Origin of the sequence: Mesorhizobium sp. M0106 (assembly GCF_040322715.1) — a bacterium.
In the GTDB taxonomy this organism is placed as follows: domain Bacteria; phylum Pseudomonadota; class Alphaproteobacteria; order Rhizobiales; family Rhizobiaceae; genus Mesorhizobium.
In genome coordinates, this window is record NZ_JAMYUA010000031.1 from 1 (window position 1) to 56,786 (window position 56,786).

The 56,786-nt window shown below is 63.0% G+C and carries 51 protein-coding genes (1 of these 51 running past the window's edge); 23 read left to right on the forward strand and 28 right to left on the reverse strand.

Annotated elements, in window-relative coordinates:
• The coding region (locus NKJ55_RS24945) for a hypothetical protein (RefSeq protein WP_352452203.1) at positions 1-700 on the forward strand (700 nt) is incomplete at its 5' end.
• 99 nt (positions 701-799) lie between these two features.
• On the opposite strand, the gene NKJ55_RS24950 is transcribed toward NKJ55_RS24945, so the two are convergent.
• From NKJ55_RS24950 to NKJ55_RS25000, 11 genes are all read right to left on the reverse strand, one after another.
• Complete coding sequence (locus NKJ55_RS24950) at positions 800-2,320, reverse strand: hypothetical protein (RefSeq protein ID WP_352452204.1); 1,521 nt, start codon at positions 2,318-2,320, stop codon at positions 800-802.
• Positions 2,321-2,412: 92 nt separating this feature from the next.
• Positions 2,413-3,810 carry an NAD(P)(+) transhydrogenase (Re/Si-specific) subunit beta gene (locus tag NKJ55_RS24955; protein ID WP_352452205.1) on the reverse strand — a complete coding sequence of 466 codons (1,398 nt, stop codon included), beginning with the start codon at positions 3,808-3,810 and terminating at the stop codon, positions 2,413-2,415.
• A 6-nt stretch (positions 3,811-3,816) separates the two neighbouring features.
• Positions 3,817-4,239 carry an NAD(P) transhydrogenase subunit alpha part 2 gene (locus NKJ55_RS24960; RefSeq protein WP_036238371.1) on the reverse strand — a complete coding sequence of 141 codons (423 nt, stop codon included), beginning with the start codon at positions 4,237-4,239 and terminating at the stop codon, positions 3,817-3,819.
• On the reverse strand, positions 4,239-5,513 hold the full coding sequence (locus NKJ55_RS24965; RefSeq protein ID WP_352452206.1) for a Re/Si-specific NAD(P)(+) transhydrogenase subunit alpha: 1,275 nt from the start codon (positions 5,511-5,513) through the stop codon (positions 4,239-4,241). The genes NKJ55_RS24960 and NKJ55_RS24965 overlap by 1 nt, the downstream gene beginning before the upstream one ends.
• 81 nt (positions 5,514-5,594) lie before the next feature.
• Complete coding sequence (locus tag NKJ55_RS24970) at positions 5,595-5,819, reverse strand: aa3-type cytochrome c oxidase subunit IV (RefSeq protein ID WP_023676259.1); 225 nt, start codon at positions 5,817-5,819, stop codon at positions 5,595-5,597.
• Positions 5,820-5,992: 173 nt separating this feature from the next.
• Positions 5,993-6,142: a DUF3096 domain-containing protein gene (locus NKJ55_RS24975; protein WP_013528205.1), complete on the reverse strand. Its 150-nt coding sequence runs from the start codon at positions 6,140-6,142 to the stop codon at positions 5,993-5,995.
• Positions 6,143-6,261: 119 nt separating this feature from the next.
• Positions 6,262-7,044, reverse strand: a complete 783-nt coding sequence (locus NKJ55_RS24980) for an N-acyl amino acid synthase FeeM domain-containing protein (protein ID WP_023676258.1) — start codon at positions 7,042-7,044, stop codon at positions 6,262-6,264.
• A 150-nt stretch (positions 7,045-7,194) separates the two neighbouring features.
• Positions 7,195-9,516, reverse strand: a complete 2,322-nt coding sequence (locus tag NKJ55_RS24985) for a putative bifunctional diguanylate cyclase/phosphodiesterase (RefSeq protein ID WP_352452207.1) — start codon at positions 9,514-9,516, stop codon at positions 7,195-7,197.
• A gap of 152 nt (positions 9,517-9,668) precedes the next feature.
• Positions 9,669-13,148 carry an indolepyruvate ferredoxin oxidoreductase family protein gene (locus NKJ55_RS24990; RefSeq protein ID WP_352452208.1) on the reverse strand — a complete coding sequence of 1,160 codons (3,480 nt, stop codon included), beginning with the start codon at positions 13,146-13,148 and terminating at the stop codon, positions 9,669-9,671.
• Between the two features lie 225 nt (positions 13,149-13,373).
• Positions 13,374-13,904 carry a hypothetical protein gene (locus NKJ55_RS24995; RefSeq protein WP_352452209.1) on the reverse strand — a complete coding sequence of 177 codons (531 nt, stop codon included), beginning with the start codon at positions 13,902-13,904 and terminating at the stop codon, positions 13,374-13,376.
• A complete protein-coding gene (locus tag NKJ55_RS25000) occupies positions 13,897-14,505 on the reverse strand; it encodes a CGNR zinc finger domain-containing protein (RefSeq protein ID WP_352452210.1) in 609 nt (202 codons plus the stop codon). The genes NKJ55_RS24995 and NKJ55_RS25000 overlap by 8 nt, the downstream gene beginning before the upstream one ends.
• Before the next feature lie 137 nt (positions 14,506-14,642).
• Here NKJ55_RS25000 and NKJ55_RS25005 point away from each other — a divergent pair, with 137 nt between their 5' ends.
• The 4 genes from NKJ55_RS25005 to NKJ55_RS25020 all read left to right on the forward strand — a co-directional run bounded on the left by NKJ55_RS25005 (position 14,643) and on the right by NKJ55_RS25020 (position 19,154).
• Positions 14,643-15,548, forward strand: coding sequence for a branched-chain amino acid ABC transporter permease (locus NKJ55_RS25005; protein ID WP_023676253.1), 906 nt, complete (start codon positions 14,643-14,645; stop codon positions 15,546-15,548).
• Positions 15,549-15,752: 204 nt separating this feature from the next.
• Positions 15,753-16,337 carry a TRAP transporter small permease subunit gene (locus tag NKJ55_RS25010; RefSeq protein WP_352452211.1) on the forward strand — a complete coding sequence of 195 codons (585 nt, stop codon included), beginning with the start codon at positions 15,753-15,755 and terminating at the stop codon, positions 16,335-16,337.
• A complete protein-coding gene (locus NKJ55_RS25015) occupies positions 16,337-18,115 on the forward strand; it encodes a TRAP transporter large permease (protein ID WP_352452253.1) in 1,779 nt (592 codons plus the stop codon). The genes NKJ55_RS25010 and NKJ55_RS25015 overlap by 1 nt, the downstream gene beginning before the upstream one ends.
• A gap of 16 nt (positions 18,116-18,131) precedes the next feature.
• Positions 18,132-19,154 (forward strand): zinc-dependent alcohol dehydrogenase family protein, encoded by a 1,023-nt coding sequence (locus NKJ55_RS25020; RefSeq protein WP_352452212.1) that lies wholly within the window; start codon positions 18,132-18,134, stop codon positions 19,152-19,154.
• Between the two features lie 65 nt (positions 19,155-19,219).
• Here NKJ55_RS25020 and NKJ55_RS25025 read toward each other — a convergent pair whose 3' ends face one another.
• A complete protein-coding gene (locus NKJ55_RS25025; protein ID WP_023676249.1) occupies positions 19,220-20,329 on the reverse strand; it encodes a TRAP transporter substrate-binding protein in 1,110 nt (369 codons plus the stop codon).
• Positions 20,330-20,613: 284 nt separating this feature from the next.
• Between NKJ55_RS25025 and NKJ55_RS25030 the strand changes: the two genes are divergently transcribed.
• Positions 20,614-21,387, forward strand: coding sequence for a gamma-glutamyl-gamma-aminobutyrate hydrolase family protein (locus NKJ55_RS25030; protein ID WP_352452213.1), 774 nt, complete (start codon positions 20,614-20,616; stop codon positions 21,385-21,387).
• A gap of 14 nt (positions 21,388-21,401) precedes the next feature.
• Here the strand turns inward: NKJ55_RS25030 and NKJ55_RS25035 are convergent, their stop codons facing one another.
• The 5 genes from NKJ55_RS25035 to NKJ55_RS25055 form a co-directional block, all read right to left on the reverse strand.
• Positions 21,402-21,797, reverse strand: coding sequence for a hypothetical protein (locus NKJ55_RS25035; protein ID WP_352452214.1), 396 nt, complete (start codon positions 21,795-21,797; stop codon positions 21,402-21,404).
• A 154-nt stretch (positions 21,798-21,951) separates the two neighbouring features.
• Positions 21,952-22,932 (reverse strand): 2-hydroxyacid dehydrogenase, encoded by a 981-nt coding sequence (locus tag NKJ55_RS25040; protein ID WP_352452215.1) that lies wholly within the window; start codon positions 22,930-22,932, stop codon positions 21,952-21,954.
• Positions 22,929-23,951 (reverse strand): LacI family DNA-binding transcriptional regulator, encoded by a 1,023-nt coding sequence (locus NKJ55_RS25045; protein WP_023676245.1) that lies wholly within the window; start codon positions 23,949-23,951, stop codon positions 22,929-22,931. Before NKJ55_RS25045 ends, NKJ55_RS25040 begins: the two co-directional genes overlap by 4 nt.
• A gap of 68 nt (positions 23,952-24,019) precedes the next feature.
• The gene (locus tag NKJ55_RS25050; protein ID WP_352452216.1) at positions 24,020-24,904 is read right to left on the reverse strand and encodes a DMT family transporter; all 885 of its coding nucleotides are present in this window, start codon (positions 24,902-24,904) and stop codon (positions 24,020-24,022) included.
• 197 nt (positions 24,905-25,101) lie between these two features.
• Positions 25,102-25,509, reverse strand: coding sequence for a DUF2000 family protein (locus tag NKJ55_RS25055; RefSeq protein WP_352452217.1), 408 nt, complete (start codon positions 25,507-25,509; stop codon positions 25,102-25,104).
• Positions 25,510-25,561: 52 nt separating this feature from the next.
• Between NKJ55_RS25055 and NKJ55_RS25060 the strand changes: the two genes are divergently transcribed.
• Positions 25,562-26,434, forward strand: coding sequence for an AraC family transcriptional regulator (locus NKJ55_RS25060; protein WP_352452254.1), 873 nt, complete (start codon positions 25,562-25,564; stop codon positions 26,432-26,434).
• A gap of 2 nt (positions 26,435-26,436) precedes the next feature.
• Here the strand turns inward: NKJ55_RS25060 and NKJ55_RS25065 are convergent, their stop codons facing one another.
• Both NKJ55_RS25065 and NKJ55_RS25070 read right to left on the reverse strand, forming a co-directional pair.
• Positions 26,437-26,919 (reverse strand): MarR family winged helix-turn-helix transcriptional regulator, encoded by a 483-nt coding sequence (locus NKJ55_RS25065; RefSeq protein ID WP_352452218.1) that lies wholly within the window; start codon positions 26,917-26,919, stop codon positions 26,437-26,439.
• Positions 26,920-27,122: 203 nt separating this feature from the next.
• The gene (locus NKJ55_RS25070) at positions 27,123-27,845 is read right to left on the reverse strand and encodes an intradiol ring-cleavage dioxygenase (RefSeq protein WP_352452219.1); all 723 of its coding nucleotides are present in this window, start codon (positions 27,843-27,845) and stop codon (positions 27,123-27,125) included.
• 197 nt (positions 27,846-28,042) lie between these two features.
• On the opposite strand from NKJ55_RS25070, the gene NKJ55_RS25075 reads away from it, so the two are divergent.
• Both NKJ55_RS25075 and NKJ55_RS25080 read left to right on the forward strand, forming a co-directional pair.
• Positions 28,043-29,110, forward strand: coding sequence for a CobW family GTP-binding protein (locus tag NKJ55_RS25075; protein WP_352452220.1), 1,068 nt, complete (start codon positions 28,043-28,045; stop codon positions 29,108-29,110).
• A gap of 250 nt (positions 29,111-29,360) precedes the next feature.
• Entirely contained in the window at positions 29,361-30,335 is a 975-nt protein-coding gene (locus NKJ55_RS25080) for a WD40 repeat domain-containing protein (protein WP_352452221.1), read from the forward strand.
• 8 nt (positions 30,336-30,343) lie between these two features.
• Here the strand turns inward: NKJ55_RS25080 and NKJ55_RS25085 are convergent, their stop codons facing one another.
• Positions 30,344-30,799, reverse strand: a complete 456-nt coding sequence (locus tag NKJ55_RS25085; RefSeq protein WP_352452222.1) for a hypothetical protein — start codon at positions 30,797-30,799, stop codon at positions 30,344-30,346.
• A 157-nt stretch (positions 30,800-30,956) separates the two neighbouring features.
• Here NKJ55_RS25085 and NKJ55_RS25090 point away from each other — a divergent pair, with 157 nt between their 5' ends.
• From NKJ55_RS25090 to NKJ55_RS25100, 3 genes are all read left to right on the forward strand, one after another.
• The gene (locus NKJ55_RS25090) at positions 30,957-32,339 is read left to right on the forward strand and encodes an aspartate aminotransferase family protein (RefSeq protein WP_352452223.1); all 1,383 of its coding nucleotides are present in this window, start codon (positions 30,957-30,959) and stop codon (positions 32,337-32,339) included.
• 14 nt (positions 32,340-32,353) lie between these two features.
• Positions 32,354-33,775: a glutamine synthetase family protein gene (locus NKJ55_RS25095; protein ID WP_352452224.1), complete on the forward strand. Its 1,422-nt coding sequence runs from the start codon at positions 32,354-32,356 to the stop codon at positions 33,773-33,775.
• Positions 33,776-33,907: 132 nt separating this feature from the next.
• Positions 33,908-34,585, forward strand: a complete 678-nt coding sequence (locus tag NKJ55_RS25100) for a UdgX family uracil-DNA binding protein (protein ID WP_023676234.1) — start codon at positions 33,908-33,910, stop codon at positions 34,583-34,585.
• A gap of 1 nt (position 34,586) precedes the next feature.
• On the opposite strand, the gene NKJ55_RS25105 is transcribed toward NKJ55_RS25100, so the two are convergent.
• The 4 genes from NKJ55_RS25105 to NKJ55_RS25120 all read right to left on the reverse strand — a co-directional run bounded on the left by NKJ55_RS25105 (position 34,587) and on the right by NKJ55_RS25120 (position 39,141).
• Positions 34,587-35,852 carry a glycerate kinase type-2 family protein gene (locus NKJ55_RS25105; protein ID WP_352452225.1) on the reverse strand — a complete coding sequence of 422 codons (1,266 nt, stop codon included), beginning with the start codon at positions 35,850-35,852 and terminating at the stop codon, positions 34,587-34,589.
• A 175-nt stretch (positions 35,853-36,027) separates the two neighbouring features.
• Positions 36,028-36,534 (reverse strand): heme-degrading domain-containing protein, encoded by a 507-nt coding sequence (locus tag NKJ55_RS25110; protein WP_352452226.1) that lies wholly within the window; start codon positions 36,532-36,534, stop codon positions 36,028-36,030.
• A gap of 74 nt (positions 36,535-36,608) precedes the next feature.
• Positions 36,609-37,922 (reverse strand): guanine deaminase, encoded by a 1,314-nt coding sequence (gene guaD, locus NKJ55_RS25115; RefSeq protein ID WP_352452227.1) that lies wholly within the window; start codon positions 37,920-37,922, stop codon positions 36,609-36,611.
• Position 37,923: 1 nt separating this feature from the next.
• Entirely contained in the window at positions 37,924-39,141 is a 1,218-nt protein-coding gene (locus tag NKJ55_RS25120) for a urate hydroxylase PuuD (RefSeq protein ID WP_352452228.1), read from the reverse strand.
• A gap of 140 nt (positions 39,142-39,281) precedes the next feature.
• Here NKJ55_RS25120 and NKJ55_RS25125 point away from each other — a divergent pair, with 140 nt between their 5' ends.
• The 4 genes from NKJ55_RS25125 to dps all read left to right on the forward strand — a co-directional run bounded on the left by NKJ55_RS25125 (position 39,282) and on the right by dps (position 43,175).
• Positions 39,282-40,202 (forward strand): LysR family transcriptional regulator, encoded by a 921-nt coding sequence (locus NKJ55_RS25125; RefSeq protein WP_352452229.1) that lies wholly within the window; start codon positions 39,282-39,284, stop codon positions 40,200-40,202.
• A 74-nt stretch (positions 40,203-40,276) separates the two neighbouring features.
• The gene (locus NKJ55_RS25130; RefSeq protein ID WP_352452230.1) at positions 40,277-41,290 is read left to right on the forward strand and encodes an LLM class flavin-dependent oxidoreductase; all 1,014 of its coding nucleotides are present in this window, start codon (positions 40,277-40,279) and stop codon (positions 41,288-41,290) included.
• On the forward strand, positions 41,287-42,540 hold the full coding sequence (locus NKJ55_RS25135) for an LLM class flavin-dependent oxidoreductase (protein ID WP_352452231.1): 1,254 nt from the start codon (positions 41,287-41,289) through the stop codon (positions 42,538-42,540). The genes NKJ55_RS25130 and NKJ55_RS25135 overlap by 4 nt, the downstream gene beginning before the upstream one ends.
• A gap of 146 nt (positions 42,541-42,686) precedes the next feature.
• Positions 42,687-43,175, forward strand: a complete 489-nt coding sequence (dps, locus tag NKJ55_RS25140; protein ID WP_352452232.1) for a DNA starvation/stationary phase protection protein Dps — start codon at positions 42,687-42,689, stop codon at positions 43,173-43,175.
• A gap of 8 nt (positions 43,176-43,183) precedes the next feature.
• On the opposite strand, the gene xdhC is transcribed toward dps, so the two are convergent.
• From xdhC to uraH, 4 genes are all read right to left on the reverse strand, one after another.
• Positions 43,184-44,173, reverse strand: a complete 990-nt coding sequence (xdhC, locus tag NKJ55_RS25145) for a xanthine dehydrogenase accessory protein XdhC (protein ID WP_352452255.1) — start codon at positions 44,171-44,173, stop codon at positions 43,184-43,186.
• Positions 44,174-44,235: 62 nt separating this feature from the next.
• On the reverse strand, positions 44,236-46,587 hold the full coding sequence (gene xdhB, locus NKJ55_RS25150; RefSeq protein ID WP_352452233.1) for a xanthine dehydrogenase molybdopterin binding subunit: 2,352 nt from the start codon (positions 46,585-46,587) through the stop codon (positions 44,236-44,238).
• Complete coding sequence (gene xdhA, locus NKJ55_RS25155; RefSeq protein WP_352452234.1) at positions 46,587-48,068, reverse strand: xanthine dehydrogenase small subunit; 1,482 nt, start codon at positions 48,066-48,068, stop codon at positions 46,587-46,589. Before xdhA ends, xdhB begins: the two co-directional genes overlap by 1 nt.
• Position 48,069: 1 nt before the next feature.
• A complete protein-coding gene (gene uraH, locus NKJ55_RS25160) occupies positions 48,070-48,444 on the reverse strand; it encodes a hydroxyisourate hydrolase (protein ID WP_352452235.1) in 375 nt (124 codons plus the stop codon).
• A gap of 173 nt (positions 48,445-48,617) precedes the next feature.
• On the opposite strand from uraH, the gene puuE reads away from it, so the two are divergent.
• The 7 genes from puuE to NKJ55_RS25195 form a co-directional block, all read left to right on the forward strand.
• The gene (puuE, locus tag NKJ55_RS25165) at positions 48,618-50,051 is read left to right on the forward strand and encodes an allantoinase PuuE (RefSeq protein WP_352452236.1); all 1,434 of its coding nucleotides are present in this window, start codon (positions 48,618-48,620) and stop codon (positions 50,049-50,051) included.
• A 63-nt stretch (positions 50,052-50,114) separates the two neighbouring features.
• Entirely contained in the window at positions 50,115-50,963 is an 849-nt protein-coding gene (locus NKJ55_RS25170) for a bifunctional allantoicase/(S)-ureidoglycine aminohydrolase (protein WP_023676221.1), read from the forward strand.
• Positions 50,960-51,463, forward strand: a complete 504-nt coding sequence (locus tag NKJ55_RS25175; RefSeq protein WP_352452237.1) for an ureidoglycolate lyase — start codon at positions 50,960-50,962, stop codon at positions 51,461-51,463. Before NKJ55_RS25170 ends, NKJ55_RS25175 begins: the two co-directional genes overlap by 4 nt.
• Positions 51,463-52,056: a nucleoside deaminase gene (locus NKJ55_RS25180; RefSeq protein ID WP_352452238.1), complete on the forward strand. Its 594-nt coding sequence runs from the start codon at positions 51,463-51,465 to the stop codon at positions 52,054-52,056. The genes NKJ55_RS25175 and NKJ55_RS25180 overlap by 1 nt, the downstream gene beginning before the upstream one ends.
• An 85-nt stretch (positions 52,057-52,141) precedes the next feature.
• Complete coding sequence (locus tag NKJ55_RS25185) at positions 52,142-54,124, forward strand: CocE/NonD family hydrolase (protein ID WP_352452239.1); 1,983 nt, start codon at positions 52,142-52,144, stop codon at positions 54,122-54,124.
• Between the two features lie 154 nt (positions 54,125-54,278).
• Positions 54,279-55,865, forward strand: coding sequence for an ABC transporter substrate-binding protein (locus NKJ55_RS25190; RefSeq protein ID WP_023676219.1), 1,587 nt, complete (start codon positions 54,279-54,281; stop codon positions 55,863-55,865).
• A 16-nt stretch (positions 55,866-55,881) separates the two neighbouring features.
• A protein-coding gene (locus tag NKJ55_RS25195; protein WP_023676218.1) for an ABC transporter permease crosses the window boundary here: on the forward strand, positions 55,882-56,786 show its 5' portion. It continues 55 nt past the right edge of the window; only the first 905 of its 960 coding nucleotides appear in the window; its start codon is at positions 55,882-55,884; its stop codon lies beyond the right edge, outside the window.

The window sequence follows — 56,786 nt, forward strand, 5'->3', positions numbered from 1 at the left end:
GATCGTCGTGCAGTGGCTGTCGTCGGCCCTGGGCGGCTACCTCGCCGGACGCCTGCGCACCAAATGGGTCGGCATCCACACCGATGAAGTCTTCTTCCGCGATACCGCTCACGGCTTCCTGGCCTGGGCGCTGGCGACGCTGCTCGTCGCCGGCGTGCTCGGCACGGCGCTTTCGGCCGCGATAGGTACCGGTGTCCAGGCTGCTTCGACTGTGGCATCGGGCGCGGCAATTGGCGCTTCGGCAGGTGCTGCTGCAAACGCGGGTAGCGCCTCGACAGACAACGCCACATCGTATTTCGTCGATACGCTGTTCCGCCCGGCCGATCCGGCAAGGCTCGCTGCCGCCAATCCGGAGAGCGACGCTGCGGCAACGGCGCAGGCATCGCGCATTCTAATCGCGAGTGCCGCAGCAGGCGAAATATCGGCCGACGACAAGACCTATCTGTCGCGGCTGGTGGCCGCCCGCACAGGCCTGTCCGAAGCGGATGCCACCGCTCGCGTCGATGCGGTAATCGCCAGAGCGCAGGACGCCAAGGTCAAGGCCCAGCAGGCGGCCGACACCGCCAGAAAGGCAGGCGCCACCTTCTCGCTGATTGGCGCGCTGTCGCTGGTCGTCGGGGCCTTCATTGCCAGCGCGGCTGCAGCACTTGGCGGCAGGCAGCGCGACGACGAGGAAGCGATTTTCCTGACCAATCGTTGATCGGTGACTAAGCGAACTCGGTCCGCTTCGGGAAGATTGCGTCCGAAGGGGACCTTGCTTTGAACTGCCGCCGCGGCATTGTCGTGCGCTGCTCGCCGCCTACAGCTCAGCTTCCAGTTTGCGGCCGAGATCGACCGCATCGCGCAGCACGGCAAGGTGCGAGCGCGGTTGTACGCCGGCCGGCGCGTTGACCTCGACGCCGCTCGCCGTCAGCGACCAGTAGAGCCTGTGCGTGAAGACGCGGCCGCCCGAGCCGCGCAGCTCGACCTGGATGTTTTCCACGCCGGGACCAAAATTTTCCGTCATCCGCCCTGAAATCGGGTCGCCGGTCAGCCAGCCATTGCCCCTGTCGAAAATATTGGTCCAGCGCGTCGCGGCAAACACCGCGCCATGATGCACCGCCCGCTGCGGCTTGCCGGAATGGCTGCGCCCTTCCTGGTAGAGCATGGTCCCGCCCGCCGCCCTGTCGGCGATCGGCGGGCATGCCGAAAACAGGCGCTCGGCGATGCCGCGCCTGAATTCGGCGAGGTTGTAGGTCACCAGAAACTCGCTGTGGGTCAGCGGACTGCCGAGCGTGACGAAATCGCTGATCTTCCACGGCAGCGGATGATCGGCGTCGCCGACGCGAAGCTGCCGGTAGAGCTCCCATTGGCTGCGCCGGAATGCGGGGAGGTCATCGAGGCTGTCGGGCCAAGCGGAGGCATCGGCGGCCAGCGTCGCCTTGTCGACGACCTGGATCGCCTTCAGCCTCGCTTTGTCGCGAATGGCTTCCAACTTTCTAGGCCTGAAATCGGCCCACAATATCTGCAACAGATCATAGGCGATGATCGACCCGAGGCTGTGCGAGACCAGCACGATGCGGTCATAGGCATCGTCCATCATGAGACGCTTCAGCAGCTTGAGGCCACGCTCGCGGACCAGCGCCCGCTTCTCGACCGTTGCCGCTTCGGCCCGCACATAGGCGGCAACGTCGCCGAAATAAGGCAAGCCAAACTGGTCCACCGACCAGATGACGAACGACGCCAGAACCGTGACAAGCACACCGGTCGTCCAGGAGATGTAGCCTTGCCAGGTCGACGTTGCGAGCGCCAGCGCCGCGCCAAGGACGACGATGGTGGCCAAAAGCGTGACGACATAGAGTTTGAGCACATCGCGCGGAATATCGGCCGGCTTGCGCCAGAGCAGGGTCGTCACCCAGGCAGCAAGGCGGCTTCGGGTCGTGCCCTGGGTGATGTCGGCCCAGTAAAGCTCATAGAAATCGGTGCGGCGGCCATCGACATCATAGGGCGTGGTGATCCGGCGGAGTTCGTGCGAATTGGTCCGGCTGTCGGGCGTGATCCAGCTCTGGTTGATCTTCGCACCCATCGGGTCGGGCGGATCGGGGACATGGGCATAGAACGGTGCACGGGCAGGATCGTGGCTCCATACGGCCTGGACAAACTCCCTTAACGTATCCATGGGCCGCTGCTCGCCCATGCCGTGCACGACCACTACCGCCTGGCTGCGCTTGCGTGGCGCCTTCTCTGCTGCGGTCAGATCGGCGGCCGGCGATGCAGCAGAACCAGGGTCGGGCACCAGCACCTCCACGATGACGCCGTTAGCAAGACGACGGGTCGGCATCGTAGCTTCAGAACCGGTAACAGCCAAGAAAAAGCCCGGCGCGGAGCCGGGCTGTATTCGACGATCGGCAGTGAGTTGGCAGCGACGCCGTTTCAGTGATCCATCGCTTTGACGATCTCCTCGGTCATCTTCTTGGCGTCGCCGAGCAGCATCATGGTGCCGTCCTTGTAGAACAGCGTGTTGTCGATGCCGGCATAGCCGGAGCCGAGCGAGCGCTTGACGAACAAGCAAGTGCGCGCCTTGTCGACGTCGAGGATTGGCATGCCGTAGATAGGTGAGGACTTGTCGTCACGAGCCGAGGGATTGGTGACGTCATTGGCCCCGATGACATAGGCGACGTCGGCCTGCGCGAACTCAGAGTTGATGTCCTCCAGCTCGAACACTTCGTCATAAGGCACATTGGCTTCGGCCAAGAGCACGTTCATGTGGCCGGGCATGCGGCCGGCAACCGGGTGGATGGCGTATTTGACGTCGACGCCGTTGGCCTTGAGCTTGTCGGCCATCTCGCGCAGCGCGTGCTGCGCCTGGGCGACGGCCATGCCGTAGCCCGGCACGATGATGACCTTTTGCGCATTCATCATCAGATAGGCGGCATCCTCGGCCGAGCCCTGCTTGACCGTGCGCTCGATGCCGTCATTGGCAATGGCTGATGTCTCGCCGCCGAAGCCGCCGAGGATGACCGAGATGAAGCTCCGGTTCATGCCTTTGCACATGATGTAAGACAGGATGGCGCCCGACGAGCCGACCAGCGCGCCGGTGATGATCAGCGCCAGATTGCCGAGCGTGAAGCCCAGAGCGGCCGCGGCCCAGCCCGAATAGGAATTCAGCATCGACACGACCACCGGCATATCGGCGCCACCAATCGGGATGATGAGAAGCACACCCAGCACCAGCGAGGCGGCAACGATCAGCCAGAACACCACCTTGGACTCGGCGGTGACGAGCAGCACGATCAGCACGATCAGCGCAATGCCCAGGGCCGCGTTGATGAAGTGGCGGCCACCGATCATGATCGGCTTGCCCGACATGCGGCCGTCGAGCTTCAAAAAGGCGATGACCGAGCCGGTGAAGGTGATGGCACCTATGGCAACGCCGAGGCTCATCTCGATCAGTGCCTGGGCATGAATATCGGCGACGGTGCCGATGCCGAAGCTTTCCGGTGCATAGATGGCGGCGGCCGCCACCATGACCGCGGCAAGACCGACCAGCGAGTGGAAGGCGGCGACCAGCTGCGGCATCGAGGTCATGGCAATGCGCCGTGCCGTGACCGCACCGGCCGAGCCGCCTATCAGCAGCCCGAGCACTATGAGGCCGAAGCGCCCGGCCGAAGGGGTCGCCAGCGACAGCGTCGTGGCGATGGCGATGCCCATGCCGATCATGCCGTACATGTTGCCCTGGCGACTGGTGGTCGGATGCGACAGGCCGCGCAATGCCAGGATGAACAGGATGCCGGAGACCAGATAGAGAAAGGAGGCGAAGTTGGCGTTCATAGCGGCCTACTTTTCCTTCTTCTTGTACATGGCCAGCATGCGCTGGGTGACGAGGAAGCCGCCGAAGATGTTGACCGATACCAGCATCAGCGCAACGAAGCCGAAGCCGGTGGCAAGCCCTGAGGCCGAGATGCCGACGGCCAGCAGCGCGCCGACGACGATGACCGAGGAAATGGCGTTGGTAACCGCCATCAGCGGCGTGTGCAGTGCCGGCGTGACGGACCACACGACGTAGTAGCCGACGAAGATCGCCAGGACAAAGATGGCGAAGCGAAAGACGAAGGGATCGATGGCACCGCCGGACAGCGCGTGAGCGGCGTCACCCGCCGCCTCGGTGCCGGGCGCGGCCGCCAGGTTCTGCACCGCGAGCCGCACGGCAGCTGTCGCCTGGTCGAGCTGGTCGAGGGCTTTCTGCAGAGTCTGATCCATCACGCGATCCCTCCGGTGGTCTTGGGCTTCCTCGAAGCGGCCGTTTTCTTCGCAGCCGGCTTCGCCGAAGCCTCGGCAACCATCGTCCTGGCCGGAATGGCCGGTGGCTCGACATATTGGCCCTTTGGCGGCTCCTGCTCAGCCTTTGCGAAAGCCGGATGCACGATCTTGCCAGCATCGGTCAGCATCGTCGCCTTGACCAGTTCGTCGTCGTGGTTGATGGCAAGCGTCTTCGCCGCCTTGTCGACCAGCGTCTCGAGGAAGGCATAGAGGTTCCTGGCATAGAGAAGCGAGGCCGAGGCGGCGACGCGACCGGGAACGTTGAGATGGCCGACGATCTTTACCCCGTTGGCCGTGGTCACCACCTTGCCGGCTTCGGCGCCCTCGACATTGCCGCCGCGCTCGACCGCGAGGTCGACGATCACAGAGCCGGGTTTCATCGAGGCGACCATTGCTGCCGAGACCAGCTTCGGCGCCGGACGGCCGGGGATCAGCGCGGTGGTGATGACGATGTCCTGCTTGGCGATGTGCTCGGCGGTCAGCGCCGCCTGCTTGGCCTGGTATTCCTTCGACATTTCCTTGGCGTAGCCGCCGGCCGTCTCGGCCGCCTTGAACTCCTCGTCCTCGACGGCCAGGAATTTTGCGCCGAGCGAGGCGACCTGCTCCTTGGCGGCCGGGCGCACGTCGGTGGCGGTGACCACGGCGCCGAGGCGGCGCGCGGTGGCGATGGCCTGCAGACCGGCGACGCCGACGCCCATGACGAACGCCTTCGCTGCCGGTACGGTGCCGGCCGCCGTCATCATCATCGGTAACGCTCGGTCATATTCGGCAGCCGCGTCGATCACCGCCTGATAGCCGGCGAGGTTGGCCTGGCTGGATAGAACGTCCATCGACTGGGCGCGGGTGATGCGCGGCATGAACTCCATGGAGAAGGCAGTAACACCGGCCTTGGCAAGGGCAGCGACGGCAGCGTCGTTGCCGTAGGGATCCATGATCGCGATGACAGCGGCGCCGGACTTGTAGCCCTTCAGCTCGGCGTCCATGGGCCGGCGCACCTTCAGCACGACATCGGCCCTGGCTGCATCGCCGGCCTTGCCGATCGCGGCGCCCACCCGGGCGAACTCCTCGTCGGGAATGCGCGACGCAGTGCCGGCGCCGGTTTCGACAATCACGTCGAAACCCAGTGCCGCCAGCCGCTTCACCGTGTCGGGGGAGGCCCCGACGCGCGGCTCGTTTGCGTCGAGCTCACGAGGGATGAAAACCGTCTGTCCCACCGCATGATCCTTTCGGCCGGAACCCTGTTACCGCAAGACACCGACCGACCCCGGCGGCGCCTTCGACAAAGGTTGGAGGAGTTATCGGAGAATAAAGGCGCCGATGGCCAGGATCAGCACGAACAGGATAGTCCCCGAGAAGAAGCCGCCCACAAAGAAGCCGAACGCCATGGCAAGAAGCACGGCGGCGCAAAATAGCGACCCATATTTGGCCAGCATCACAAAGCCGGCATAGGTGCGGTCGTGCTCGGCATAGTCCATCTTCGCGCCTAGTTCGACAGGACCGGTCGGCGTGTGTTCAGCCATTGGAATACCCCTTCGAAGACATCTTTCAGGCACATAGCGAAAAGCCGCGTTAAGGGCAATGGCGCTATTGCCGCATCGCCGCAGCCAACAATCTCAAGCAAAACTTGAAATCGCTGCGCGAAGCGCGGCGATACCAATCACAATGGATGGCAGGTCCGCTATTGCCGATGTCGTTAGCCGGCGAGATGCGGGAACAGACCGAGCAGGCCGACAACGATCAGATAAAGGGCGACGATATAATTGAGCAGCCGCGGCATCACCAGGATCAGCACGCCTGCAATCAGCGAGATAAGCGGGGTAAGGGCGAGCGTGGAAATGGTCATATCGGTTCCTTTGATCGGATCGCTATCGAAGCGATGCTTGGCGGATGCCGGCCGTGCCGACCTACTACCAGCACCCTTGCCCAGAACGCCGAAGCGACCGGAAGGCTCCATGGGCTCGTTCAGGCGGCTTCGCGAAAATACTTGGCGGTGGGCAGGATGGTCAGCGGGGCGAGTTCGCCGGCACCGGGCGTATCGAACAACATGCGCTGCTCCATTGGCGTCGAACGGAAGAACGGAAAGCGAGCGTAGGTTTCATTCTTGATCGCCAGGACATCGGCTTGATAAAGCAGCGCGAAACAGTTGATCACGCCGGCATAGGGCCGCGCATCGCCAATCGGTCGCGCCCGATAGATGCGCTTGTAGAAAGCCGCATGGTCCTCGCGGATCATGGATATGCAATAAGGCGCGCCGAAATGGAAGCAAGCCATGCCCGCAAGGCGCAGCGTCACATACGGGATCTGCGGGTAAAGCCGTGACCATTCGGCGTCCACGGCAAAACGGCTCGGGTCGATAAAGACTTCGCCGGCCGCCAGACGCGGCATCAACAAGTCCTTGTAGACGCTGAGCGCTGGTGATGTGGCGTTATCAGCAGACACGTTATGCAGGCGCATTGTGCTGACCAGCCGCCCCTCGATGTAGATTCCGAACGTATGGCAATTGGGCAGTTCGTCAAACTCGTCATGGACCTGACGGGACGCATTCTCGGGCACCAGATCGTTCATCCGATAGGAATTGTAGCGCAGCCTGTAAATGCTTTCGAAGTCCTCGCCGCTTTCACAGCGTCGGTACTCCGTCCGGTCAAGCAGCGCATAAACATGTTGCGCGAAGCTGGACATGGTCTCGGACGCATCTTTCCCACCAGCGCCCGCCGCATGGCCGAGCGAACTCAACTGGGCACACATGAACTCTATTCCCCGCGATTACCGCCACCAGCCGACACTACGGACGGGTCATGAGATGTAAAGATGAAAATAAGTAGGATCTCGTTTACCGCTCGTTAAGGTTAATAATTAATAAAATTATACTAAAATACGCGGTTTTTCAGCGCGAAGTCAGCGCCGCGGCGCCTTCCTTGCCGTCTGGATGTCCTTGGCGAAGGGCCAGACGGTGCTCGACATCGTCTCGATGCCGGACGCGCTGAGTGCCGACCCGAACAGAAAGCCCTGGACCAGGTCCGGCTTGACCTGCAATGCCAGGATCTTGAGCTGTTCGAAGGTCTCGACACCTTCGACGGTAACCGAAAGTCCCAGCGGCCGTGACAGGTTGACGATGCCCTTGAGCAATTCGAGCGACCGGCTGTTCTGAGTGACATCCATCAGGAACGAGCGGTCGATCTTGATTTTGTCGAGCGGCAGTTTGTGGAGATAGCTGAGGCTCGAATACCCGGTACCGAAATCGTCGAGCGCAATGCGCACGCCGAGCCGCTTCAACTCCTCGATATATTGGCGTGTCAGCGACTTGTCGTCGAGCAGCGCCGTCTCGGTGACTTCGATCTCCAGACGTCCGGCGGAGAGACCGGATTCAGCCAGCGCGTCGCGAACCTTCTGGATGACATCACGGTTGCGGAAATCCTTGGCCGAGAGATTGACCGACACGCTGGTCTGGGCCGGCCATTTGGCGCATTCCGTGCAGGCCGCATGCAGGACGAAGGTGCTGATGTCGGAAATAATCCCCATTTCCTCCGCCAGCGGAATAAAGATACCGGGGGAAATCGGCCCGAGATCGGGATGATCCCAGCGGCACAGCGCTTCGCAACTGGCGATACGCATCGTGCTCATCGCCACGATCGGCTGATAGACCACCCGCAATTCGTTGTTTTCCACGGCGCTGCGCAGGTCCGCCTTCATCAGCTGACGGCTGCGGAAGGCAGCATCCATGGAGGCCTCGAACAGCCGCCAACCGTTCTTGCCAAGCTCCTTGGCCTTGTAGAGTGCAAGGTCGGCTTTGACGATCATGGCGTCAACGTCGGTATCCTTGACCCGCGACAGCACCGCGCCGCCGCTGGCCTGGATGCGTAATCCGTGGCCGGCGACATCGACCTCGCCCTGTAGATTGACAAAGATCTCATCAACCTGGCCGGTCAAGTGGCTTTCATCCTCGATGCGCTCGAAGAAGATCATGAACTCGTCGCCGCCGAAGCGGCTGACGGTGATGCCTGGCCCAGCGACTGCCGCCAGCCGCTCGGCAACGGCGTAGATCAATCCGTCGCCGACCGGATGGCCGAGCGTGTCGTTGACGCTCTTGAAATCGTCGAGATCGAGCACCACCAGCCCGCAGAGACGCTCGGGATCCCCTGAGGCCATGGCTTCCACCACCAACTCGTGGAAGTAGGCGCGGTTGGGCAGGCCGGTGAGACTGTCGTAGCGCGCCATGAAGCGGATCTTGTCTTCCGCCTCGACCCGGGCGGTCACATCCTCGAAAGTGACGACGCCCAGTTCCTGGCTGCCTTCGCGCGCCGAAAATTCATAGTGCTGGCCGTTGGTGAGCGAGACCAGGACCTTGCGGTCGCGGCCCTCGCGCAACGCACGCGTCAGCTGGGCTTCGATGTAACGGCAATCTTTCGGCGCCAGCATGCCGCCTGCAGCGCCGCGCATCAGCAGACCATGGATCGAGCGGCCTAGCAGCGCATCGGCCGATTTGAGCGACATCAGGTGCGCGGCTTCGGCATTGGCCACCGCCACCCGGCCGTCGGGACCAAGCATGACAAGGCCATGCGACATGGTGTTGAGCGCGCGGTTGAAACGCTGCGCGATGCGGTTCGCCTTCTTTTCCTCCGACAGGGCGGTAAACAGGACTTCGCGGACGATGTCGGCGAACCGCTTGATCGCAAACAGAAAAGGGGCCGACATCAGACCGAGGATGATGTGGTAGATATCGCCGCGCAGGATAAAGCCAAGCGATATGGGCCATGTAGTGGTTATGATAAAAATCATGACCATGCGCGGCGACCCATAATTGCGGCCGGCAATCGACGTGACCGATGCCAGAGTGACGCAGACAGAGGCTATTTCGGCATAGTTGTCGTGGCTGTCATTTGCCAGATAGATACTGACGAAACAGAACGCGCCAAGCATGAAACCATGCATCGAACCAAAAATTATGTAATCGTTTTCGCGATCATGGGCTTCTTCCCACGTCGTCGGGGAAGGAAGTCGCCCGTATTTTCGGATGTTGCGAAGGCGCAGGGTACCGACAATGATGAGCCCAGCGGCAACTAGAAGATACGCCAAGTCCATGGTCTTCCAATAGACCAGAATGACGAGGAGTGTCTGCGCAACAAGGCCGATCGACAGCGTGAACCCGTCGCGAAACAGCGTTTCCACGAACGGAATGTAAACGTCGACCGGAATCTCGTTTTTTCGTCTCAGATTCACGCCTGGATCCCAACCCTGGGGAACCCAGCAGTGTCACATTGGCCTTAAGAAAGGTTTAGAGCAGCGGTTCGGGCTCTATTGGCATTCATCGGTGACGCAGCGGAAGCAGGGAAACTACAGTTCAGGTAAACAAGGCGTATCACAGCGCTGAATTATTCGGCGGCTTGAAGTTGCGGCCGCAGCGGCGCCGTTGAGAGGCGGTCGAGCAGTCGCTGGCGTTCGCCGGCGGCTTTTTCGGCACTGGCCTGCTTGACGTAGCCAAAGCCGCGGATGAGCGCCGGTACCGAAACAAGCGCGGCAGCAACCTCGATCTTGCCCGGCGCCAGCGCGCCGGCGACAAGTTCCAGGTCGGCTTCATAGAGGGCAAGAAGCTGCCGCTCCATACGCCTCTCGGCGCTGTAGCCGAACAGGTCGAAAGCGGTGCCGCGCAGGCCCTTCATCGCCGCCAGCAGGCGGAACCCGTTCATCATCCACGGGCCAAAGCTCGATTTCTTCGGCTTCCCGTCACTGCCGCGCCTGCCCATGATCGGCGGTGCGAGATGGAATTCAAGCTTGCCGTAGCTCTGGAACTGCTTTGCGAGCTCTGCGGCAAAGGAGCCGTCCGTATAAAGCCGCGCCACCTCGTATTCGTCCTTGATCGCCATCAGCTTGAACAGGTTCTTTGCGGCAGCCTCGGTCACCACGGTCGACCCGGGCACAGCATTGGTTTCGGCCTTGCGCAGCGCCGCCAGTCTGTCGGCATAGCGCTTGCCATAGGCGGCGTTCTGGTAGGCGGTCAGGAAGGCGACGCGGCGAGCAATGATATCGTCCAGCGTCTCGGCAATGGCGGCATGCTGCGTGGCCTTGCCCGGCTGGGCGAGAAGGCTGCGGACGAAATCCGGCTGGTGGGCGGCGCGGCGGCCCCAGCGAAATGCCGCGACATTCATCGCTACCGCCTCGCCGTTGAGCTCGATCGCCTTCTCGACCGCCTCCGCCGACAGCGGCAAGCCGCCATGCTGGAAGGCGAATCCGAGCATGAACATGTTGGCACCAAGCGAGCTGCCGAACAGCGCAGTGGCGGTGCGGGTAGCGTCGAAGAAATGCGTCCTGTCGTCGCCCGCGGCCGTTCTTATCGCTTTCTTCAGCCGCTCGACGGGCAGCGAGAAATCGGCCGAACGGGCGAACTCGCCCGGCATGATCTCGGCAGTGTTGGCGAGGAAGATGGTATGGCCTTCGCGCACCGCGGCCAACACCTTCTTGGCACCCGAAACGACGAGATCGCAGCCGAGCACGAGATCGGCCTTGCCGGCCGATACCCGAATGGCGTGGATGTCGTCCGGCGTGCGGGCGATGCGGACATGGGTGAACACCGAGCCGCCCTTCTGGGCGAGGCCGGCCATGTCGATCATGCCGCAGCCCTTGCCTTCCAGGTGCGCGGCCATGCCGAGCACCGCGCCTATTGTGACGACGCCGGTGCCGCCGACACCGTCGATGATCGCCGCCCAGCCTTGTTCACCGAGCGTAAATTGCGCCGGCGCCGGCACCCCCGCGAGCGGGTCGGCCGCGCCGGCTATGCCTTCGGCTTTCCTGATTTTGGCGCCATGAACGGTGACGAAGGAGGGGCAGAAGCCGTTGGCGCAAGAGAAGTCCTTGTTGCAACTCGACTGGTCGATCTTGCGCTTGCGGCCGAATTCGGTCTCGACCGGCTGGATCGAGACGCAATTCGACTGCACGCCGCAATCGCCGCAGCCTTCGCAGACCAGTTCGTTGATGAAGATACGCTTGTCCGGATCGGGGAACGTGCCGCGCTTGCGGCGGCGACGCTTCTCGGCGGCGCAGGTCTGGTCGTAGAGCAGCACCGAGACGCCTTTGACCGAACGCAACTCGCGCTGGACGAGATCGAGGTCGTCGCGGTGATGGATGGTGGCGCCGGCGGGAAATTCCACCTTGCCGGTATATTTGTCCGGCTCGTCAGTGACGATGGCGATGCGCTCCACGCCCTCGGCGCGCACCTGTCTTGCGATCATGTCCACCGTCAGGCCGCCCTCGTGCGGCTGCCCGCCGGTCATCGCGACGGCGTCATTGTAGAGGATCTTGTAGGTGATGTTGGCGTCGGTCGACAGCGCGAAGCGGATCGCCAGCACACCCGAGTGGTTGTAAGTGCCATCGCCCAGATTCTGGAAGATGTGCTCGCGCTTCGAGAACGGCGCCTGGCCGACCCACTGCGCGCCCTCGCCGCCCATGGCGGTGAAGCCGACGGTGTTGCGGTCCATCCACAGCGCCATGAAATGACAGCCGATTCCGGCGGCGGCGAGCGAGCCGTCCGGCACCTTGGTCGAGGAATTGTGTGGGCAGCCGGAGCAGAAGAAGGGCGTGCGCGAGGCGATGTCTGACGTGTCGGCCAGCATCGCCTGGAACTGGCGCAACTTCGCCACCCGCGCGGCGATTTCTTCCGACGGGCCGATCGTTCGCAAAATCCTCTCGCCGAGCGCGATGGCAATATCGTTGGGGTCGAGCGCGCCCTTGGCCGGGAACAGCCAGTCGCCGCGCTCGTCCTTCTTGCCGACGATGACCGGCTGCGTCGCGGTGCCGTAAAGGTTCTCGCGCAGTTGCACCTCGATCAGCGAGCGTTTCTCCTCGACGACGACGATGGTATCGAGGCCGCGAGCAAAGTCGGCGATGTGTTGCAGGTCGAGCGGCCACGGGCAACCGACCTTGAACAGCCTGATACCGATACGACTGGCGGCCGCTTCGTCGACGCCGATATCCTCCAGCGCCTGGCGAACATCGAGATAACTCTTGCCGATGGTGACGATGCCAAGCCTGGCGCTGGTGCCGCCCGAATAGACGATCCGATTCAGCCCATTGGCGTGGATGAACGCTGAAGCGGCGGCGCGCTTGTATTCATGCAACCGCTCCTCCTGGCCGAGCATGTCGATCTCGTTACGGATGTTGAGGCCGCCGGGCGGCATGTCGAAGTCCGGGATGACGATATCTAGCCGGTCGAGCGCGGCACCGACAGAGGCTGTCGATTCGATGTTGTCCTTGACGCATTTGATCGCCGCCCAGGTGCCGGCAAAACGCGACATGGCAAAGCCGTAGAGGCCGTAGTCGATGATCTCCTGGACGCCGGCCGGATTAAGGATCGGCACCATGGTGTCGACGAACAGGAACTCGGTGGCATGCGCGTTGGTCGAGGATTCGGCCATGTGGTCGTCACCCATCAGAGCCAGCACGCCGCCATGTTTTGACGACCCGGCGAGATTGGCGTGGCGGAACACGTCGCCGGAGCGGTCGACGCCCGGACCCTTGCCATACCAGACCGAAAAAACGCCGTCATGGGTACCCTCGCCCAGCAATTCGGCCTGCTGCGAGCCCCAGCAGGCGGTGGCGGCAAGCTCCTCGTTGAGACCGGGCTGGAAGACGATGTCCGACTGCGCGAGCTGGTTCCTGGCCTTCCACAGCTGCATGTCGAGGCCGCCGAGCGGCGAGCCGCGATAGCCGGAGACGAAACCGGCGGTGTTCAGGCCAGCCCGGCGGTCGCGCTCGCGCTGCATCAGAAGCATGCGGATGACTGCCTGGGCACCCGACAGGAAGATCCGCTCCTTTGCCAGGTCGAACTTGTCGTCGAGCGCGACATTGTGCAGCGTCATCAGGCATTTCCTGTGCGGAGGCCGCGCCTGGAGGTGCGCGGCCAACGTCGGAGTCGAGTGCCCACAGTCTTTCTTCCCTTGCCGGGGAGGTCAAACAAAATCGAAGGTGCCAGGCGGTCCGCAACAAACGATCCGTGCGCGGCCGTGTGGCGCCACGAAACGCCTGTCGGGGAGGATGGCCGAGCATGAAAAATTCCGGCGGCGCTCAGTGCCGCTGGTGATGCATCATGCAGCCTTTGGGCAACTGGGCTTCGGTTCACCGGGCAGCTTGCCGTCGACATGGCCGGCCAAGTCCTTGTTGAGCTCGTAGACTGGCCCGACCACCAGAGGCCGGTCGGGCAGGACCGACTGGTCGAGCGAGGACGTCAGAGTGGTCGCGAAACTCTGCAGCAACTTGCCGCTGGAATCCTCGATGCGGATCGACACCGCATAGGGCTTGTCCTTGACAACGCAGGTAAGCGGCGGGCTGGTAAGCGTCACATGCGGCAGCTTCGGCCATATTTTCTGGGTGACGATGATCGGATCACCACCGGCCGGGTTCTGGAAGGAGACCACAGCGACCTGCCCCTCACCCACCGGCCGCAGCGGATTGAGGGTGATGACATAGGTGGCGATACCCAGCCGGTAGTTGAACTCGAACAGCTTCCCGGAAATGGCGAACAGCTGGTCCTTGCCGGAATCACGGCAGGCGCCGAGCGCGGCCGCCGCGAACAACGCCGCGACGACAATCATCGCGCGTGAGAATCTTCTAGACATTGGTGACCTCCCTGGCCGCGGTCCGGCGGCGATAATGTCGGTTTGCCTTCTGGCGGTTGCCGCACACCGCCATGTCGCACCAGAGGCGGCTGGAATTGCGGCTTTTGTCGACAAACAGCCAGCTGCAGTTCGGACATATCCGCAGCCTGGCGATGGTGTCGCTACGCAGCAGCGACAACGCCGAGACCGCAAGCGCGGCCTCAAAGACAATCGGCGTCGCCGGATCACCGAACGGTTTTCCAGGCGTGCCGATTTCGGTGCGGCTATGAGCGAGGCCATCGGCGCAGGCCTCCAAGAATTTCGGCATATCGCCGGTCGCGATCGCACCTTTCGATACCGCGCCGCGAAACAGCCGATCGGTCGTCTCCCGGATCGACAGCACCACCGGTGCGATCTTTTCAGGCGCCGGCGCTACGAGCCGCCTGCCGCCGAGCTCGGCGGCGCGAAAGGCACTCGCGGCTTCGGCAAAGCGGGCGATCTCGGCCGGATCGTCGAAACGGTCGAAAGTTTTCTTCGGATCGTTCCGCAAAACGACGGTGTTCGCCGTATCGAGCGCCAGCATGCCACCGGTAAAGCGGTGCGGAGTCCAGGATACCGTCATATGGCGAATCTAACTGATAACTCGCGTTTGACAAGTTAGATTCCGGGTGCAACGCTCACTGAGGCGATCGCCGTACTGAGAATATCGTTCGTCCCAAACCTCTGCCCCGATTGCGGGGCATGCATAGAGGGTCTTGCATGCTCTATTTCTTCCAGCAGGTTCTGAACGGGCTGCATTCGGGCGCGCTCTACGCATTGCTTGCCTTCGGCTACGTGCTGACCAACGGCATCCTGCACCGTACCAATCTTGCCTATGGCGCGCTGTTCGCCTTTTGCGGGCATACGATGATCCTCACCGCGGCGTTCGGCTATCAGGCGCTGTGGCTGACGCTGTTTGCGTCGGTCGCGCTCGGCGTAGCTGCGGCATTCCTTTATGCGGCGCTGCTCAGCCATGTCCTGTCCCGAAGTATCTTCGAACCGCTGGCCGACCGCTCGCCCAACGCCATCGTGGTGACGACGCTCGGCATATTGCTGGTCTTGTCGGAAGCCAGCCGCATCGCCGCCGATACCCATGACCTATGGTTGCCGCCAATGCTGGCCCAGACCATCGTCTTCGCGCAGAATGCCAGCTTCAAGGCGACGTTGACGCTGATCCAATTGCTCGATTGCGCCGCCGTACTGGCGGCCATAGCGCTGGCTGCCTGGGGCTTCGCATATTCGAGCTTCGGCCGGAGCTGGCGCGCCGTATCCGACGATCCCAAGGCGGCTGCGATGTGCGGCGTCGATGTCCGTGCGGTGTTTCGGCGTGCGGTGCTTTTCGGCGGCCTTTGCGCGGCACTGGCCGGCGTGCTCGCCGCCTTCTACTACGGCAACATCAGCTTCGGCACAGGGTTGGTCTACGGGTTGAAAATCCTGTTCGTGACCGCAGTGGGCGGCTATCTTTCGCCTTTGCGGGCGGCACTGGGCGCCGCCGCTTTCGGCATGGCCGAATCGCTATGGGCCGGCTATTTTCCGCTCGAATGGCGGGACGGCTGGATGTACCTGTTCCTCGTCGCCATGCTTGTGCTGATCGGCGCCGGCCGCGACCAACAGAAGATCGCCTGAGCCGCACCCGACTTTGCTTGGGTGAAAGCGCCGCATGTCCTTGGACATGCAAAGGACGCGGCAGCATTTTGCCGCCCGTCATCTCACAACTGTGTTTATGCGGGCTGTCCCGTGTTGACCCGCCGGACCACGCACTGCATACCGTTGGTCCACAGCGACGCGACGGACAGTGAACCGCCGCGCTCTGACACAAGGGAGGAATGCATGGCAGGGCTTCTCGCTCTTTCCAGAACCATTGACCGTTTGAACGAATTCATCGGCAAATGGGTTTCGTGGCTGATCCTGCTGGCGATCCTGGTAAGCGCCGCCAACGCCGTCATCCGCAAGGTGTTCGACATGTCCTCGAACGCCTGGCTGGAATTGCAATGGTATCTGTTCGGCGCCGCCTTCATGCTGGCCGCCGCCTACACGCTGAAGCAGAACGACCATATCCGCATCGATATCGTCTACGGCATGTTCTCGCGCCGCGTGCAGCACTGGATCGACCTTTTCGGTCACGTCTTCTTCCTGATGCCGTTCGTGACGTTGATGGTGGTCTATTTCGTTCCCTATGTGTCGCTGTCGTATCGCAGCGGGGAGATGTCGAACAATTCCGGCGGGCTGATCATCTGGCCGGCGAAGGCGATCCTGCTGGTCGGCTTTTTTCTGCTCGCGCTGCAGGGCATTTCCGAAATCATCAAGAAAATCGCCATCATGCGCGGTCAGATGGACGATCCCACTCCGTTCATATCGGCGCATGAGCAGGCCGAACTCGAAGCCAAGGCGCTCGCCGAAGAGGTGCGCTCGTGATCGAGTTCATCGCCCAGAACATGGCGCCGATCATGTTCGCCTCGCTGGTCGTCTTCCTGCTGATCGGCTACCCCGTCGCCTTCTCGCTCGCCGCCAACGGCCTGATGTTCTTCTTCATCGGCGTGCTTCTGTCGCCCTATTCGGGCGGCTCGATCAATCTCGCCTGGCCGTTGCTGCACGCGTTGCCGGATAATTTCTATGGCAGCCGGGTGATGTCGAACGATACGCTGCTGGCGATCCCGTTCTTCACCTTCATGGGCATCGTGCTCGAACGATCCGGCATGGCCGAAGACCTGCTCGACACGATCGGCCAGTTGTTCGGACCGGTCCGTGGTGGCCTCGCCTATGCCGTGATTTTCGTCGGCGCGCTGCTCGCCGCGACGACCGGCGTGGTGGCGGCCTCCGTCATTGCCATGGGTCTGATTTCGCTGCCGATCATGCTGCGCTACGGCTACGACCGGCGGCTGGCATCCGGCGTCATTGCCGCGTCCGGGACGCTCGCCCAGATCATCCCGCCGTCACTGGTGCTGATCGTCCTGGCCGACCAGCTCGGCCGCTCGGTCGGCGATATGTATAAGGGAGCGCTGATCCCCGGACTCATTTTGACCGGCATCTACATGCTCTACATCCTGCTGATGTCGATCTTCCGGCCGAAGTCGATGCCGGCCCTGCCGCTGGAGGCCCGCACGCTCGGCCACGGCGTGCTGTCGCTGCTGGCGGCGCTGCTGGCGGCGGTGGTGGTTTCCTATGCGGCGTATCGCTACCTTGCGCCGAACCATGGCGGCAACGCCGATATCCTCGGCGCCACCATGGGCGTCATCTTCATCTATGTCGTGGCGATCGTCGACCAGCGCCTGAAGATCAACCTGATGTCCAGACTGGCACAGCAGGTGATCATCGTGCTGATCCCGCCGCTGGCGCTGATCTTCCTGGTGCTGGGCACCATCTTCCTTGGCATCGCCACGCCGACGGAAGGCGGCGCCATGGGCGCCGTCGGCGCGCTGGCAATGGCGGCGATGAAGGCGCGGCTGTCGCTCGACGTGGTCAAGCAGGCGCTGGCCTCGACGACCAGGCTGTCGTCCTTCGTTCTGTTCATCCTGATCGGCGCGCGGGTGTTCTCGCTGACCTTCTACGGCGTCAATGGCCACATCTGGGTCGAGCACCTGTTGACGTCGCTGCCGGGCGGTGAAGTCGGTTTCCTGATTGGCGTCAACATCCTCGTCTTCGTGCTCGCCTTCTTCCTCGACTTTTTCGAGCTTGCCTTCATCATCGTGCCGCTTTTGGCGCCAGCGGCTGACAAACTCGGCATCGACCTGATCTGGTTTGGCGTGCTTTTGGGCGTCAACATGCAGACCTCCTTCATGCATCCGCCCTTCGGCTTCGCGCTGTTTTATCTGCGCTCGGTCGCCGCGCGCGTGCCCTATCTCGACCGACTCACCGGCAAGCAGATCGCGCCGGTCACCACAGGGCAGATCTATTGGGGCGCAGTGCCCTTCGTCTGCATCCAGGTGATCATGATCGGCCTGACCATCGCCTTCCCGCAGATGGTGATGCACTACAAAGGCACTGTCGTCGATCCTGGCACCATCAACTACCAGGTGCCGGAAACGCCTGGCATCGGCTTGTCGCCGCTTGGCACGCCGCCGGCCAACGGCGGCACTGCCCCGGCCTCACCTTCCACACCGGATTTGTCGCAGCCGCCGAGCTTCGACGAAAAGCCGCCCGCGAAACCGGCGGCGCCGGCAATCGATCTGTCGCAACCACCGAGTTTCAACTGAGGAGGGCCCGGCAGCCATGAAGGCGGTTCGGTTGGAGCGAGTGGGCAGCCTCGCCGTGTGCGAGGTCGAGAAACCGACCGCCGGGCCGAACGATCTGCTGGTGCGCATCGAGGCGTGCGGCGTCTGCGGCACCGACAGGCATCTTTTCCATGGTGAATTCCCGTGCACGCCGCCGGTGACGCTCGGGCATGAATTCTCCGGCATCGTCGAGGCGGTCGGACCTGCCGTATCCGGCTTTTCCGTCGGCGACCGCGTCACCGGCGATCCCAACATTGCCTGTGGCCGATGCGAGCATTGTCAGGCCGGCCGGGTCAATCTCTGCGGCAATCTACGCGCCATCGGTATCCATCGCGATGGCGGCTTTGCCGAATATCTTGTCCTGCCACAGAAACAGGCCTTCGTCTTGCCAGGCGATCTGAAGCCTACGCATGGTGCTTTCTGCGAGCCGCTCGGCTGCTGCCTGCATGGCGTGGACCTTGCCGCGATCAAACCAGGCTCGTCGGTCGCGGTGCTCGGCGGCGGCGTGATCGGCCTGCTCACCGTTCAACTGGCAAAGCTCGCCGGTGCGACGACCATTATCTTGTCGACCCGTCAGGCCTCGCGGCGGGCTCTTGCCGAGCAATTTGGCGCAACGGCGACGCTCGATCCCAGCGCCTTCGATGTCATCGATGCGATCGTCGGCCGGTCGGGTTTGATGCCGGGCGGCGTCGACGTGGTGTTCGAATGCGCCGGCGTGAAAGACACTGTTGAGCAGGCGATGCGGCTGGCCAAAGCGGGCGGCACCGTCGTCGTCGTCGGCGTGATGCCTCAAGGCATGAAAGTGGCGTTCGAACCGTTCGATCTGCTGTTCCGTGAGTTGAAGGTCCTGGGTTCCTTCCTCAACCCCTTTACCCATCGCCGGGCCGCCAATCTTATCGCCTCGGGGACGATCGAAGTAGATCGGCTGATATCACGACAAGTCAGCCTCGACGAGGCGGTGGCGATCATTGCCAACCCGCCGGCGCCAGGCGAGGTCAAGGTCGTGGTGGTGCCCGGCTGATCGCAAATGAATGCGCTACGGCGCCAGTGTTCCGAAAGGAACACTGGCGCCGCGAAGCAACAGGATCAGAGCTTGGCATTGCGCTGCTGGACCATCATGAAGGTGTCATAGTTGTACTCGGCCACCTGCGCCCAGAGATAATGCTCCTTGCGGAACGCCTTGATCGAATCCCAGATCTTCTTGAACGGCGCATTCGAGGCTTCCATCTCGGCATAGACTTCGTTGGCCTTTTCGAAACAGGCGGCCATGATCTCCTGGCTGAACGGGCTCAACTTGGCACCGCCGGCAACCAGCCGCTTAACCGCCGCCGGATTGAGATAGTCGTATTTCTGCAGCATGTTGGCGTCGGCCGCTTGAGCGGCAGTATGCACCAGCGACTTGTAAGCCGGCGAAAGTTCGTCGTATTTCGCCTTGTTGAACATCAGATGGACGGTCGGTCCACCTTCCCACCAGCCGGGATAGTAGTAATAGGGCGCAACCTTGTAGAAGCCGAGCTTCTCGTCGTCATAGGGGCCGACCCATTCGGCGGCATCGATCGTGCCTTTTTCCAGCGCCGGATAAATGTCGCCACCGGCGATCTGCTGAGGAACCACGCCGAGCCTTTGCACCACTTTGCCGGCAAAACCACCGATACGCATCTTGAGGCCGGAAAGGTCGGCGACCGTTTTGATCTCCTTGCGGAACCAGCCGCCCATCTGCACGCCGGTATTGCCGCCCGGCAGCCCAAACAGACCCTGCGTCGCCAGGAACTCGTTGAACAGATCGATGCCGCCGCCATGATAGTGCCAGGCGTTTATGCCGCGCGCGTTGAGCGAAAACGGAACCGCCGCTCCCAGCGCCCAAGTCGGGTCCTTGCCCCAGTAATAGTATGCCACCGTGTGGCAGGCCTCGACCGTGCCGGCAGTGGTGGCATCGGCGGCCTGCAGGCCGGGAACGAGTTCGCCGGCGGCGAAGACCTGGACCTGGAAGTTGCCGTCGGTCGCCTCCGACAGCATCTTGGAAAACACTTCGGCACCGCCATAGATCGTATCGAGCGACTTCGGGAAGGACGACGCCAGCCGCCAGGTCACTTTCGGATTGGACTGGGCGATGGCCGGCGCGGCAAGTGTCGCGGCAGCGGCCGCAGCGCCAACGCCGGCGGTGCCGGCCTTGCGGATGAACGAACGACGATCCATGAAGTTCCTCCCTTTTGGATCCACTGACCGACATTCGGGACACTTCGGCGCCCGGATCGGCTTCGAGCCGACAATACACAGGCAAGTAGTCGAGTCCAGCACGGCAGCCCGGTTTGAGCGACGCATTTCGGGGAAATTCACGGCGTTGGGGCAGATCTTGCAACTATAGTCTAAGGTCGATTAACTGGCCTACGCGACACGCCGAAACTTGCCATGGAAATGCGCCTTCGGATCGCCTATTTTGCAGGCAGATAATTCGTTGCACCCGATGGGATCCGGACCAAATGCACCAGCCGCTCGTGGCCGTATCGGCCGACGTCCGCCAGTTCGACAATTACACCTGGCATGCCACGCCACAGCAATATCTCGAAGCGGCGCTTTCGGGTGCAGGCGTGTTCCCGCTGCTGGTACCGTCCTTCGGCGACCGGCTCGACTTCGACGAACTGCTTTCCGCCGTCGACGGCGTCATGGTCACCGGTTCCAAATCGAACGTTCATCCCTCGCTCTATGGCGGTGACGCCAGCGAAGCCAATGGTCCTTACGACTCCGCCCGCGACGCGACGACGTTGCCGCTGATCCGCCGGGCGGTGGAGCGCGGGGTGCCATTGCTCGCCATCTGCCGCGGCATCCAGGAGATGAATGTGGCGCTGGGTGGCACGCTGGCCACCGAAATCCAGGAACGCGCCGGTTCGCTCGATCATCGTGCGCCGGCAAGCGACAATCAGGACGAACGCTTCGCCATCCGCCAGAGCGTGGCGATAAAACCCGGCAGCTGCCTGGCCGGGGTCTTCGGCGCCGGCGACATCATGGTCAATTCGGTGCATCGCCAGGCCATCGACCGGCTTGGCCCAAAGCTGCAGGTCGAAGCGGTCGCCGCCGACGGCACTGTCGAGGCGGTTTCGGTGCGCGATGCACGGGCTTTCGCCGTCGGCGTCCAGTGGCATCCCGAATACTGGGTCAAATCGGACAGTATCTCGGTAAAGATATTTCGCGCATTCGGCGATGCGGTGCGCCTGCATCAGGCGGCGAAATCGGGTGCGCGCGCAGCCGCGGAATAGTCCTGCCGCGCTCGCTAGTTGCCGGCCGACGCCAGCGTCAGCAGCGGCAGCGCCGGCGCGTAGGATTCGTAACCATCGCCGTCGGCGACTGAGAACATGACGATCGGATCGGTGCCGTTGGCGCTGAAGGTGACCGTGCCATCATCCTGCTCTCGCCAGAACTTCGCCTGCTCGACGCCGGGCAACACCCGGCGGCAATTTGCTGCGATCGTCAACAGCGACAGGCCTTGCGAAATCTCGGCGCCGCGGCTGACCGCACAAGACCCCTCGTTGCCATGGGCTACCAGCCTGTAGTTGCCGGATGAAAGCGGTGACTCACTGGCCGCACGGCTTTCACCGCTACCGGCGTAAAACAGCTGGGCGCTGCCGAACAGCACAGCGACTGTCATCAATGCAGGAAGCGTCTTCATCCTGGTTCTCCGCGCATTTCAAGCGCGCCGGTTCGAAGAGATCAGGGAGGCGCGCTTCATCTTGCTGTCATGTCCTGTCAGGCGGACATACACTGCGAAGGGACCAGAATGATTCCGAAGGGTTAAGCTGAAGTTAATAGATATGGCAGCCCGCTTACGGCCTTGCCTTGACATTTGCCGTCTCCGGCACCGGCGTCAGCGCCTTGCGCTGCGAAAACCACGAGACCAGATTTTCGACGCACAGGTCCGCCATGGCGCGGCGGGTGTGCTGCGAGGCCGAGCCGACATGTGGCAAAAGCGAGGTGTTGGGCGCGGCAAGCAACGCCGCTGGCACATTCGGCTCGTCGGCAAAGACGTCTAGCCCGGCAGCGGCGATGCTGCCGCTGGCAAGTGCGGCGGCAAGGGCTGGTTCGTCGACCGTGCTGCCCCGGCCGATGTTGACAAAGACGCCGTTCGGCCCAAGAGCCGAGAGGATTTCGGCATTGACGGCCTTTTCCGTCGAAGCCCCGCCGGGCGCCACCGAGATCAGTGTGTCGACCGCCCCGGCGAGACCTTTCAGCGTCGGGTGATAGTCATAGGACAGGCCTTCGACGCGGCGCCGGTTGTGATAGGCAATGGGCAGCCCGAAAGCGTCGAGCCGGCGGGCAATGGCGAGGCCGATGCGGCCCATGCCAAAGATACCGACATGGCGCCCGCGCAAGGTCAGCCGGCTCAGCGGATAGTTGCCGTTGCGCAGCCAGCTTCCGTCGCGTAGCCAGGCCTCGGCGCGCGGCAGTTCGCGGATGGTATTGATCAACAGGCCGAGCGCCGTATCGGCGACCTCTTCGGTCAGCACATCCGGTGTGTTGGTGACCATGATGCCGCGCTGTGCGGCGTGGCGGACATCGACCGAATCATAGCCGACGCCGAAATTGGCGATGATCTCGAGCTTTGGCAGCGCGTCCATCAACGCGGAGCTTATGCCGCCAAAGGCGGCGATGCCGCGCACCGTATGACGCATCTCGTCGGTGACCAGCGACGGATCGGCGCGTTCGATCCGGACGCGGCTGAACACCCCGTCGATGCGGCCGACCGCATGATCGTTGAACTGGCCCGGCACCAGAATGGCGACAGCTTGCTGTTTGGTTTTTGTCATGCACGTTCCACCGGTTTGCCGGTCGACTGGCGCACATGCAGTTCCGGCTTGATCAGTTCCTGCGACGGCCGCACCGTCTGTCCGTTGAGTTTGTCGAGCAGCGCGCTGGCGGCGCGGCGGCCAACCTCGCGCTGGCCGTTCCACACGGTAGTCAGCGCCGGCGTCGCGATCGCCGCCTCCTCGAGGTCGTCATAGCCGGTAACGGAGATGTCGATGCCCGGCACCAGCCCGGCGCGCGCGATGCCGTTCATCAGGCCGATGGCGACGAGGTCGTTCCAGCAGCAGGCCGCGGTCGGCCTGTCCTTCAGCGCTAGGAACTGCCCGGCGGCCTCGAAGCCGGCCTGTTTGGTGCGCGGGCCGGCGATACGCCAGGACGGCCTGACCTCAAGCCCCGCCGCCTCCATGGCATTGACATATCCCTGATAGCGGTCGCGGCCGGTCGACGTCTGATCGGTACCGCCGATCATTGCGATGCGCTTGTGGCCAAGCGAGATCAGATGATTGGTAGCAAGCCCGGTACCGTAGGCATCGTCGCCGCGAAACACCGGCACGTCGGCACCTTCGACGGTGCGTGCAATCAGCACTGCCGGGAGACCGTTCTCCTCGGCCATGATTATGTCTTCGGGCGGCGTGCCGATGGCCGGCGACATGATGACGCCGTCGGCGCCGAGTTGCAGAAGCGTGTCGATGAAGGTGCGTTGTTTCTCGAGTTGGTCGTAGTGGTTCGACAGGATGAAGGTTTGCCGGCTGCGGTCGAGTTCGCTCTCGATCGAACGCAATATCTCGGCAAAGAACGGGTTCATGATATCGTGGACGACGACGCCGACAATGCCCGAGCGCGAGGTGCGCAGGCTGGCGGCGCGGCGGTTGTAGATATAGCCGATGGCGCGGGCATGTTCCTTGATGCGATCGCGGGTGCCGCCGGCGACCAGCGGGCTGTCGCGCAAGGCCAGCGAGACCGTGGCCGTGGACACGCCGAGCGCATCCGCGATGGTGGAAAGCTTGATCTTCTGTGCCAGCGCCCTGCGCTCCCGAAGCAATTTAAACTGTTTAAAGGCCGGCTCTTATGCCATCGATCCCGAGCAAATCAAAGTTTTTTTGCCAGCGCTTCCGCCTCCGCGTCCAGCGTCGCGCGGTTGCGCACACGAAGCCGGTGCTCGCGGTGGACGATGTAGAGGCCGCTGGCGACGATGACTGTCGCACCGGCCAGCGTCCAGCGGTCGGGAAACTGGTTGAAGACGATCAGGCCGGAGATGATCATCCAGATCATCTGCGAATAGGGATAGGGGGCCAGGGCCGTGGTGGTGGCAAGGCGATAGGCCTGCACAAGAAGCCAATGGCCGATGGCGCCGAAGACGCCCAGCATCAGCAATATGAACCAGTGCCAGCCATCCTGCGGCAGCGAAAGCGAAAACGGCAGTGTCGGCAGCAGCAGAACGGCCGGCGCCAGCGCCGAAAACAGGATGAGGCTTTCCGAGGTTTCCGTGGCCGACATGCGGCGCGTCATGATGATGTAGAAACTGTTCGATAGCATCGAGCCGAGCGCAAAGAGATGGCCGACGCCAAAAACGCCGACGCCCGGCCGGGTGATGATGAGGACGCCGACAAAGCCGCTCATGATCGCCAGCCAGCGCCGCCAGCCGGCCCATTCCCCTAGCAACGGACCGGCAAGCGCGGTGATCACCATCGGGCCGAAGAAGTAGATCGAGGTGGTTTCTGCCAGCTGCAGCGTCCGCAGCGCGAGAATGTTGCATATCGTCGATCCGAACAGGAGCAGACCGCGCGTGAGATGCGCCGGCAGGTTGGCGGGACGAAAGCGCAGCGGCTCACGCCATCCGCGCAGAAAGACGCCGACGATCAGCACATGGACCGCGAAGCGGGTCCAGGCGACGATCAGCGCCGAGACGCCGGCCAGCACAAGGTACTTGCTGCTGGTGTCGAGGAAGGTGAAAAACACATAGACGGAAAGCATGCACAGGATCGCCGCCGGCGATGTCGCGCTTTCGTCTTGTCTTGGGGGAGCATTCAATTTCAGGCCGGACGGGAAGCAAGGCAGTCCCTCACCAATGCGGCAATTGTCGCCTGCGGGCAAGCCAAAACAGGCTGGCACAACGACAGCCGCCGGCAGGCTCAGTTTGTTTCCCAGTGGCCGACCTAGTGGCCGACGACTCAGGCGTGCATGCGGGCGCCCTTGGTGATCTTGTCGACGAGCTTCTTTTCGGCGCGAAGCGCGATGCCGACCACCTTGGCATCCTCCGGCGCAAATTCGGCAAAGACGGCGCGGTTGGCCAGATCATACCCGGTCGAAAACATTTCCTCGACATAGAGCGAAACCGTCACACCACGCTCCAGCGCCCGCCGCTGGATCGCGCCGAGCGTCTGGCCGTCCACCGAAAGCACGATGACCGGCTGGATCGACAGCGGGTTGTAGATATTGCCGGCGCGATCACGGTAGGGGTCGCCGATAATGTCGGGAAATTGCGCGACGATGCCGCTGGTCAGAAAGGCGGTGACATTGAGCTTTTGCCAGACGGGAAGATCATCCTTGAGCACGATTGCAAATTTCGTATCGAACATGCGACAGTTTCCAATCCGAAAAGGGGGCCAATCCGAGGCTGCGAGTGAAGCGATGGCGCACGATCTGGACCGGGAAGCCTTTCAGGGTCTTGGACGTTTGTGCGTGGATGCAGCCGAGAACTGCATCGTACCGGCACCCGGTGCTGCCGGGATGGAACGCATCGAGGCCCGGTTCCACGGCAATGCCTTCGATCTCCATCGCCACGACACCTATGCGATCGGGGTGACGCTTTATGGCGTGCAGCGCTTCCGCTATCGCGGCCAAACGCATCAGAGCCTGCCTGGCCAGATCATTATCCTTCATCCCGACGAACTGCACGATGGCGGTGCCGGCACCGAAGACGGCTTGCGATACAGAATGCTCTATTTGGAGCCGTCCCTGATGCTCGATTGTCTCGGCGGCGGATCACTGCCATTCGTCGGGAATGCCGTGGTGACAGACCGCGATCTCCGGGCGACGCTGCTTTCCGCGCTCGGGCCGTTGAATCAGGAACTTGACGAGCTGTTTGTCGTCGATTTCATGACGCAGCTTATGCAAAGCTTGGCCCGGCACGCCGGTCAGCCGACGAAACCGGTAGCGAAAACTGCGTGGCGCGCCGCCAGCCTGGCGCGCGACTATCTGGAGGAAAATGTCGCGCGGATTGTACGTTCGGATGAATTGGAGGCGATAACCGGATTGGACCGTTATGCCCTGTCGCGGCATTTCCGCGCCACCTTCTCCACCAGCCCGCACCGGTTCCTGTTGATGCGCCGGCTTCAACGAGCCCGTCGGATGATCGAAGCCGACGAGCCACTGGCGCAAATCGCCATCGCAGCCGGCTTCAGTGACCAAAGCCATTTCAATCGGCATTTCAAAAAGGCGTTCGGCGTCACACCGGGACGCTGGTCGGCACTGACGCGACGGCCGCCAGCGGCGAACGCGTGACCTTATTCAAGGATCTTGTCCTCGATATCCAGTTCGTCATCGGGGAGCACTATTTCGCCGTTCGAAAGGTTCGCCTCGACACGGGCAAGCAGCTTGAACAGCGCTTTCTGATCCTTCTTGTCGAGACCCTTCAATGCCTGCTTTTCGGTCTTCTTCACCGATTTCTCGATGGCGTGGATGATTTCGCGGCCGGTGTCGGTGAGGAAAATATGCGCCTGGCGGGCATCGGCGGACGAGGCCCGCTTCTCCAGAAAGCCCTGCGCCTGCAGCCGGTTGATGGTCTTGGTGATGGTCGGCGGACGCACGCCGAGGCGGCCGGCAAGGTTGCCGGGCGTCTGCCCGTCCTCGCGGTCGAGCGCCAGCATGATCTGGTCCTGGCCGGCATAGAAACCATGCGCCAGAAGCCGGGCGGCGAGCGCCGTGCGCGCCAGCCGCGCCGCCGAATGCAGCCGGCTCATTGTTGCAGTCTTGTCCGCCTTGGCCATGCTCATCCCTCCTCGGCCGAACCGGAGCGGACAGCATAGAAGCAGGCCGCCGATTGGCAATGACGATCGAAAACATTCCGGCTCGGAAAATAGCTTTGCCGGCAAGCTTCGCGGTGTTCGCCGTGGCTAATGCCAGATGTTTATTTCAGTTAGATGACAAACGACTTTCCGCAATGGCTGGATGGGGACGTGACGAGGCGTTCTCAACCGGCTTTCACCGCGACCACCATCAACGCCTGATAGGCGTCCGCCATTTCCCGCAGCGCTGCCTGCGACAGCGACCCGGCCTGCCGAGCAATGCCGTCCCGCGCGTTCGATGTATCGCGTTTGCCGGGGCGATCTTTATAGGGCGCGACGGTGGCGAATATCTGCTCGCTGAGGCTGTCGGGGAAGAACATCTGGCCGGTCATCATCGAGCGGTCGTCAGGGAAGATCTTGAAATGGATGTGGGTGGTGCGGCCGCGATACCAGCCGGGATAGATGGTGGCGAAAGAAGCGATGCCGCTTTCATCGGTTCTCTGCCAGCCGCGGAGAAAGCTCTGGCCGGACGTGTCGATATCCTGCCCGTCGCCCTGTCCGGGATAGCCGGAATAGGTGCCCTGGGCATCGCAATGCCAGATATCGACGCGTGCGCCGGGAAGCGGCCGGCAGGCGGCGTCGACGATTTGCAGCCGCACATTGAGGCCGATGCCCTTCTTGCCCTCGGTGATATCGGCGCGTTCGAGCTTCGGGTCGAAATAGAACGGCCCTTCGGTGACCTCGGGCGTGATGGCGCAGACGCCGGCACCGGCTTCGAACAAAGCAAGCCCGGCATAGGGCGAAACCTGCCCGGCCCTTGCACCGGCGGGCAGGAATATGCCGCCAGCGGTAACCGCAACGAGACCGAGCGCCTGCCGACGGCTTAGTGGCAAGGACTTGTCGGACATCTGGCGCCTCTTCAACGCGAACAGCTCCGTAAATGACCCCGCCTATCTAGGGCCCGCTGTCAGGCGGCGCCAATGAAAGTTCGGCAATGTGAGGAAAGTTCGGCAATACCAGCCCCTCTTTGGCCCACCGGTTTGCCTCGTGCAAAAGCCGAGCACACATCCTATATGGAGCCGACAATCCCTATTCGAGGCACAATATGAGCGACGCACAGACGCAGATCCCCGTAACCGTCCTCACCGGCTATCTCGGCGCCGGCAAGACGACACTGCTCAACCGCATCCTTTCGGAAAACCATGGCAAGCGCTACGCCGTCATCGTCAATGAATTCGGCGAGATCGGCATCGACAACGAGCTGATCGTGGAATCCGATGAGGAGATCTACGAGATGAACAATGGCTGCGTCTGCTGCACGGTACGCGGCGACCTGATCCGCGTCGTCGAGGGCCTGATGCGCAGGCCTGGCCGCTTCGACGCCATCCTCGTCGAGACCACAGGCCTCGCCGATCCCGTGCCGGTGGCGCAGACCTTCTTCATGGACGACGACGTGCGTTCCAAGACCAGGCTCGATGCGGTGGTGGCGCTGGTCGACGCCAAGCACCTGCCGCTGCGTCTGAAGGATTCCCGAGAGGCCGAGGACCAGATCGCCTTTGCCGATGTCGTCGTACTCAACAAGACCGATCTGGTCACCCCCGAAGAGCTGAGCAAGGTGGAGGCGACGATCCGCGCCATCAACCCGGCGGCACGAATCCATCGCACCACACGCGCCAGCGTGGCGCTGTCCGAGGTGCTCGATCGCGGTGCGTTCGACCTGTCCCGGGCGCTGGAGAACGATCCGCATTTCCTCGAGGCGCATGACGATCACGACCATCATGATCATGATCATGACCACCATCACCATGATCACGACGGCCATGATCACCACGATCATGACGGGCATCATCATGCGCACCCTTCCGACATCCATGACGTGACTGTGCAGTCGGTGTCGCTGCGCGGCGGCGAGATGGACCCGAAAAAGTTCTTCCCGTGGATCGAGAAGGTGACCCAGATGGAAGGCCCGAACATCCTGCGGCTGAAAGGGATCCTTGCGCTGAAAGGCGATGACGAGCGCTATGTCATCCAGGGTGTGCACATGATCATCGAGGGCGACCACCAGCGCGCCTGGAAGGACGACGAGAAGCACGAGAGCCGGCTGGTGTTCATCGGCCGCGAACTCGACGCCGAGCGACTGAAGACAAGCTTCGAGGCCTGCCAGGCCGCTTGATTTCCGGACTTTATAGCGCTAGCGCTGCCCCTTCTCTCCTTCTCCCCTTGTGGGAGAAGGTGGCCGAGCGAAAGCTCGGTCGGATGAGGGGTGTTCCAGCTTGGCAAGGACGGCACTCCGTCCAGCACCCCTCATCCGTCTTGGCGCTGCGCGCCAATCCACCTTCTCCCACAAGGGGAGAAGGCGGAGCCTCGCCGACAGCCCGGCGGGGTTAGATGACAAGCAGAAATCTCGAACGGAATGATCTCTCATGCCGACAGTCGCCCCGCTCGATCTCGAAGGCCACTGCCTCGCCGCCGTGTTTCTCGGCGACGTGCCGCATTTTGCGCTGGCCGACGGCACAATCCATCGGCTCGACCACGGCCACAAGACGGTGGAGGCCAATGACGGAATGCTCGCCGCCTTCCATGATGCGGCAACCGACCGACTGATCACCGGCGGTGAGGACGGCAGGATCTTTGCCGTGACCCCAGGCGGCAATACAACGGAATTGGCGACCGCAGGCAAGAAATGGATAACCAGCGTCGCCGCCGGGCCGCAAGGCGCTGTTGCCTATGCTTCGGGCAAGATTGCCTATGTGCGCTTTGCCGACGGCAAAACCAGGGAATTCTCGCATCCGCGCTCAGTCGAGGGGCTTGCCTTCTCGCCCAAGGGCATGCGCTTCGGCGTTGCCCGCTACAATGGCGCGACGCTGCACTTCCCGGCTGCCGACGGCAAGCCGGTCGAGCTCGAATGGGCCGGCGCCCACACCGGCATCACCTTCTCGCCGGACGGCGGCTTCGTCGTCACCACCATGCAGGAAAACGCGCTGCATGGCTGGAAGCTCGCCGACGGCAAGCACATGCGCATGTCCGGCTACCCCGGCAAGGTGAAAAGCCTGTCGTGGAGCGCCAAGGGCAAATGGCTGGCGAGTTCCGGCGCGCCGGCGGCGATCGTCTGGCCGTTTTCCGGCAAAGACGGGCCGATGGGCAAGGCGCCGCTGGAACTCGGCACGCGCGGCAATGCGATGGTCACCTCCGTCGCCTGTCACCCGAGCCAGGACGTCGTTGCTATCGGCTATGATGACGGGATGGTGATGGCGGTGCGCTTCGCCGACGCCAAGGAAGTGCTGTTGCGCCGGCCGGGCAAGGGCGCCGTCACTTCGATGATGTGGGACAAGGAAGAGCGCCGCGTCGCCTTTGGCAGCGCTGCGGGCGACTGCGGCGTCATCGATATTTCGGCGTAGCCTGTTACTTACTCGGCTCCGCAAGATACTTTGCCGGTCAATTCAGCCTGCTTGCCGTCCTTTTCGGCATCGGCCGTTACACCATGGATTGAGAGCAAATAGCGACCGTCATAGACGCCTTCCTCGCTGGCCTTGGTCAGGATCGCCAGTTCGACATAGCCGTGGGCGTTTTCGACCTGCCGTTCGTGGTAGACGAGCAGCCGCAATTCCTTGTTGTCGAGCCAATATTGCGTGAGGTTCTGATCCTCGAACACCGTCTTGCGCAGACTGTCGCCAGCCGGCCTGCCCAGAATCTCGAGCTCGCCGCTAAAATTGAAGGTCGGCCCGCCCATGCCTCTGGTGACCCCGGCACCGACCTGAAATTTGACGGCTGCATCCTCGGCGGAACACCAGATGCCGCCGGACGCCAGAGCCGCACCAACCGACGACAGCAGCGTTGCTGCGCAGACGGTCGCCCGCATCATCTTATCCCCTCCAGCCGAAATACCATTGGCGCCCGAAGGCGGCTCGCGGTCAAGCGCCTGTTTTCATTCAAACGACCGCTCACCCAACACAGGGCAGCCGCCCGGCCAATTGCGGTGGCGGATGCCGATTGTCTAAAGTGCGACTGAGAGGGCCGCCATGAACGTCATGAACCATTCAAAGACTTCCATCGGCGGCATCGGCCCGGCCCGGATCGCCGAGTTGCGCGCGACCGAAGCAGAAGTCTTCCGCCGGGCGCGGCCAAAATCGATGGCGAAAATCGGCAATGGCCTGCCCGGCTTCTTCGGCGGCGTGCCGATGCATTGGATGAACGACTGGCCGACGCCGTTCCCGATCCTCGTCGATAGGGCCAGGGGCGCCATCATCAGAGATATTGACGGCAACCGGCTCGACGATTTCTGCCTTGGCGACACCGGTTCGATGTTCGGCCATTCGCCGCCGCCGGTCGCACGCGCCATCCGCAGGCAGGCCGGACGCGGCCTGACCTACATGCTGCCTGCCGAGAACGCGCTCGCCATCGGGCCGTTGCTGCAGCAGCGCTTCGGTTTGCTGTCGTGGCAGATCGCGACGACGGCGACCGATGCCAACCGCTTCGCGCTGCGGGTTGCCCGCGCCGTTACCGGCCGGGAGAAGATACTGGTCTTCAACGGCTGCTATCATGGCTCGGTCGACGAGACGATGGTGCGGCTGGTCGCCGGGAAAGCGGTGAATCGACCGGGACTGGCCGGCGAGTTCCGCGACCTGACGCGGGCGACTGATGTCGTCGAGTTCAACGATCTGCCGGCGCTCGACGCGGCACTCCGGGGCAACGATGTCGCCTGCGTCATCGCCGAGCCGGTGCTGACCAATTCCTGCATGGTGCTGCCCGAAGCCGGCTTTCATGATGGTTTGCGGCGTCTCACCCGTGCGACCGGCACGCTGCTTCTAATCGACGAGACGCATACAATCTCGACCGGTCCCGGCGGCTATTCAAGCAAATACGGGCTGGAGCCGGACCTGTTCGTGCTGGGCAAGCCGATTGCCGGCGGCGTACCGGCGAGCGTCTGGGGCATGAGCGAAGACGTTGCGGCCCGCTATGCCGCTTATATCAGCCGGAAAGAGCCCGGCTACTCCGGCATGGGGACAACGCTGTCGGCCAATCCGCTGCAATTCGCAGCGATGCGCGCCACGCTCGAATACGTCATGACCGACGAGAACTACAGCCATATGGACCATCTGGCGCGGCGGCTCGACGCCGGGCTGACCGCCGTCATCGATCGCTATCGTCTGCCCTGGCATGTTGCTCGCGTCGGTGCCCGTGTCGAGTTCATCTGCGCGCCGGGCCCGCTGAGGAACGGCGGCGAAGCGGAAGCTGCGCACGTGCCGGAGCTCGAGGCGGCAATCCATGTCGCGCTGGTCAATCGCGGCGTGCTGATCGCACCCTTCCACAACATGATGCTGATCTCTCCTGCGACCAGCGCCGCCCAGGTGAACCGGCTGATCACTGCCTTCGGCGCGGTTGCGGCAAAGCTTACGGCGTGAGACAAGCTTGCGGCATGAAACAAGCGCCCAAGCAAAGTTTGAACCTGGTCACGGCATCCCCTTCGGGCTCGACGCCCGCCGAGGCGCAGGCCTTTCTCGACGCTCATCCCGAGATCGAAGCGTTCGACATCGTGCTGACCGACGCCAATGGCGTCGGGCGCGGCAAGATCGTGCGCCGGCATGAGTTGATGAGCATCTTCGAGGGGGGCCGGCACATGCCGATCTCGATCCTCGGCCTCGACATCACCGGCGAGGATGTTCACGAGACCGGGCTGATCTGGACGACGGGCGACGGCGACCTGCGGGCGTGGCCGATCCCCGGCACACTGGTGCCGCTGTTCGGCACCCAGCCGCCGCGCGGCCAGGTGCTGATGGCGATGTACCATCTCGATGGCCAGCCGATGTCGTCCGACCCGCGGCTGGCACTCGCCCGCCAGGTAGACATCCTCGCGGCCAAGGGCCTGCATCCGGCCGGCGCCTTCGAGCTCGAATTCTTCCTGCTCGCCAACGAGCGCGACGCCGAAGGCAAGGTGCAGCCGGCGCACGCGGTGCTTGACGGACGCCGCTCGGCCAAGACGGAGGTCTATTCCGTCGACCATCTGCACGGCATGGAGCCGCTGTTTTCCGACATCTACGCCGCAGCCAAGGTGCAAGGCATCCCGGCCGAGACGGTCATCTCGGAATATGCGCCCGGCCAGTACGAGCTGACGCTCAACTACCGCAAGGATGTGACGCGGGCGGCCGACGATCTCGTGATGCTCAAGCGACTGGTGCGGGCGCAGGCGCGCCGTCATGGTGTCACCGCTTGCTTCATGGCCAAGCCGATCGAGAAATATGCCGGCTCGGGCATGCATTTTCATGTCTCGCTGCTGGACGATGCCGGCAAGAATGTCTTTGCCGAAACCGGCGGCGAAAGCTGGTCGCTGCCGCTGCTGCGCGGCCTCGGCGGACTGATCCAGACGATGGCGGAATCGATGCTGGTCTTCGCGCCGCATGCCAATTCATGGCGGCGCTTCGTCTCGCAATCCTATGCGCCGGTGGCGCCGACCTGGGGCGTCAACAACCGTTCGGTGGCACTGCGTGTGCCGGCCGGCGATGCCAAGAACCGCCGCATCGAGCACCGGCCATCGGGCGTCGACGCGAATCCTTACCTAGTGGCGGCAACGGTGCTGGCCGGTGTCGTCAAGGGCCTCGACGAAGGCCTCGACCCCGGTCCCGAAACCACCGGCAATGGCTACGAATCGGCCGTCACGCGCACGACGATGCCGGTCGACTGGCGCGCCGCGATCGAGGCGGCAAGGGCGTCGAGTTTCCTCAAGGGCGCATTGGGCGAAGACCTGCACCGGACGTTCGTGGCGATCAAGCAATCGGAATATCTGCGCGTGGCGCGCACGGTCAGCGAACTGGATTATCACCTCTATCTGCACGAGGTGTAGGGCATCGCATCGTCGGCCATCCGCCGGTGAAGGCGCATGCGGAATAATTTCAACGGAACCTTCGGCGGGCTTTGCTCATTGCGTGTCTGATTGCAGCGAGCGAGCAAGGCCGCCTTAGTCATGATCGCCAGGATGCAGACAACCCCGACGCCGCACCATGCCAAAGTGCAGGCAAGACGCTTGCCTGCAAGCAAGTCTCCGGAAACGACAGAAATCGACGCCAGGACGATTCCTGAACTGCGCGAAACGGCCAAGATCTGCCGCCGCTGTCCGCTCTGGCACGACGCCACGCAGACCGTGTTCGGTGAGGGCCCTGATAAAGCCAAGGTGATCTTCGTCGGCGAACAGCCGGGCGACCAGGAGGACCTGGCGGGCAAGCCCTTCGTCGGTCCGGCGGGCAAGGTGTTCGACGCGATCCTGGACGATGCCGGCGTCGATCGGCTGAAAGTCTACGTCACCAACGCGGTCAAGCATTTCAAGTTCGAGCCGCGCGGCAAGCGGCGCATCCACTCCAAGCCGAACGCCGGCGAGGTGCAGGCTTGCCGCTGGTGGCTTGACAAGGAAATCGATCTGATCAAGCCCAATCTGGCGGTGGCGCTCGGCGCAACGGCGGCGCAGGCGCTGCTTGGCAAGGTGGTGCCGATCATGAAGATGCGCGGGGCCGTCGTGGAGCGCGACGATGGCTTGCGTGTCTTCGTCACCATCCACCCGTCCTTCATCCTGCGCATTCGCGAGCCGGCGGACAAGCAGGCAGAACGCGACCGGTTCCTGCAGGATATGAGAGCGGTGAAAAAGCTGATGGCCGCCTGAGCTATTTGATCAATATCGCCCGGAGATCGTTGACGTTTGTGCCGGTCGGACCGGGTACGAAAAGGTCATCTACGGCATTGAATGCCGTCCAGGCGTTGTTGCCGGCAAGCATGGCCTTGGCATCGACGCCCGCCTTATGCATCCGCGACACCGTCGAGCCGTCGGCGAAGGCGCCGGCATTGTCTTCCGAACCGTCAATGCCGTCGGTGTCGGCGGCCAGTGCGTGGACGCCCGCCATGCCGCTGACCCCAATGGCGAAGGCGAGCAGGAATTCCGAGTTGCGGCCGCCTTTGCCTTTCGCGCGCAAGGTCACGGTCGTCTCGCCGCCCGACAGGATCAGCACCGGTTTTGCGAATGGCCGGTTGCGCGTCGCCACTTCGCGCGCGATTGCAGCGTGGACGCCGCCGACCTCACGCGCCTCGCCCTCGATGGAATCGGAGAGAATGACCGCTTCGATACCTTGGTACCTGGCTTCGGCCGCAGCCGCTTCCAGCGATACGCCGGCCGAGGCGATCAGATGTACCTCGTTGCGCGAAAAACGCGGATCATCGACGCGCGGTGCATCGGCGGCCGGCGAATTGATGTGCGCCATCACTGAGGCCGGTAGTTTCATGTCATAGGCGGCGATCGACGCTAATGCATCTTCGCGGCTGCCGGAATCGGGAACGGTCGGGCCGGAAGCGACCAGCGCCGGGTTATCGCCCGGAATGTCGGAGACCACCAGCGACACCACCTTGGCTGGATAGGCAGCGGCCGCCAGCCTGCCGCCCTTGATCGTGGAAACATGTTTGCGGATGGTGTTCATCGCGGCGATCGGCACGCCGGAGGCGAGCAGCGCCTCGTTGACAGCGACCTCATCGGCCAGCGTCAGACCTTCGGCAGGTGACGGCAGCAGCGCCGAGCCGCCGCCCGAAATGAGCGCCACGACGAGGTCGTCCGCAGTCAGTCCCTGGACCTTTTCGAGCAGCCGTCGCGAGGCCTCCAGCCCCGCGGCATCCGGCACCGGATGCGCCGCCTCGATGATCTCGATGCGCCGGCAGGCCGCGCCATAGCCGTAGCGGGTGACGACCAAACCTTCGATCGGCCGGTCCCACACTTTCTCGAAAGCCGCCGCCATCTGCGCCGAGCCTTTTCCTGCACCGATGACGATCGTCCGTCCCTTCGGCCTTGCGGGCAAATGATCCTTGATCGTCCTCTGGGGATCGGCGGCGGCAACGGCGGCGTTGAAGATCGAAATGAGAAAGGACTTGGGATCGAGCGCGGTCATACTGAGCTACCACGGACGCTGTGCGAGCTTCTGCGGCGTTTGCGCTGCCCCTCACCCTTACCCTCTCCCCGTATAGAGACGGGGAGAGGGGATCGCCAGCGTTGGAGCGTTGCCCTTCTCCCCGTCACTACGCGGGGAGAAGGTGCCGGCAGGCGGATGAGGGGCAGCGCCAACGTCACGATGTTGCTTCCGGCGGCAGGACCAACTCCTGGCTATCGACGCCCAAGTAGCTACACAGCGTATGGACGACAACTCCGTGGTCCTCGCGCTCCGGTAGACCGGAGACGGCGATCACGCCGATGACGCCAGCGCCCTTGACAGTGATGGGAAAGCCGCCACCGGCCAGCACATAGTCGGCAACGTCCAGCCCCTCGCCGGGCTTGAAGCTGCGGTCGGGGCGCTGCTGCTCCAGCACAATGCGGTAGGTGCTTTTCAGGAACCGCCGCACGACGTTGATCTTGCGCCGCGCCCAGTCCGGATTGGAGGCGTTCGAGCCGGGCATTGCCGCATAGAACAGCGGCCGGTCGAAAGTTCTGATATCGACGATGATCGGCAGGTTTTCCTTGAGAGCCCGGTCGCGGATCGCCGAGCCGATCTCGAAAGCGACGGCTTCATCGAAGGCCGAAAAGACAAGCGTGGCTTCCTGTTTCTTGATCAGAGCGATGTCGTCCGCAACGGCCATGTCGTTCCCCTGTCGATCTCGCCTGTTGCTTTGGCGGATGGCTGCCGCCCGGTCAAGCCGGCCGCATACGACGGCTAAACCGCTATATCCGCCTTGGCCGCCCGGCCGGCGACATAGACCTCGCGCACGGCGCGGTCATCGCCGAGCGTCTGCAGCAGAAACAATTCCTCGGCGAGCGTGTCCGACGTCTCCACCCGCAGCCGCATCGCCGGCGTGGCGCGGGCGTCGAGCACGATGATATCGGCGTCGCTGCCTTCCTCCAGGGTGCCGATCTTTTCCGCAAGCGACAGCGCCTCGGCATTGCCGCGGGTCAGCTGCCAGAAGGACTGGAACGGATTGAGCTTCTCGCCGTTCAGCGCGATCACCTTGTAGCCCTCGTCCATGGTGCGCAGCATCGAATAGTTGGTGCCACCGCCGACATCGGTGGCGGCGGCGATGCGAAGCGGCTTCTCGCGGCGGCTATAGCGCTGATAATCGAACAGGCCCGAGCCGAGAAACAGGTTGGAGGTCGGGCAGAACACCGCCACCGAGCCGCTATCCGAAAGCACATCCGCCTCGCGTTCCGACAGGTGGATGCAATGGCCGAACAGGCTTCTGCGCCCGAGCAGCCCATAGTGTTCGTAGATGTCGGTGTAGTCCCGCGTCTGCGGGTACAATTGCTGCGTGAAGGCGATCTCGGCGTGGTTTTCCGACAGATGCGTCTGCATGTGCAGATCAGGATATTCGCGGCAGAGCGCGCCCGCCATCTCCAATTGCTCGGGCGACGAGGTGATGGCGAAGCGCGGCGTGATGGCATAGTGCTGGCGCCCCTTGCCGTGCCACTCATCGATCAACGCCTTGCTGTCGTCATAGCCCGATTGCGGCGTGTCGAGCACGCCGTCCGGCGCGTTGCGGTCCATCATCACCTTGCCGGCGATGTTGAGCATGTTGCGGTCGTGCGACTCGGCAAAGAACGCTTCGGCAGATTCCTTGTGTACCGAGCAATAGGCCGCGACTGTCGTGGTGCCATGCCGCAATACTTCATCCAGGAACAGCCTGGCGATACGGCGGCCATGCTGGGCGTTCTGGAATTTGGTCTCTTCCGGAAAAGTGTAGGTGTTCAGCCAGTCGAGCAGCTCGGCGCCGAAGGAAGCGATGACCTGCATCTGCGGAAAATGCGCGTGCGCATCGATGAACCCGGGCAGCAGCAGATGCGGCCTGTGGTCGATTTTTTTTGTTCCCTCGCCCGCCTTTTTCTCGACCTCGGCATAGGCGCCCGCGGCAACGATCCTTCCGTCGCGCATCAGCAGGCCGCCATCTTGCTCGTAGCGCCAGGCGGAATGGTCGTCGATGGTTTCGGGCCAGCGCAAAAACGACAGCGTGCGGCCGCGCAGCAGCGTGCTGGTCATGCTATTTCCCCGCGCCTTCGAACCAGGCTACCAGCAGTGCCCGTTCCTTGTCGGTGATCTGGGTGACGTTGGCGGGCGGCATGGCGTGGCTGCGTCCGGCCTGCAGGTAGATCTCGCCGGCGTGCTCGGCGATGCCGGCATCGGTGTCGAGCATCACGCCCTTCGGTGCGTGGTAAATGCCCGCGTAGGACGGCTCCGCCGCGTGGCACATCGAACAGCGGCCAAGGACCGTATCGCGCACGGCAGGGAAATGCGCCGAGGCAACGTAGACCTGTGCCGCCGAGGACGTTTTGACCTCGCCGGTCAGCAGCTTCGGTGCCGTCGACAGCCAGATGATGACGACGAACAGGACGGCGGCCGCCAGCCAGGTCCAGGTAGGATTGCCTTTGCGCGCATGCCTGGTGTTGAAATAGTGCCGGATCAGCACGCCGATGATGAACACCAGCGAGGCGATGACCCAGTTGAACTCTGTCCCGAACGCCAGCGGATAATGGTTCGACAGCATCAGGAACAAAACCGGCAGCGTCAGGTAATTGTTGTGCAGCGAGCGCTGCTTGGCGATCTTGCCGTATTTCGGATCGGGCTTACGGCCGGCGATCAGGTCGGCGACGACGATCTTCTGGTTGGGGATGATGACCATGAAAACGTTGGCCGACATGATCGTCGCGGTAATGGCGCCGAGATGCAGGAAGGCGGCGCGGCCGGTGAACAGGTGGGTCAGTCCCCAGGCCATGAATACCAGCACCCCATACAGCACCAGCATCAGGCCGGTGTCGCTGTTGCCGAGCGGCGAACGGCACAAGAGATCGTAGACCACCCAGCCGACGCCGATCGTCGCCAGCGACAGCAAGATGCCTGTAGGCACCGACATGGCAAGGACATTCGGATCGATCAGGAACAGGTCCGCCCCGGCATAGTAGACGACGCACAGCATGGCGAAGCCCGACAGCCAGGTGGCGTAGGATTCCCACTTGAACCAGGTCAGATGCTCGGGCATCTCAGCCGGCGCCACCAGATATTTCTGCACATGGTAGAAGCCGCCGCCATGCACCTGCCATTCCTCGCCGAAGGCTCCGGCAGGCATGCCCGGACGCTGGCGCAGCCCGAGATCGAGCGCGACGAAATAAAAGGACGATCCAATCCAGGCGATACCGGTGACGACGTGCAGCCAGCGCACGGCGAAACTCAGCCAATCCCAGAATATCGCGAAATCCATCATGAAAAAATCGTCCCTGCCGATCCACTGACTTTACGGACTGGAGCGCAAACGGAAAGAGCCGAGCTGCACGATGACTTTCAAAAAAATTTGGAAAATACTAGGCTCGTTACACGCTGCCACATGAGAGCCACGAAAGACGCATGGCCTATCTCGACAACATCGCCGTTTTCGTCCGCGTCGTCGAGCTCGGGAATTTATCGGCGGCTGGGCGCGACATGCGCATTTCGCCGGCAGTCGCTTCCAATCGCATCAAGGAGCTCGAGAAGCATCTCGGTGTCAGGCTGTTCAACCGCACGACGCGGCAGTTGATGCCGACCGAGCACGGCACGGTGTTCTACTCCGGCGCCAAGCAGGTGCTGGAGGCGGTCACCGAGGCGGAAGCGGCGGTCAGCGCGTTATCCGGGCAGCCGCGCGGCACCATAAAGGTGACAGCGCCGCTCGGCCTCGGGCGGCGGCTGGTGGCATCCGGCATCCCGGATTTCCACGACAGATACCCCGATATCGAGGTGCGGCTCCGGTTATCCGACCACAATGTCGATATCATGAAGGAAGGCATCGACGTTGCGTTCCGGCTGGGCATCATCGAGGATTCCAGCCTCAGGATGCGCGGCATCATGGACTGCGAACGCGTGCTGGTAGCGGCTCCGCAATATCTGGACGTGCGCGGCGAGCCGACCGAGCCGCAGGAGTTGATCGGCAAGAAACACGATTGCCTGATGCTGCGCTATTCCGGCGCGCGCGAATATGTCTGGACGCTGCAGACGCCGAATGGGCCGCAAAAGTTCGAGGTGCACGGCCCCTACGATACCGATGATGGCGACGTGCTGACCGGCTGGGCGCTGTCCGGCCGCGGTATCATCAACAAGCCGCGCTTCGAGGTCGAGCCGTTTATCCGCGACCAGCGGCTGAAGGTGATCCTGAGCAACACGCCGCCGACGCCGGTGCAGTTCGCCGCCGTCTACCCGCACAAGAAGCTGCAGGATCCGAAGGTGCGGCTGCTGCTCGATTTCATGGCCGAGCGCTGCCAGCGGCTGATCAGGGATATTCTGGCCGGCAAATGATCGCTGGCTGGCCGGTTGCTTTCCGTCCAGCCGGCGAGATAATTCTCAAGGAATCTCGCTCAACAGGGAAAGCGATGGCCAACGGCGCCACAATGTGTCTCGCCGTTTCACTGTCTCCGGAAGCCGCTCCTTCCCATCCGCCCGACGCCGGCCCGGACTTCAGTCTGCTGACGCGGTTCGTGCAAGAAGCCGAAGCGGCCGGTCTGGATATGGTGTTGCTCGGCGATTCCGCGACGGTTGCAGGCGGGCTGAACCGGCAAATGCGCTTCGAAGCAACGACCTTGGTGGCGGCCCTGGCGACGGTGACAAGCAGGATCGGCCTCGTCGCTGCCGCGTCGACGGTCGCCCACCAGCCCTATAATCTCGCGCGCCGTTTCGCCTCGCTCGATATCATCAGCCATGGCCGCACCGGCTGGAACGCGAGCATGATGCCCGACCCGCGCGAGGCCGCCAATTTCAGCCGGCCGGAAGGGTTTTCCTGCGACGATTTCCGCCTGCGCGCCGATGAATTCATCGGCATCGTGCAAGGCTTGTGGAAAGGCTGGGACGCAGACGCGCTGCTGTTCGACAAAGTTGGCGGCCGCTTCTTCGATCCCGAGAAGATGCACCTTCTCGACCACAAGGGCGAATACTTTTCCGTGCGCGGGCCGCTCAACGTGGCGCGGTCGCCGCAGGACACGCCGGTGCTGGTCATGTCCGGCCTGTCCGAGCCCGCCATGTATATCGCCGCCCGCACCGCCGATGTCGTCCTGCTCGATGAGCCATCGATCGAGCCGGCGAAGGCTGGCGATCTGAAGCGCCGTGCGCTTGCCTTCGGGCGCAGGCCGGAGGCGCTGAAAGTGCTGATGAACGTTACCGGCAGCGCCGAAATAACCGCCGCGCCGGACCTGTTTGCGGACAGGCTCGAAGAGTGCTTTCGCTCGAAAGCCTGCGACGGCTTCAACATCGCCATGCCGTTCACATCGGCGCTCGACGATTTCGTCGGTCTCGTGCTGCCGGAGCTTCGCCGCCGCGGCCTTGTCCGGTCCGGCTACAGCGCGGCGACACTGCGCGCCCATCTCGGGCTTGCAGGGGAGGATCGGCAATGAGCGCCGGTCGAGGCCAGATGAAGCTCGGCGCCTTCCTGTGGGCGACAGGCCACCACATCGCCGCCTGGCGTCATCCGCAGGCGCATGTCACGGCCGGCATCGACATCGATCATTGCATCCAGCTGGCGCGGACGGCGGAAGCGGCAAAGTTCGACATGATCTTCTGCGAGGACGCCGCCGGCGTGCGTGAGGCCAATGTCAACATCGCCAGCCAAACGTCGCGCTCGATCGGCTTCGAGCCGATCAGCCTGCTTGCGGCGCTCGCGGTGCAGACGGAGCGCATCGGCCTCGTCTCAACGGCGTCGACGAGCTATAACGAGCCTTACGGGCTGGCGCGAACCTTCCTGTCGCTCGACCATCTGAGCGGCGGGCGTGCCGGCTGGAACCTTGTCACTTCGGCCAGCCAGATCGAGGCCGCCAATTTCGGCTCGACCGGTCTGCGCCCGCATGCCGACCGCTACGAACGGGCGCGCGAATTCGCTGCCGTGGTTGCTGGCCTTTGGCAAGGCCAGGGCGGACACGAAGGCAGAAGCTTTTCGGTGCGCGACCCGCTCGATCTGCCGCGCTCGCCACAAGGTGCACCGGTCATGGTTCAGGCGGGAGCGTCGGATGAGGGCCGCGATCTTGCCGCCCGGACCGCCGATGTGGTGTTCACTGCGGCGCAAACATTCGAGGAGGCAAAGGCCTTCTACGACGACCTCAAGGGACGGCTGGCGCCCCATGGGCGCGAGCCGGAGGACGTCAAGATCATGCCCGGCGTCGCGCCGGTCGTCGCGGCAAGCGAAGCGGAAGCCCGGGCAAAACATGATGAACTGCAGGAGCTGATACCGGACGATGTCGGTGTCGCGCTGCTTTCCAGCTATCTCAGCATATCCGATCTCGCGCGCTATCCCATCGACGGACCGCTGCCCGAGCTGCCGGCCAGCGAAGGCATGCAGAGCCGGCAGGCGCTCGTCATCGAGCAATCACGCCGCGACAAGCTGTCCATTCGCCAGCTTGCCCGTCATTTCGCCGGCGCGCGCGGCCATTGGCGCGTCGTCGGAACGCCCGCCCAGATCGCCGACGAGCTCGAGGCACGCTTCGAGGGCGGCGCCGCAGACGGTTTCAACGTCATGCCATCCTATTTTCCCGGCCAACTCGATGCCTTTGCCACACTAGTCGTCCCGGAGCTACAGCGGCGCGGGCTGTTCCGTACGGATTATGAAGGCAGCACGCTGCGCGACCATCTGGGCTTGAAAAGGCCGGCGTAAACGACGAGCGGAACGAAAGTCGGAGATCGCCGTTTTGGGATGCTGTGCCGCGCGGCGATGAGGGCGTCTGCGCGCATGTTCGATTGACCTTCCACAAACTTCGCCCTCTTCAAACCAAGCGGACGCAACCGCCACAGGAGCCGATCATGGATGCCATCGCCACCCGCAACGACCTGCAATCCAATGCCAAGAAAGAGTGTATCGATCTTCTCAATGCCCGCCTCGCCGACGCCATCGATCTGGCCTTGATCACCAAGCAGGCGCACTGGAACGTCAAGGGACCGCAATTCATCGCCATCCACGAGATGCTCGACACGTTCCGCGAGGAGCTCGACGGCCATGTCGACACCATTGCCGAGCGCGCCGTACAGCTCGGCGGGACGGCGCTCGGCACATCGCAAGAGGTGTCGAAGGCGACTATGCTCGAGGCCTATCCGACCGACATCCACAAGACCCGGGATCATCTGGCGGCGCTGATCGACCGCTATGCCGCAACCGCCAAGCGGGCACGCGCGGCGATCGAAGAGGCGGCCGGCGCGGGCGATGCCGACACCGCCGACATCTTCACCGCCTATTCACGCTCGCTCGACAAATTGCTGTGGTTCCTTGAGGCGCACACGCAGGAGAAGGAATAGCCAAAACGTCAGCCAGCCATCGCCTTGCGGTGAGGGGCTTTGGACTGAGCGAACGGTGCCGCCGCATGGCCGGCCAACGCTGTCATAATCTCGGCTACGGCGAGTGCGGCGATCACCTGCGGGCGCTTGTCTTTCACCGCATCGCCGCCGATCGGCGAGACGAGGCGGGCAAATTCCGCCTCGCTTCCGTCCGCCGACTTAAGGAACCAGTTCCGGAAGGTCGCCTTCTTGGTCCTGGAGCCGATCATGCCGACATAGGCGACATCCCGGCGTTTCAGCGCCTCGGCGACGATCAGGAAGTCCAGCGCATGGTCATGTGTAAGGACGACGAAGGCGGATCCAGCCGGGGCTTCGCGCACCATCGCCTCAGGCATCGGCGTCAGCTTGGTTTCGACCGCTTCCGGCATGCCTTTGAGCGCCTCGGCTCGCGTCTCGACAACGACGACATGCACCGGCAGCAAGGCCATCGCGGAGGCCAGCGCCTGGCCGACATGGCCGCCGCCGAGGATGTAGACATGCGGTCGCTGCGCTTCCTCGGTTTCCGCCGCCGCAACCAGCTTGGCTTCAAGCGCGGGGTCGACTAGCTGGATCAGCAGCTCGACCCTGCCGCCGCAGCACTGCCCGATGTCCGGGCCGAGCGCGATGTCGAGGGTGGCGCGGATATCCCTCCCCCTTGAGGGGAGGGTGGCGGCGAAGCCGCCGGGTGGGGTCGCCGCGGCAGTGCTCGACGCGCTGGCGGTACCTTCTGAGACGACCCCCTCTGGCCGCTCCGCGGCCATCTCCCCCTCAAGGGGGGGGAAAAGCATCTGTCGCGCTTTGTCGATCGCCATGTATTCGAGCTGGCCGCCGCCGATCGTACCGAAAGTGGCCGATCCTGAGACGAGCATGAAGGCACCCGTCTCGCGCGGCGTCGAACCTTTTGTCCGGGCCACCTCAACGAAGGCGACCCGGCCGGCGCCGGCAAGAAAGGCTTTCAGGCTCTGCACTTTCGCGTTCATCATTTGCGTTCCCTATCGGGAAATATAGAGTTTTTCGGCCTGAATTGCACGTTTTCCGGGATTCAAGTGCCGGTTTTGGCTTCCCGCTTCAGCCGTTCGATCGCCATCAGCACACGCTCCGGCGTGGCCGGCGGGTCGAGGCGCGGGCAGATCTTGTGGCTGGCAACGCTCGCAACTGCGTCCGACAGCGCATGCAGCACCGACATTGCGAGCGGAAAGGGCGGCTCGCCGACCGCCTTGGAGCGGTGCACCGTCGGCTCGCCTGCTTGCGCCCAGTCGGCCAAAGTCACATTAAAAATCTTCGGCCGGTCCGACGCGAGCGGGATCTTGTAGGTCGATGGCGCATGGGTGCGCAGCCGCCCCTTGTCGTCCCACCACAGTTCCTCCGTCGTCAGCCAGCCCATGCCCTGGATGAAGCCGCCCTCGATCTGGCCGAGGTCGATGGCGCGGTTCAGCGAGCGGCCGGTTTCGTGCAGGATGTCGGTGCGCTCGACGACATATTCGCCGGTCAGCGTATCGACCGAGACTTCCGAGCACGCGGCGCCATAGGCGAAATAGTAGAAGGGATGGCCCTCGCCCTTGTCGCGGTCCCAATGGATTTTCGGCGTCTTGTAGAAACCCGCCGCCGAAAGCTGGATGCGCGCCATATAGGCCTGCCTGACGAGATCGGCGAAGGCGATCTCCTGGTTTCCGATGCGCACGCGGTTGGGCAAGAACAGCACCTGGTCGCGCGGCACCTGGTATCTCTCGACGGCGAAATTGATCAACCGGTCCTTGATCTGGCGGGCGGCATTCTGCGCCGCCATGCCGTTGAGATCGGAGCCGGAAGACGCGGCGGTGGCCGAGGTGTTCGGCACCTTGCCGGTCGTCGTCGCGGTGATCTTGACCTGATCGAGGTCGATCTGGAACTCTTCCGCCACGACCTGCGCCACCTTGACATAGAGGCCCTGCCCCATCTCGGTGCCGCCGTGGTTCAGATGCACCGAACCGTCGGTATAGACATGCACCAGCGCGCCGGCCTGGTTGTAGTGGGTGGCGGTGAACGAGATGCCGAACTTGACTGGCGTCAGCGCCAGTCCGCGCTTGATGAAGCGGCTGTTGGCATTGAAAGCATCGATGGTGCGGCGGCGCCTCGCATAGTCGGAACTCGCCTCCAGCTCGGCGACGATGCGGTGGATGATGTTGTCCTCGACCGTCTGGTGATAGGGCGTGATGTTGCGGTCGCTGGTGCCGTAGAAATTCTTCTTGCGGATTTCGAGCGGGTCCTTGCCGACGGCAAACGCGACTTCGTCGATGACGCGCTCGGCGCCGACCATGCCTTGCGGGCCGCCGAAGCCGCGAAAGGCAGTGTTCGATACCGTGTTGGTGTAGAGCGGCGCCGATTGCGCGTGCACCGCCGGCCAGAAATAGGTGTTGTCGCAATGGAACAGCGCGCGGTCAGTGACCGGGCCGGACAGGTCGGCCGAGAAGCCGCAGCGCGCCGCGAACATGAAATCTACGCCCAGAATATTGCCCTGGTCGTCGAAGCCGACCTCGTAGTCGACGAGGAAATCGTGGCGTTTGCCGGTGGCAATCATGTCGTCGTCGCGGTCGGGCCGGATTTTCACGGCCCGATGATGTTTCTTCGCGGCAATAGCCGCCAATGCCGCAAACTGATTGCCTTGCGTTTCCTTACCGCCGAAAGCGCCGCCCATCCGGCGGATTTCCACCGTCACCGCATGGCTCGGAACACCGAGCGCATGGCTGACCATGTGCTGGATTTCGCTCGGGTGCTGGGTCGAGGAATAGATGGTGACGTCGTGGTCCTCGCCGGGGATGGCCAAGGCGATATGGCCTTCGAGATAGAAATGCTCCTGGCCGCCTATGCGCATTTTTCCCTTCAGCCGGCGCGGCGCCGCCTTGATCGCAGCCGCTGCATCACCGCGCTTCAGCGTCAGCGGCGGCGTGACCAGCTTATCTTTCCGGGGATCGAGCTCACCGACATCGGCGACGGACGGCAATTCCTTGTATTCGACCTTGGCCAGCGTCGTTGCACGGCGCGCCTGCTCGCGGGTTTCGGCAATGACGCAGAAGATCGGTTGGCCAAAGAATTGCACCTTGCCGTCGGCCAGCACCGGCTCGTCGTGACGGCCGGTCGGCGAAATGTCGTTCTCGCCTGGCACGTCGCTCGCCGTCAGCACGTCGATGACGCCGGGTGCGGCGCGCACCGCCGAAAGGTCCATGCTGGTGATGGTGGCATGCGTCGCCGTCGAAAGCCCAAGGCAGCCGTGCAGCGTGCCGGCCGGTTCCGGCATGTCGTCGATATAGACGGCCGTGCCACTGACATGCTTGTGCGCGGAATCATGGCGCTGGTCGGTGGCGACGCCGCCGGCGATTTTTTGCGCCTTCAGATTGGGGGTGGCGTGCTTGTTCATCATGCCGCCTCGTGCCGTGATACCTGGATCGGCGCCCGGGTGCCGGTGGTTTCGGCAAAGAAGCGCAGCAGCAGGTTGCGCGCCGCCAGCGCCCGGTATTCGGCGCTTGCCCGCATGTCGGTCAGCGGCGTGAAATCGTCGGCATACGCGGCCATCGCCGCCTCGACCGTCGCTTCCGTCCAGGGCTTGCCAAGCAATGCCTTTTCGACGCCAAAGGCTCGCTTCGGCGTTGCCGCCATGCCGCCATAGGCGATACGCACATCCGCCACCGTGCCATGCTCGGCGAGCTTCAGGAAAAACGCGCCTAGCGCTGCTGTGATGTCTTCGTCGCGGCGCTTGGAGATTTTGTAGACGGCAAATTTCGTCTCGCTGCCTGGCACCGGAACATGCACGGCCTCCACGAATTCGCCGGGCTGCCGGTCCTGCTTGCCATAGGCGATGAAAAACTCCTCGAGCGGGATCGTTCGACGCTTGTCGCCGCGGCGCAGCGTCAGGCGGGCACCGAGTGCGATCAGCGGCGGCGGCGTGTCGCCGATCGGCGAACCGTTGGCGATATTGCCGCCGATGGTGCCCATGTTGCGCACCTGATCGCCGCCGATTCGATCGAACAGCGGGCCGAGCGCCGGGATGCGTTTCGCCAGCGTCGAGAAGGCTTCGCTATAGGTGACACCGGCGCCGATCGAGACGACGCCCTTGTCCTCGGAAATCCCGCACAGACCATCGAGATTGCCGATGAAAACCGCCGGCGCAATATCGCGCATGTGCTTGGTCACCCAAAGGCCGACATCGGTCGAACCCGCGACGATAGTGGCGCCCGGCTCCTTGACCAGCACGCTGGCCAGATCGTCGGCATTGGCCGGCACGATCAGCCGCTTATTGCCGGAGCCGATCTCAATGCGCGAACCGTCCTTCATCGCTTCGAGCTTGGTCGTGACTGCCTTGCGCTCCGCCGCCAACGGATCCTTTGTCGCCTTGCCGTAGCTGGAGATGGCACGTGCGGCGCGCATGATCGCCTCGTAGCCGGTGCAGCGGCAGAGATTGCCTTGCAGCGCCTTTTCGATGGCGGCGTCCGACGGCTCCGGCGCCCGCATCCACAGAGCATAAAGCGACATGACGAAACCCGGCGTGCAGAAGCCGCATTGCGAGCCGTGGAAATCGACCATCGCCTGCTGCACGGGATGCAGTTTTCCTGCGTCGCCGCGCAGATGCTCGACGGTCACGACATGCGTGCCGTCTAGCGAGCCAAGTAAGCGGATGCAGGCATTGACGCTTTCATAGACCAGTGTTCCACCGGAGAGCCTGCCGACCAGCACCGTGCAAGCGCCACAGTCGCCCTCGGCGCAACCTTCCTTGGTGCCGCGCAGCGAGCGGTCGAGCCGCAGCCAATCGAGCAGGGTCTGGTCGGGTGCAACCGTGCTGAGCGCGACGTCCTCGCCATTGAGGATGAAGCGGATTTCATTGCGTGTCTTGATTCCGGCCATCTCAGCTTCCCCGGTAAGTCGAATAGCCGTACGGGGACAGAAGCAGTGGCACATGATAGTGCACCGGCTCGGCCATACCGAAGCGGATCGGCACATGGTCGATGAAGGCCGGTTCCGCCAGATTTGTCCCTTGCCGGCGCAGATAATCGCCGGCCGCAAAGACCAGCTCGTATTCGCCGGTACGGAATTCCGCGCCGGCAAGCAGCGGAGCATCGCAACGGCCGTCATCATTGGTGACGACCGTTTTCAGATGCGTCCGGGCCTGACCGTCAAGATGATAGAGCTCGATCGACAGACCGGCCGCCGGTTTGCCGGCCGCAGTGTCGAGGACGTGGGTCGTCAGGCGCCCGCCTTCGGCTTTCGACGTTTCCGCCACTGGCTGCTCCATTCCCTGCACAGTCGAACACTATTCATGAATTGTGCGCCAATTAAAGGCGATGCATAAGTCCCGGTCGAGCGAAGCGTGACAAAAACACTTTCAAAAATTTCGGGGGAATGCGCAGGCACTCCTTTCGACTATCCTGATCACAATTTCCGGCAGGAGCGACAATGCGTTACGAACGAGACATGCGCGGCTACGGAGCCAATGCGCCGGATCCGAAATGGCCCGGAGGCGCCCATGTCGCGGTGCAGTTCGTCGTCAATTACGAGGAAGGCGGCGAGAACTGCGTCCTCCACGGCGACAAGGCTTCGGAAGCTTTCCTGTCTGAGATCGTCGGCGCCGCGCCCTGGCCCGGCCAGCGCCACTGGAACATGGAATCGATCTACGAATACGGCGCCCGCGCCGGCTTCTGGCGATTGCTGCGCCTGTTCAGCCAGGCACAAGTGCCGGTCACCTGTTACGGCGTCGCCACGGCCCTGGCGCGTTCGCCCGACCAGGTCGCGGCGATGCAGGAGGCCGGCTGGGAGATCGCTTCGCACGGGCTGAAATGGATCGACTACCGCGACCATCCCCCGGAAGACGAGCGCCGCGACATGGAGGCGGCGATCCGGCTGCATTATGAGGTCACAGGGGCGCGGCCGACCGGCTGGTACACCGGCCGCACCTCGATCAACACGGTGCGGCTGGCGGCGGAAGAGGGCGGCTTCGACTATGTGTCGGACACCTATGACGACGAGCTACCCTACTGGTTCGAGCATGTGGCACCGGACGGGTCGGCGAAGCCGCAGCTGGTCATCCCCTATACGCTCGACGCCAACGACATGCGCTTTGCCACGCCGCAAGGCTTCAACTCGGGCGACCAGTTCTTTGCCTATCTCAGGGATAGTTTCGATACGCTCTATGCCGAGGGCAAGGCAGGACGGCCGCGCATGATGAACATCGGCCTGCACTGCCGCCTCGTCGGCCGGCCGGGCCGGGTCGCGGCACTGAAGCGCTTCATCGACTACGTCAAATCACACGACAAGGTCTGGCTGGCACGGCGCATCGACATCGCAAAACATTGGCAGGAGACGCATCCGTTCCGGTTGCCGGCGCTGCGCCCGTCGAAAATGGAATTCGAGGCCTTCGTCCATACATTTGGCGGCGTGTTCGAGCATTCGCCGTGGATTGCCGAGCGCGCTTATGAGCTGGAGCTCGGCCCGGCGCATGACAGTGCCGGCGGCCTGCACAATGCGCTCTGCCGCGTCTTTCGCGCGGCAAGCGAGGCCGAGCGGCTTTCCGTGCTCAATGCCCACCCCGACCTTGCCGGAAAACTGGCGCAGAGCAAGCGGCTGACGGCGGAATCGTCGAGGGAACAGGCTTCGGCCGGCCTCGACGCGCTGACCGACAAGGAGCGCGAGCTGTTCGCAAAACTCAATGCCGCCTACGTCACCAGTTTCGGTTTCCCCTTCATTATTGCGGTGAAAGGCAAGACCAAGGCGGAGATCCTGGCCGAGTTCGAGGCGCGTATTGGCAACAGCCACGATGTCGAATTCGAAACCGCCTGCAGACAGGTCGAGCGCATCGCGCTGCTTCGTCTCAAGGACATGCTTCCGCAATAGGCTTTGGCTGCCGCGATAGGCCCTGGCTTCCGCAACAGGCTTGAATTTATGGATATGATGAAAATGGCCGAGCGAACCTATTATGCGCCGCAGGGCGGACATCCCGGCCAGAGCGAATTGCTGACCGGCCGCGCTGTGTTCACACAGGCCTATGCCGTCATCCCCAAGGGCGTGATGCAGGACATCGTCACCAGCGCCTTGCCGTTCTGGGATGGGACACGCGTCTGGGTGCTGTCGCGGCCGCTGTCGGGTTTTGCCGAGACGTTTTCGCAATATATCGTCGAGCTCGCGCCTGGCGGCGGCAGCGACCACCCTGAGCTTGACGCCGCCGCCGAAGGTGCGCTGTTCGTGGTCGAAGGCGAGTTAAGCGTTTCGCTTGCCGGCAAGAAACATAGCTTAAGGCCGGGCGGCTTTGCCTTCCTGCCGCCGGCGAGTGGGTGGACGGTGCACAATGAAAGCGGCGCCGCCGTCCGCTTCCACTGGATTCGCAAGACTTATGATGCAGTCGACGGCATCGAGCCGCCGCAAGCGTTCTTCGTCAACGAACAGGACATCGCGCCGACGCCGATGCCGGGTACCGAAGGCCGATGGGCAACCACGCGCTTCGTCGATCCGGCCGACATGCGCCACGACATGCATGTCACCATCGTCACGCTCGAGCCGGGCGCGGTCATTCCTTTCGCCGAGACGCATGTCATGGAGCACGGGCTCTATGTGCTGGAGGGCAAGGCGGTCTATCGTCTCAACCAGGATTGGGTCGAGGTCGAGGCTGGCGATTATATGTGGCTGCGCGCCTTCTGCCCGCAGGCTTGTTATGCCGGCGGGCCAGGCAAATTCCGCTATCTCCTCTACAAGGACGTCAACCGCCACGCCAAGCTTGGCAGCGCCGGCGTCGCGAGACCCACACCATGACCCGCATCGTCGCGCGGCCGCTGACCCGCGAGAATTTCGCCGAATTCGGCGACGTCATCGATATGGGCGGCGACAACCATTATCCGATCAATGGCGGCAAGGCCGAGCGCTACGATGACCTCGCCACCGCGGAAGCACGAGGGCCGAATGCGCGCGTGCTGATCTCGATGGTGCGTGGCACGCCCTATGAGCTGCCGTTGAAGCTGACCATGGTGGAGCGCCATCCGTTCGGCAGCCAGGCCTTCATCCCGTTGTCACCACGGCCGTTCCTGGTCGTCGTCTGCCATGATGGCGAGGAAGGACCTGGCGAGCCGCACGCCTTCATCACCGCGCCCGGGCAAGGCGTCAACTACCCGCGCAATCTGTGGCACGGCGTGCTGACGCCGATCGGCGATGTCCAGGATTTTGTGGTCGTCGACCGCGGCGGCGACGGCTCCAATCTCGAAGAGTGCCATTTCTCGCACGCCTACGAGATCGATCTTCCCGACGGGATTAGATGATGACCGACATTTCGCTGATCGATCGCCTGCTCGACGTCATCGAGCACGACATCGTGCCGAAGACCGTCGAAGGCGTTGCGGACGGCAACAAGTTGTTCGGCGCGGCCATTCTGCGCAAGGACGACCGCTCGCTGGTGCTTGCCGAAACCAACAACGAGACCGAAAACCCGCTCTGGCACGGCGAGGTGCATTGCCTGAAGCGCTTCTACGAAATGCCTAAAGCCGAACGCGTCGATACCAAGGAGGCTATCTTCCTCTCCAGCCACGAGCCCTGCTCGCTCTGCCTGTCGGCGATCACCTGGACCGGCTTCGACAATTTCTTCTATCTGTTCAGCCACGAGGACTCGCGCGACAGCTTCGACATCCCGCACGATCTGAAGATTCTGAAAGAGGTCTTCACCCTCGATCCCGGCGGCTACAATGCCGAGAATGCCTATTGGAAGAGCTTTTCGATCCGCAAATTGGTGCACTCGCTGCCCGACCCCGAGCGCGGTCGGCTGGAAGCGCGCATCCACACAATATCAGCGCGCTATGACGAATTGTCCGCCGCCTATCAAGCAAGCAAGGCCGAAAACGACATACCGCTGAATTGACGCGGATTGACCAGCCGAATTCGTTGACTGGCCCATGACGCGCTCTCACGGGCTCCATCATCTGGCGCTCCTGGAGTTCGCCCGCATGAAAATCGTCACTGAATTCCCACGAAAGATCGTCGAATTTCCGGATATAGGGATCATCATGCCGGACGGCTGCCGGCTGTCGGCGCGGGTGTGGATGCCGGCCGATGCTGCCGACGATCCGGTGCCGGCGATCCTCGAGCACCTGCCCTACCGCAAGCGCGACGGCACGATCTATCGCGATCAGCTGACGCATCCCTATTTCGCAGGCCACGGCTACGCCTCGATCCGCGTCGACATGCGCGGCAATGGCGATTCCGAAGGGCTGATGGACGATGAATATTCCGAGCAGGAACTGCAGGACGCCTGCGACGTCATCGCCTGGGCGGCGGCGCAGCCCTGGTGCAACGGCAATGTCGGCATGATGGGCATTTCCTGGGGCGGCTTCAACTGCCTGCAGGTAGCAGCCAAGCAGCCGGCAGCGCTGAAGGCGGTCATCAGTCTCTGTTCGACGGTCGACCGCTATGCCGACGACATTCACTACAAGGGCGGCTGCCTGCTGATCGAGAATTTTGGCTGGGCCTCGACCATGCTGTCCTATTCGTCGCGGCCGCCGGATCCGTTGCTGGCCGGCGACAACAGATGGCGCGACCTGTGGCTGACCCGGCTGGAGAACCAGCCCTTTCTGGCGCCGCTATGGCTGAAACACCAGCATCGCGACGCCTATTGGAAGCGCGGCTCGATCTGTGAAGACTATTCGGCGATCCATGCCGCGGTGCTGTCGATCGGCGGCTGGCATGACGGCTATCGCAATACGATTTCCCATCTCGCCGCCAACATCCAGGCGCCGGTCAAGGGCATCGTCGGCCCGTGGATCCACAAATACCCGCATTACGCCGCGCCCGAACCGCGCATCGGCTTCCTGCAGGAGGCCTTGCGCTGGTGGGACCGCTGGCTGAAGGACATCGACACCGGCGTCGAGGCCGACCCCGCCTACCGCGCCTATGTCATGGACAGCGTGCGTCCGGCGCGCTGGCATCCCGAGCGGCCGGGCCGCTGGGTCGCTGAATCGGAATGGCCGTCACCTAACATCAAGACGCAAGAGGTTGAGCTTATCGCTGAAGGCAACCACGCTATCGTCGCTTCGCCGCAAAGCTGCGGCCTCGCCGGCGGCGAATATTTCCCCTTCACCTTCGGCCCGGAACTGCCGGGTGACCAGCGCCCCGACGATGCGCTGTCGGTGTGCTTCGACCAGCCGGTGCTGACCGAAACGGTCGACATTGTCGGTGCTCCCGAAGTTGTGGTCAGGGTCTCGTCGGACCGGCGCCAGGCGAACATCGCGGTTCGGCTGTGCGACGTCCACCCGGACGGCGCGTCGGAACTCATCTCCTACGGCGTGCTCAACCTGACGCATCGCAACTCGCACGAATTTCCCGAAGCGCTGGTGCCCGGCGAAACCGTCAGCGCCCGGGTGGTGCTCGACCAATGCGCCTATCGCGTGCCGGCCGGCCACCGCTTGCGCGTTGCCGTTTCGAACGCCTATTGGCCGATGATCTGGCCGTCGCCGGAGCCGGTCCGGCTCGAATTGTCGGCCGCGACATTGATGCTGCCGCTGCGCCCGCCGGCGACAGGCGACGAGGTCACCTTCCCCGCTCCCGAAAGCGCCACGCCCTGGGCAACCGAAACGGTCCGCGCCGCCAATTCCGAGCGTCATGTCGATCGCGACGAAAAGACCGGAATGACCACGCTTTCCATCGTGGACGATTTTGGTGAGGTGCGCGACCTGGAGCATGGCCTCGCCAATGGCAGCGTCGCCAGAGAGACATGGGCGATCCATCCCGACAATCCGCTGTCAGCCTCGGGCAAGGCGCATTGGACCCAGACGCTGTCGCGAAATGGATGGTCGGTGCGCACCGAAACCTTCGCCGAAATGCGCTCCGACGCGCAAAGCTTCGTGGTTAGCGCCAGAATTGAAGCCTATGAAGGCGAGAAACTCGTCTTCGAGCGCAACTTCGAGGAGAAAATCCCGCGCGCACTGCTTTGAGCGCTTATAGCGATTGGTCCAATTGCGACGCACGATTTACGCCACGGCATGTCGCATTCGGTCTTGCTTACCGCTTTCCCTTACGGTCATTATTCTCCCGATAGAAATGAGAAAAACGACCATAAGGTCGGACCAACAGAGTGAGGAACTCAACATGTCAAACGAACTGGAATATCTGAGCCGGCGCGTTGCGTCCGGCAAGCTGAGCCGTCGCGATTTTCTCGGCCGGGCAGCAGCGCTTGGCGTCACCGCAACCATCGCCAATTCGCTGCTATCCAGCGCTTCCCGCGCGGCGGGTCCGGTCAAGGGCGGCACGCTCAAGGCCGGCCTGGTCGGTGGCGAGTCCACCAACAGCCTCGATCCGGCGCTGTTTATGACGCAGGTGCCGTTCGCCTTCGGCAAGATGTGGGGCGAACTGATCGTCGAACTGTCTCCCGAAGGCAAGCTCGAGAACCGCATCGCCGAAGAGATCGGCTCGTCGGACGACGCCAAGACCTGGACGCTGAAGATCCGCGATGGCGTCGAGTTCCACAACGGCAAGAAGGTGACCGCAGAGGACGTGGCCGCCACCCTCGAACGCCATTCGGACGAGAAGTCAAAGTCCGGTGCGCTCGGTTACATGAAAGGCATCGAGAGCATCAAGGCCAGCGGCAAGGAAGTGGTGCTGACGCTGAAGGAGCCGAATGCCGACCTGCCCTACCTGCTTAGCGACTATCACCTGATCATTCAGCCGAATGGCGGCAAGGACAAGGCCGATGCCGGCATCTCGGCGGGTCCTTACAAGGTCACCACCAACGAGCCCGGCGTGCGCCATGGCGGCGAGCGCTTCGCCAATTATTGGCAGGGCGACAAGATGGGCCATGCCGACCAGATAGAGATCATCGTCATCAACGACGCCACGGCGCGTACGGCCGCCCTGCAGGGCGGCCAGGTCCACATGATCAACCGCGTCGAGCCGAAGATCGTCGATCTGATCAAGCGCGTGCCCGGCGTCACCATCCGCAACCATTCGGGACCCGGCCACTACGTCTTCATCATGCACTGCAACACCGCGCCGTTCGACAACAACGATTTGCGGATGGCGTTGAAGCTGGCGATCGACCGCGAGGAGATGCTGAACAAGGTGCTGCGTGGCTATGGCTCGCTCGGCAACGACTTCCCGATCAATGCATCGTACCCGCTATTCACCGAGATCGAGCAGCGCAAATACGATCCCGACAAGGCCAAGTTCCACTACAAGAAGTCGGGCCATGACGGTGCCGTCCTGCTCCGGACGTCGGACGTCGCCTTCCCCGGTGCCGTCGATGCTGCACAGCTGTTCCAGCAGAGTGCTGCCAAGGCCGGCATCACGCTGGAGATCAAGCGCGAGCCGGGCGACGGCTATTGGTCGGAAGTCTGGAACAAGCAGCCCTTCTGCGCCTCCTACTGGGGCGGCCGGTCGACGCAGGACCAGATGTACTCGACTGCCTATCTGTCGACGGCCGACTGGAACGACACACGGTTCAAGCGTCCGGATTTCGACAAGATGGTGCTGGCGGCTCGCGCCGAGCTCGACGAGGCCAAGCGCAAGGCAATGTACCACGACATGGCTGTGATGGTGCGCGACGAGGGCGGCCTGATCCTGCCGATGTTCAATCAGTTTATCGACGCGACGGGCGCCAAGGTTGCCGGGTGGGTGGATGATCCGCATCAGGAGTTGATGAACGGATATGCTCTGGCGAAGTGCTGGCTCGAAGCCTGAGCCCGGCCTTGCGGATATGTCCTCACCCATCGTGAAACTGGTGGCCCAGCGCATTGCGCTGGGCATTCTGCTGCTGTTGGCCGTTTCGGTCCTGATCTTCGCCGGCACCCAGATCCTGCCCGGCGACGTCGCGCAAGCCATCCTAGGACAGTCGGCGACACCGGAGTCGCTCGCCAATCTGCGCGAGCAGCTCGGCCTCAATGATCCCGCTTACATCCGTTATTTTCGCTGGCTCGGCGGCATTCTGACCGGTGATCTCGGCACGGCGATGTCGAGCGGTCAGGATATCGCAACCTCTATCAAGGGAAGGCTGTGGAACACGCTGTTCCTCGCCTTCTGGGCGGCGGTCGTCGCGGTGCCGCTGGCGATCATCCTCGGGCTGATCGCGGTGCGCTACCGCAATGGCTGGGTCGACAAGCTGATCTCGGGACTGGCGCTGGCCTCGACGTCCTTCCCGGAATTCTTCGTCGGCTATGTGCTCGTCTTTTTCTTCGCGGTGCAACATCAATGGTTTCCCGCCATTTCCACTGTCTATGACGGGATGCCTTTCGGCGAACGCATTCAGGCCATCGCACTGCCGGCGGCGGCGCTGACCCTGGTGGTGCTAGCCCATATGATGCGCATGACGCGCGCCGCGATCCTCAATGTCATGCAGTCGGCCTATGTCGAAACCGCCGAACTCAAGGGGCTTTCGGCCTTCGCGGTCATCCGCAGGCATGCCTTCCCCAATGCCATTGCGCCGATCATCAACGTCGTCATGCTCAATCTCGCTTACCTGATCGTCGGCGTCGTCGTGGTCGAAGTTATCTTTGTCTATCCAGGCATGGGCCAATACCTCGTCGACCACGTCACCAAGCGTGACGTGCCGGTGGTGCAGGCGGTCGGGCTGATCTTCGCCGCCGTCTACATCAGCCTGAACAT

Excerpts from the sequence above, each read along its gene's own strand:
- dps (WP_352452232.1), top strand. The coding sequence starts at position 42,687 with ATGGATGCCATCGCCACCCGCAACGACCTGCAATCCAATGCCAAGAAA.
- NKJ55_RS25010 (WP_352452211.1), top strand. The coding sequence starts at position 15,753 with ATGGCAGGGCTTCTCGCTCTTTCCAGAACCATTGACCGTTTGAACGAA.
- NKJ55_RS25040 (WP_352452215.1), bottom strand. The coding sequence starts at position 22,932 with ATGACAAAAACCAAACAGCAAGCTGTCGCCATTCTGGTGCCGGGCCAG.
- NKJ55_RS24990 (WP_352452208.1), bottom strand. The coding sequence starts at position 13,148 with ATGACGCTGCACAATGTCGCGCTCGACGACAAGTTCGACCTGGCAAAG.
- NKJ55_RS25065 (WP_352452218.1), bottom strand. The coding sequence starts at position 26,919 with ATGGCCAAGGCGGACAAGACTGCAACAATGAGCCGGCTGCATTCGGCG.
- NKJ55_RS25090 (WP_352452223.1), top strand. The coding sequence starts at position 30,957 with ATGAACGTCATGAACCATTCAAAGACTTCCATCGGCGGCATCGGCCCG.
- NKJ55_RS25000 (WP_352452210.1), bottom strand. The coding sequence starts at position 14,505 with ATGACGGTATCCTGGACTCCGCACCGCTTTACCGGTGGCATGCTGGCG.
- NKJ55_RS24995 (WP_352452209.1), bottom strand. The coding sequence starts at position 13,904 with ATGTCTAGAAGATTCTCACGCGCGATGATTGTCGTCGCGGCGTTGTTC.
- NKJ55_RS25005 (WP_023676253.1), top strand. The coding sequence starts at position 14,643 with ATGCTCTATTTCTTCCAGCAGGTTCTGAACGGGCTGCATTCGGGCGCG.
- NKJ55_RS25120 (WP_352452228.1), bottom strand. The coding sequence starts at position 39,141 with ATGATGGATTTCGCGATATTCTGGGATTGGCTGAGTTTCGCCGTGCGC.
- NKJ55_RS25175 (WP_352452237.1), top strand. The coding sequence starts at position 50,960 with ATGACCCGCATCGTCGCGCGGCCGCTGACCCGCGAGAATTTCGCCGAA.
- NKJ55_RS25095 (WP_352452224.1), top strand. The coding sequence starts at position 32,354 with ATGAAACAAGCGCCCAAGCAAAGTTTGAACCTGGTCACGGCATCCCCT.
- NKJ55_RS25020 (WP_352452212.1), top strand. The coding sequence starts at position 18,132 with ATGAAGGCGGTTCGGTTGGAGCGAGTGGGCAGCCTCGCCGTGTGCGAG.
- NKJ55_RS25070 (WP_352452219.1), bottom strand. The coding sequence starts at position 27,845 with ATGTCCGACAAGTCCTTGCCACTAAGCCGTCGGCAGGCGCTCGGTCTC.
- NKJ55_RS25170 (WP_023676221.1), top strand. The coding sequence starts at position 50,115 with ATGGCCGAGCGAACCTATTATGCGCCGCAGGGCGGACATCCCGGCCAG.
- NKJ55_RS25135 (WP_352452231.1), top strand. The coding sequence starts at position 41,287 with ATGAGCGCCGGTCGAGGCCAGATGAAGCTCGGCGCCTTCCTGTGGGCG.
- NKJ55_RS25060 (WP_352452254.1), top strand. The coding sequence starts at position 25,562 with ATGGCGCACGATCTGGACCGGGAAGCCTTTCAGGGTCTTGGACGTTTG.
- NKJ55_RS25035 (WP_352452214.1), bottom strand. The coding sequence starts at position 21,797 with ATGAAGACGCTTCCTGCATTGATGACAGTCGCTGTGCTGTTCGGCAGC.
- NKJ55_RS24955 (WP_352452205.1), bottom strand. The coding sequence starts at position 3,810 with ATGAACGCCAACTTCGCCTCCTTTCTCTATCTGGTCTCCGGCATCCTG.
- NKJ55_RS25030 (WP_352452213.1), top strand. The coding sequence starts at position 20,614 with ATGCACCAGCCGCTCGTGGCCGTATCGGCCGACGTCCGCCAGTTCGAC.
- xdhC (WP_352452255.1), bottom strand. The coding sequence starts at position 44,173 with ATGAACGCGAAAGTGCAGAGCCTGAAAGCCTTTCTTGCCGGCGCCGGC.
- NKJ55_RS25055 (WP_352452217.1), bottom strand. The coding sequence starts at position 25,509 with ATGTTCGATACGAAATTTGCAATCGTGCTCAAGGATGATCTTCCCGTC.
- NKJ55_RS25190 (WP_023676219.1), top strand. The coding sequence starts at position 54,279 with ATGTCAAACGAACTGGAATATCTGAGCCGGCGCGTTGCGTCCGGCAAG.
- NKJ55_RS25130 (WP_352452230.1), top strand. The coding sequence starts at position 40,277 with ATGGCCAACGGCGCCACAATGTGTCTCGCCGTTTCACTGTCTCCGGAA.
- xdhA (WP_352452234.1), bottom strand. The coding sequence starts at position 48,068 with ATGGCCGGAATCAAGACACGCAATGAAATCCGCTTCATCCTCAATGGC.
- NKJ55_RS25100 (WP_023676234.1), top strand. The coding sequence starts at position 33,908 with ATGCAGACAACCCCGACGCCGCACCATGCCAAAGTGCAGGCAAGACGC.
- guaD (WP_352452227.1), bottom strand. The coding sequence starts at position 37,922 with ATGACCAGCACGCTGCTGCGCGGCCGCACGCTGTCGTTTTTGCGCTGG.
- NKJ55_RS24970 (WP_023676259.1), bottom strand. The coding sequence starts at position 5,819 with ATGGCTGAACACACGCCGACCGGTCCTGTCGAACTAGGCGCGAAGATG.
- NKJ55_RS24980 (WP_023676258.1), bottom strand. The coding sequence starts at position 7,044 with ATGTGTGCCCAGTTGAGTTCGCTCGGCCATGCGGCGGGCGCTGGTGGG.
- NKJ55_RS25180 (WP_352452238.1), top strand. The coding sequence starts at position 51,463 with ATGACCGACATTTCGCTGATCGATCGCCTGCTCGACGTCATCGAGCAC.
- NKJ55_RS25080 (WP_352452221.1), top strand. The coding sequence starts at position 29,361 with ATGCCGACAGTCGCCCCGCTCGATCTCGAAGGCCACTGCCTCGCCGCC.
- puuE (WP_352452236.1), top strand. The coding sequence starts at position 48,618 with ATGCGTTACGAACGAGACATGCGCGGCTACGGAGCCAATGCGCCGGAT.
- xdhB (WP_352452233.1), bottom strand. The coding sequence starts at position 46,587 with ATGAACAAGCACGCCACCCCCAATCTGAAGGCGCAAAAAATCGCCGGC.
- NKJ55_RS25075 (WP_352452220.1), top strand. The coding sequence starts at position 28,043 with ATGAGCGACGCACAGACGCAGATCCCCGTAACCGTCCTCACCGGCTAT.
- NKJ55_RS25185 (WP_352452239.1), top strand. The coding sequence starts at position 52,142 with ATGAAAATCGTCACTGAATTCCCACGAAAGATCGTCGAATTTCCGGAT.
- NKJ55_RS25125 (WP_352452229.1), top strand. The coding sequence starts at position 39,282 with ATGGCCTATCTCGACAACATCGCCGTTTTCGTCCGCGTCGTCGAGCTC.
- NKJ55_RS24950 (WP_352452204.1), bottom strand. The coding sequence starts at position 2,320 with ATGCCGACCCGTCGTCTTGCTAACGGCGTCATCGTGGAGGTGCTGGTG.
- NKJ55_RS24960 (WP_036238371.1), bottom strand. The coding sequence starts at position 4,239 with ATGGATCAGACTCTGCAGAAAGCCCTCGACCAGCTCGACCAGGCGACA.
- NKJ55_RS25050 (WP_352452216.1), bottom strand. The coding sequence starts at position 24,904 with ATGCTTTCCGTCTATGTGTTTTTCACCTTCCTCGACACCAGCAGCAAG.
- NKJ55_RS25025 (WP_023676249.1), bottom strand. The coding sequence starts at position 20,329 with ATGGATCGTCGTTCGTTCATCCGCAAGGCCGGCACCGCCGGCGTTGGC.
- NKJ55_RS25110 (WP_352452226.1), bottom strand. The coding sequence starts at position 36,534 with ATGGCCGTTGCGGACGACATCGCTCTGATCAAGAAACAGGAAGCCACG.
- NKJ55_RS24975 (WP_013528205.1), bottom strand. The coding sequence starts at position 6,142 with ATGACCATTTCCACGCTCGCCCTTACCCCGCTTATCTCGCTGATTGCA.
- NKJ55_RS25105 (WP_352452225.1), bottom strand. The coding sequence starts at position 35,852 with ATGACCGCGCTCGATCCCAAGTCCTTTCTCATTTCGATCTTCAACGCC.
- NKJ55_RS25085 (WP_352452222.1), bottom strand. The coding sequence starts at position 30,799 with ATGATGCGGGCGACCGTCTGCGCAGCAACGCTGCTGTCGTCGGTTGGT.